Below are 57,671 nucleotides of genomic sequence, written 5' to 3' on the forward strand. Positions count from 1 at the left end.
GGCTACGACGATTGATAGGCGTAGCCGCTCAGATCGTAGTTTCTTGATTTAGTTCCATCGAATTACGCAACAAAGCCTAAGAGAAAAAGAGGTCATCCTGAGGAACATAACCAGTAATATCGACATCAAACTCCCCTACATTCCTATCAGCCAAAGACACTTCTTTAATATTTAAACCCTGCTTTTTAAGATATTGAATAAGAGCAATTCTTTTTACTTCTTTTTCTTTTGGTGAGACAAACCGAACAGAGCGCTGTGGTAGCTTACATTCTACAGGTGGAAGATTGAAAACTTTATCTTGATGATAACTAGTTACAGAGTTGGCCACGGGAAAAAGATCTGAAGCAGTTTGTTCGCAAAATACCCTCACATTCTGCATAATCCACGCCCGCTCTTCCAAAGTTAATCCATTTTCAAAACAGTTGAACTCTAATGACTCGCAGCCACTATTTAGAGGGAAAACAACTCCTTTATCGATATCTTTGTTAAACGTACCGTTATGTACGATAAATTTATCTTCAGGTACTTTATGGGCATCTATGCTCCAAAACTCTGCTCGGCTGATAATCGGCCTTTCAGAAAAATAATGTGTATTGCTTGCTAGTGTCCAGTTTGTCGAGCTAAAACTCTCTAACTTGAATGGACCAGTTCCATACGGAGGGGAACTATCATCTCTTCTTTCCAAATAAATAGATGAACTAAGTTCGGCCAAAAGGTGCAGTATTGTTGGGTCTAAATGAGACATATGTAAGATCACCCAATTACTATTCGACGTTACATCTTTAATATGGCGGTATAGCAAGCTTAAGATGTCGTTCGCTTCAATCCTGTTTTTGATGCAAACCTCTATGTGCGTGGGTGTAAGTCGCTCACCATTATGAAAATAGATGTCAGGTCTAATACGCAGCCATAACTCGTTATCACTATATTCGTAATGGTGTGCTAAATGAGGACGAATTTGCCCTGAAGACTGATCATACTTCAATAGCGTATCGAACATAGATTCTATGTACAGCTTTGACCTCGCATACTGTACCTTTAGAGGGTGCAACTCGGGCAAAGTGTATGGAACAAGTGAAAGCAAAGTGTTCTTAGAGCTTTCACTATTATCAATAAGATAATGAGCTAAATTTCCATAGAAAGTATCAAGGTAGTCAAACCTACTGGCTAGATCTGCAGCATCAGATAGCCGACCTTTAGTGCAGAGATGCTTTAAGGTTTCATCTAGTGCCCCCTCAAAACCCGTTAGAATTTTTAGTACAGACTTGTTTCCTCTTCCTTTGCCCGAGACCCAGTGCAACCATCCTTTTTCGGACATTTTTTTCATTATTTTTGGAACATTTCTAATCGAACACTCTAACTGAACAGATAAACTAGAAGTGTCGACTTTATGTTCATAGCAGATCGTGTATATCGAACATAATTTCTCAAATGTTTTCAAGCTAACCGTTGACACAAAAGGTGAACTTTTTTCTTTTTTCATGACAGTTTTTTTTCCCAGAAAACAGAGGATAATGAATATTAAAAATAGTAATAGAGGTTATAACATGTGTCCATTAAGCTATACATATCACACACTAAATGCAAAGGATTTAATAAAAGACAACAACTTATCTCAATCTCCACATCCTACAGTGAAGAATAATAAAAAAGCAAATCGATGGATTGTATTTTTTATTACGTCTATTATTTTAATAATATTATCATGAGCAAATTACTTGTAGTTTTACTTGTCTTGTTCCTAACTTCACAATTCAATTTAAATCAAGAAAGAAAACATATAATATCATATAAATCCGAAGTGAATAAAAGGATAATTTTAACAAAAAAGTAATAGACCTAATACTATGATAAGATTATATTTTGAACTTAGAGTTTCCTTTGCTGTCTTACACTCACTTTAAAGAAAATTAAAGCCGTTTTATGATTAAAAAAAGCCTATTCTTGTACCTAGTAATCATACCATTCTCTTCGTTCTGTTTGGCTTCTCCATCCAAGAGTTTTGAAGGAGTTGTTTTAAATAACAAGGCCACTCAATTAAAAGATGTTTGGATTAGAATAAATAACAATAAAGTAAATGGTTATCTTGGTTGTAACTATCTAAAAGGTGAGGTTTCATTCACTGACGATAAAGTCTACTTAAAATGGTTTGTAAAAAGTAATGTTTTATGTCCAGTTACTATTCGGTATAAAGAGCAAAATATCATAAAATCAATGAAAATAATGAACCTTAAAGATGAGGATGGAAAAAGCTCTATTAAAGGAAGTTATGGAAACTATGTAATTCTATTCAATTAACCTTTAACTTTGGAATGTAACATGTACAAAATAAGAAGTTCAAACATTTTTATAATAACTTCATTCTCCCTAATGTCTGGATGTGCAGGTCTTGCCTGCGAATTACGTAGTGATTCCTCACTAACAGGAGAAAACAGCCATGAAAACTGTGTAAATAGAGTATCGAAACATATTCAAGAAAACGAAAAAGAAAAAGAGAGGAAAGAAAGAAACTTATTAGACAAGCAGTTATCTGAATCTCTTAAAAAATACAATGTAAGATGACGAACCTTAGATAACATACGTCACTCTTTTCATTAGCATTCATTCTAACCTTATCGGTGGTTGCTATTAACCACCGATAAGGTTGTCTAGCGCTATTATGTTAGATCTTCGATTGGAGCATTAGGCGCGTTGGTTTTTACCGACTCAATGCCTTTATCTCTAGATGCAGAGCTTTCATAAGATTGGCTTGTCCCTATCACTTGGTGATTCATTGCCTTTAGGTTAAACATGTATTTACCAGCAGAGGTCTCTTTCCTTTCATATTGAGAGTCGTAAGGAGAGTTGGTTTTTACTGAATCAATCCCGTTTTCACAGTTTGCTTTTGCTGTATAACCTTCACTAGCCAAAATGTTCTGTCCATTAGCTGCTTTTAAACGAAAACGAAACTCACCCGCGCTATCTTTATAAATTTCAAATTTTCCTGACATAGAACCCTCACAAACTATTGATAGAATTACGATTAAAAAATTAATACTCATATACAGTCATATAAAATGTAATCCCTTTTTCAAACTTTTCAATTAAGTTTGTCAATAAGCAGGCATCTGTCTCATTCATCCTTTATTTGGCTCACTTAACACAGAACTAACTAGCTCTCATCAATAGAGTTATAAACAAACAAAGGTAATTTTGAGAGGTAATTTAAATATCGGTAAATTCGCATTGATGCATAATTTAGTTGTGCATATGGTAAGCGCACTATCGTAAATGGAGATTATGTTGTGCAACCTAGAGGCAAACCACTTTCTGTACCACTACGTCCCAAAAATCCGACGGCACTTGAACTAGCTGTACACCGATATGAGGTTTCAGCTATTAAACTTTATAATCAAAGTTTGGATGAGAGCGACCCTAAATCTTTAAAAGCATCTCAAGAAGATTTGAAACACCTCAAAACTTTGAGACGTAGCTTAAGCGCACAGGTATCATTACAAAAACAACTTACAGAATATCAAGAGCGAAGCGCAGCTACTTCGCCAGACGATTTAATGGATGAACCTCACCACCCAACCCGTGTTTTGGCTAGAAACCTAACCAGTATCGGTGAAATCAAGCCAACCAAACGACATGATCCTCATCATATTATTATGGGGGCTGGGCAGTTTAGAAAAATGGAAATGATGCTGGCAAGACTCAACCTTCATACGTTTGGTCTTGGAATCAACGACCCATCCAATGGTGTTTGGTTGCCTCGAAATGTAAAAGACAAAGGACATTGGAGCTCTCCAGATGCTGAAGCACATAAGAAAATTCATCGTTATAACTATGAGACATGGATAGTGACACATTTGAGTAATGACTCTCTTAAAAAAGATGTATTCCTTAATCGTCTTCGTAATATCAAAATTAAATTGAAAACTTCTACTTACCCCGAAGGTATGATTTCTAACAAAAACCCGAATTGGAATGGTGAATAATGAACGTCTACCAATTGAAAGAGATGCCGCATGATTACAAGGCTTTGCAATTAGGCCCAACGGAACTCTTCGGAGCCATAGGTAAACAACATCTAATGACGATACACCGTCAACGCTCCCAAAACACGTCATTGGTAGATATCTGGAAAAATGTATCCGCTTCATTCGATGACGTTTTAGGAACTAACACTGACATCCCTGATGTGTCGTTATGGTCAATGACTTACCTTGTACTATCCCACCATTCTTACGAAATATTAAAGCCAAGCTTGGAAAATGAAGGTGAGTTTCTATTGGTAACTGTCGGTGAAGAACAAGTTTATATCTTTAACTGCCTCTCTTTTGGCCAAGAAGACGAATCTGTTTGCGTGAAGAAGTATCTTGATGGAATCGAAGATGGTTACGAAACACTTTATTTTGAAGAATCTGACATCGAGACGCGATACCTGTTTAAATCACGACTTGAAGGTTGCCAAAGACTGTATGCTACTGAATCTTTTAAACGCTTATGTGACCATCACGAGTTGCGTGGACTTCGATTTGAAGAAGAACTGCTGAGCGTGTTTTAGATGTAGAACTATCGTTCGTTTTGGAACACAATGGTTCTTCTCCGTTCAACTGTAGTTTTTGTAGCACTTTTATGTCGTGGCTTGCTTCATCAGTTTTAGCGCATAAGGCTAAGCCAGATAGAACGCTAGAGCATGAAAGTGCTATATTGAACACATCACGTCTTCAAGCCTCCCAAAAAAAAGGAATAATACTATGCCGACCTATCAGATCACTTACTTCAATGAAAAATGCGGCGTAATAGATAGTGAGGCTATCTTCATGAAAAGTCTAACGAATGCCAAGCGTTCTGCTGAGCATCATGCGCCAAAAGACATCAAGCAAATTGAAATCAAAGATTTAATGGGCAAAGTGCTGAGTCGATTAACGCTTGATGAGGGCTGGATTGATAACAACGAAGAGTGATATTACTTAGCAATCATGGTTCGTTTGGAGTGTCATCAATAAATACACAGGCTTGATTAGTTTTTCGTATTAACCTTTGACACAGTTTAATTTGTTTGTCTGTCAAAGCCTGTTCACGGTTGAGTTGATCGAGTAAACCTGCAAGCATGTCTCTGTCCAAGTTACTCAGTTTTTCAGAATGTATGAGGAGTGTCGTATTGATAAGTTCAGAGAGGTTTCTTGAGCTCACAATCCCCATTCCTTATCCCACTTCTTTTGTTCCTCAATCTCTTCTATTCGTTTGCGGACATCCTTTCTCTTTAACTCTTCTGGTATCCGCTTAATCCCTTTTCCTTTCGGATTAAGATCAAGTTGTTTCTGCTTTTGTGTCGGTTTAAGTAACTTGCTCACATATAATCCTATTTTTTAATGGTCAACTTAATTTCACACCACATCCATGTTGGCTATGAAATAGACAATGATACTACACAAGTCAGCACAAAATGGACACAAGCGTGTTATACGTTTATCTAAATTAGCTAAACTTAAAATTAATTAAGATAAGATTACCTCAATTAATTGTGGAATTTCACTTTTCATAAAAGTCTGAAAACATCAAACTTTGCTATTTATAAGAAAGCCATGCATACCAAAGTTAGAGTACATCATGTCTTCACTATGTTGACTTAGATACCAATGTTGTAACGTGCCATGTGCCAGTTTTCCTGTGGCAAACTTGGGCTTAACACATAGAGCCCAAAACCGTTAACAGTAGGTACCAAATCATCAAATTCTCAATTATTTTTAAGCAAAGTTGAATATAATTTTTCTTTGCTTAGAGTCGATTTCTTTAACGGTAATGTTTACTTGAGTGCCAAGTGTAAAAGTTGTCGTTTGGCTTGAGATTTTTTGTTTGATCGCATCGAATTCAAAATCGCCATTTTGAAAACTGGATAAAGGTATGAGACCTTCGATTCTGTTTTCCTCCAGCTCTACAAAAACACCAAAGTGCGTAACTCCAGAAACACTTCCCATGAAGTTTCGTCCAATAAATGGTTTCATGTAGTGACATTTCAGTGCTGATTCAACCTCACGACTAACTTCATCAGCTTGGCGAGATTGATGCGAACAGTGCACACTGAGTTGCTCAATCTCTTTTGTATCGTAAGGGTAACTATTCGAAACCCCTGCTAGCTGGCGTATCGGCTTGAGCTTCATTAACAGGCTACGTAATTTACCAGTAGTTTTCTCTCGAAGCTTGGCACGGATGGCACGATGAATGAGTAAATCAGGGTAACGACGAATTGGAGATGTAAAGTGCGCGTAAGCATCGTATGCTAAGCCAAAGTGGCCCAAGTTTTTAGGCGAATATTCAGCTTGGCTTTGAGAGCGCAGCAGCAAGGTACGTATTATGTCATACTCATCCAAATCTCGAACTTGATCTAAAAGTGCGTTGTAGTCGTGAGACGTTGGCTTGTCATCCCCCGCCAATGTTAGTCCTTTTTCCGCAAGTAACATTCTCAGTGAGGTTAGCTTTTTCATCTGAGGGCCAGAGTGGACACGATATAGGCTCGGTATTTTATTTAGCTCTAGAAATTGCGCAGTAGCAACGTTAGCGCACAGCATAAACTCTTCGATCATTCGGTGAGCGTCATTTCGAACAACAGGGACGATAGAGGCAATCTTCTTTTTGTTGTTTAGCTTAAAAGCGAGTTCTTGTGTATCAAAATCAATCGCTCCACGAACTTTGCGTTGGCCAGATAAATTCAAATATAAACGATGAAGATTCACCAAATACTGCGCAATATTATTTTTAGTGTTGTTGCTTTGGTATGTTGTTTTAGCCGAAGATTGCATGATAATGCGGTTAGCGTCGTCGTACGTTAATCTGGCATGAGAGTGAATGATGCCTTCAGAAAACTCTGAATCTAGCATGTTACCCTCATCATCAAAGGTCATCTCGCATACCATTACTAATCTGTCTTCATTGGGGTTTAGTGAACACAAACCATTAGATAGAGACTCTGGTAGCATTGGCACAACGCATCCAGGGAAATAAACGGATGTAGCACGACTCTGCGCTTCAAGATCTAAATGGTCATTTGGTTTAACGTAGTGAGATACGTCAGCAATTGCGACGAAGAGCTTCCACTGACCGTTGTCCATTTGATACCCATAAACAGCATCATCAAAGTCTTTTGCGTCATCACCATCAATAGTGACAAAAGGTAAATCTCGATAGTCTACTCGTGATGTCTTGTCCTTTTCTTCTACCTGAGAGCCGAAGGCAGATGCAGCATCAAGTACGTCTTTATCCCATTTGTCATTGATTCCATGACGACGCAAAGATAATTTCACTTCTATACTAGCTTCTCCCGGACGCCCTAAGACTTCACCCACCTCAACGGTAGTTGGTTGTCTATAGTCTGGGTAAGTATTGATTTTACAGTGGACAAGTTTGCCGACATTTTTAGCAACCAGTTCATTTGGAGTGACGTAAATGGTTTGAGTTAACTTCGAGTTTTCTGGCAATAAGTAGAGTTTAGAGCCTTTTCTTTTTAACAAACCCACTATGTGAGTTGTTTTTCGCTCCACTATCTTGATAAACCGATGGTTTGAACGACCTTGATGCTGCGTATGCCCTTTCAACACCAGTATAATATCACCATCAAACACATGACTAAGTTGATGCTTTGGTAAGAATAGGTCTTTCTCATTAGCGTCGTAGGTGAGAAAACCAAAACCGTCTGCATGGATGCTTATCTTGCCAGTCACTAACGATGATAGGTCAACTCTCTTGTAGCCTTTTCTTTTCGTAAAAATAAGCTGACCATCACGCTCCATAGCTCTTAAGCGTTTTTTTAAAGCATCTTTCTCTGGCTCGTCATTCAGGCCAGATGAATGAGAAATCTGTTCATAGCTTAAGTAGCTTTTTACTTTATCGAATAGGCCTAGAATAGCATCTCGGCTAGGAATAACATTGTCATATTTAGTGTAGTTTAGTGATTGAGCGGATATATTTAATTTCATTTAATTCTCTTTTTATTCACCAATCGCTTTTAATATAAACCTATTTATACGAGAAAAGCACTAGGCGAACTGATTCATTCTTGAATCAAGTTATTTATTATGTAGGTATTTATTGGCATTTTGCCAAAGATATATACTGAAATGACTTATTAGACGAGTCTATTTTCGTAGCAAAGTGAGGTAAATATTAACGTTTAAACTCAAGTGACTTGGGTATATAAATTTGAATGAAAGTTTGTGATGATAAAAAGAAGAGATAATGGGCACCAACGAATGTTGATGCCATAGAGTCTGTTACATTACAGTAACTTCGCCTGCTTGCAGACCTTTTTTACCTTGCTCAACAACGTAAGATACTTTTTGGCCTTCAGAAAGTGTTTTGAAGCCAGTTGAGACAATTGATTGGAAATGGACAAACAAGTCTTCACCACCACTCTCTGGAGAAATAAAGCCGAAACCTTTAGTTTCGTTGAACCATTTTACTGAACCAGTTGATTTATTAGACATAGATACCTCTATATAAGATAATTTTAATATTAAATTCTTAGCTAATAAGCGCTATTATATGATTTAGAGATATATATTTTGTCGCAGGAACGTAAACGAGGGAATCGATAAAGAACTGAGAGAAATTTGATCTTAAAATAATTAAATAGCTCTTTTCTTAAGAGCTGATGTGCAGTATACCGATAAAATTACTAAAGGCTAGCTTTTTATTTTTATTTTCACCTTAAACTTTAACAGTAGCTCTCTCCCATCGAACGTGTTATGCAAAAGAAAACTCTAACTAGGCATTACTTTCTGGTACTAGTTACTAAAGAGCTATCACACGTTGTAATCTACAAAACCACAACAAAAATCAAAGGCAACCAGCTGATTAAGTTGAATTTATATTTCTCATCGAGTTTTATAAAGGCAAGCATTTATAAAAATGTTGCATCTACTCAAATGAGGAAAAAACGGGGAAATACCTATCTATTTACTTCAATGAGTGTATAGTGAAGTTAGCTCCAAAACGTGAGCTATTGATGAAACATACAGTTCAAGTATCTTCTTAGTTTTCTTTCGAGTCATATCGTTATACAACTCCCTTAGCAGCTTATTCTTTATCTTCCATTAAATAGCCCCAGTTTGGTTTTTAACTATAAAAATAGCTTCATAGATTGCAGCCCTATTTAACAAGGTCCAACTTAGAATTTTGAACTAAACATGAAGTAAAAGTCCTTTTAGTTGTGATTTCTGACCATTTAGATACGTTATCCTTTGGAGCTATTCTTTATCATTGTTAATGAGCAATTATAGTCGTATGTTGAAACAGGCTTACTTCAGCCACTTTAGGCTATCTTTCATGTAAAAAATATAGCCTGTATATTCAATGTACTTTTGATGAATATGTTCAAACAGGAACAAGAATGAGAAAAAAACGAGATAAATCTCCAAGAAAATACAAAAAAAGCGGCTACGAGGTTAAGTTTGAGCAGATGGTTAAAGAATACCATGATGCCAAAGAGACGCTAGAATCAATGAAACAAGGTTCTGAGGAGTATAATAAGCAGAAAAATCTCTGCGAATCTCTATTTGCTAGTGCTGAACGCTTCTTTAAAAAAAATCAGTGATACTATAAAGAATTAGGCCTAATTCCTTAGTGATAGTGGTGTGCAGTGTCAACCGCTTCGCATCGCTATCATTCTCCCCATAGGTTCGTTTCGTTTTCCGGTACCTTGCAGTTGTCAAAAATTTAATGCTACCTTCATCCAGAAATAGCTTGGGTATTGATTAGTAAAATTAAGCCCCTCAAACTGAGAGGCACTCTACTTGACAAGAATACAGCAACGCTATTTATCACACTCTAGCCTAAATCCCATTTGTTCACGCTGAATCAGCATTCCACAAATCATTGATTCCATTAAAAGTAACAGTGAGCGAACCTTGCCTTCCGTGCATTGTTTTTTGTCTTCTCTTGTTGCCCTTCTCGCAATCTCACTTTTGTTAAGTCCATAGACATAGTGAAGAACAAAAAATGTCATTGGCCTTGGGTTTTCCTTATCCATCATACAAGCAACCAACTTATCAATGACTATAGCATCATCATCACATAGCTTATATCTTAAGTCTGGAGCCACAGGCAGGACATTCGATAACCCACACATCTGTGTATACCAATGACAACCAGTATTATTGTGTGACCAGTTTCCCCACCCTCTTAACAGTACTCGTGTACGTTCTAAATCTTGATCTTTCATATTGATACCATTACTTCAATTGCATGTTGGTGTGAACTAAGCTGACTCGTAGAAATACTCAAAGTTAGTACTCATCACGTCAGCTTTGGCCTTGTAGACTTTCTCAATGTCGTATAAGTCATACACTGTCCAGTTCTGCGGAGAGTGATAACTTTCTAACGTTTCTAAGCGAGATAGTCCGATACGTTCGATAAGTCCCCGTCGGTACTCTTTCACATTCCCCGATTTGTTCCCGTTGCATTCGTAGCACTGGCCATGGGCATTGTCTTCATTGAATCTAAGTTCAGGGGCTGCGCCTACAGAACGAAAGTGGCCGCAACACAGAGGCAAGTAGCGTCCACAGCTAGCACACGGTTTGCCGCTATCTCGTAACACGATAAAACGGTTAAATTGTTCTTGAGCTTTTTGAACTCGATACCCGTATTTCTTAATTTTCATTTGTCAGCCACAGCCCCATAAATCCAGTAAAAAGAGCCGTTAGGTAGATGAGAAACAAACTATCGAAATGGAAGCCACGCCCAGAGAAGAGAAAGCAGAATTGCAAGAATGCTGACGATACCACTGCTATCGCACTAACCACCGTAAATAAGGCAAATAACAGACGTATCATGCAAACTCCATAAAGCGATATACGGCGTTTTGCATCTCTTGCTCGTCGTTAAATACTTGAAAAAGTGATTGGTTCCATATGACGTTAAAACAACCTTTGTAAATTTTTTCGAATTGTTCTTGGTCTGCGTTCTCAAAAGCGATAGACCAAGGCCGCTTTACTGTTCCTCCATTGGGGAGCATTTCTAAATCAAAATAACCAGCTTCGATCATCACTTGGTATCGGTAGTTCTCAATACACTTGTAAGCCTCTGGGTCGCAGTGACTTTCTCGCTGTTTTTTTATTTTCGATAAGACGATGTTGGCAATCTCAATACCATGTGTTTCATACATGTCTTCTCGTCCAGCCAGCTGACAGAATTGCTTCGCAGTTTCATGTGCTATGTAATACTCTGGTTCGCTGATTAGGCTTACGTCGGGAGACCAATACTCGAATCCTAGGTGTATCAACGCAAAAAATTTACGATGGTGATCCAAAACACGGGCTTTCGCTTTAGACTTAGGCTTAATAGCCACAACGCGTCCACGCATCGTAGCAGCCTTTTCGCGCATTTCAGGTGTTGCGTACTGAATATAACCACCAGTACCAATTGCACCGATGATCTCTGTCGTTTCTTTTTTCGCCTTCACAGTTGAACAACTACGCACGTTTCAACTCCTTAAAGTGAATTCTTGGTTTCGCCAACTTTTGAGCCTTTTTGGCTTTCTCTATCATCAAGTCGACACGAAATTGAGTGTTCTCAGAGTCATCATCGTTAGCCGCGATCATCTGCTCATAATCTTTGAGAGTAATGCCATAATCATTCGCTATGTCGTTTAACATCTGATTCGCTAACTCACGCGCTTTGCGCCACTCTCCACAATTGTGAAAGTGCTTGTAGATATCCTCATATTGTTCACTAGCAACTTTTTGATTTGCCATATTCAGGCGTAGCAACTTACCCTCGATAAACGGCAGATCAGATGGAATGCCCCACTTTTTAGAACCGGCATACCAAAACTTCGGTAGGTAGTAGATCATCTCTCCCCCTGCAATCGCTCTCGGATTTGTCGTTGTTGCTGGATGAATTTCTTTAACTTTTCAATATCCGCTTGGAAACTGACAATAGCTTTATCGCCACCAGGAATGTTCCATTGTTGATGCTGCATAATGTTCTGCTGCAAACCTGCTACTTTAGATTCAGCTAGACGTATCTCGTTCTCAATTTGGGCTGTACAGTCAAGCTGAACTGGTGACTCTAGGTTTTTATTGCATCGTCCCTTGTTCTGCTCTTTGGCTAACCAAGAATTGATAAATCTAGGGATTCCACTTTTGGTCTTGCGTCTGGTGGGATTAGATTTCAACCAACCAAGCATGTTTCGAAATTCCTGATAAACATCTACAGACGGATACAGCTTTCTGAACTCGAATATGTCCTCCATGTACACGGAATAAATCTCACCACGACGATTCGTTGGAAGTTCAAATTCAGATTCAGGTTTTCTGGTTTCAAGCAATTCATCATTGCTTGGAACAAGATCTTTTAAAGGATCAATGGTTGGTTCTATGACTGGTTCTGTTACCCAATTTTGGGTACCTTTCAAATCCGTTTTTGGGTACCTTTCAAGTCCAATTTTGGGTACCTTCGGAAGGTGTCCATTTTCGGGTACCTTCTCTTCAGGGCTCGTGGTTCTTGATGATTTTGGGACTTGATGCTTCACATCGTCTTCTATGCCTAACAATTCCCATACAACAACCTGTTTCGTTGACCCCTTTCTTTTCCCAGAATCTCGAATGATCCCAAGCTCTTGCATTACCTTTAGGTTCGAACGAATTGTTTTGATGTTTAAGCGAGTATCGAGCTCTATACGCTCCGCACTCGGATATGCTCTATGATACTCATCAGCTCGATCGGCAAGAGATAGAAGGATTAACTTCATCGTGGCCTTGATATCTTGTCGCCACGCCCAATCTGTAGCTCGTCTACTCATATTCTTGACTTCCAGCGCTACGCTGCGCTTTTCTTATACGCCTAGAGGTAAAACCAACAACCCTCTCACCAATCGTTAAGCGTTTGACTTTTATGGCGGTCAAACTCGCGTTGCTTTTCCAGCAATATATTCGTAAGCCCCTGATAACAATCAACGGTCTTTCCCGCCACGACTAACTCTTTAACCGTAAACTCTCCATCTCTGATGACGACTTGAACTGGAGCAGTGATTGTTACGATTTCAGAAACGGGAATTAATGATTTATCAATTACGCCTTTTTTCATTTGTCTATCCCATAAACTCGAATCGCAGCTAACTTGCTCGCGACAACTCGTGCAGCTGCTTCAATAGCAGCTGACTTAATAGCTTTCGCTTCTTTGTTGTCGATCATTTGGTCATTTGCGAGTGCTCGGCAAATCTCGACATTCGCTTCACCAAGTGCTGCCATCTCTTTGTTCTGGATTTCGCTAAGCTCTTCCGCGTCAAGTTCGAATTCCGCCATAGGAACAAACAAACCACCGCGTTGGCCTGCGCGATATTGAGCCAGACAGTAGGTGTCGGCGTGGATTTCCATTGCTTCTAGATCTTCATCATCGAAAAAACGACAACCGTTTCGCTCATAGAGCTTGTTGTTGAAGGTGGTTTCAGACATACCAATTGCGCCAGCTAAAGCACCTCGACCTCCCTTGGTCTTCTTGATGATTTCTTTGATCACTTCTTTTTTCGAGTCAAATTTCACTAACATAATTAGATTTTCCTTGTAGTTATGCAGTTTTCTTTGGTGCTGTATTATCTGGAAATACATCTTGGAACTTGCACTTAGCCCCCAAAGAGCAGAGAGCATTAATTATCTGCCAGCATGTTTTTAGATTCGGGCTACGCCCTTTTTCATATCGATTAACTGTTGCTTGATAAACACCTAGCTCATCAGCAAGTTGCTGCTGAGTTATTCCTAAATTGGTACGGTAATCTTTAATTCGGTTCATATGTCCTCCGTCACATGAGAACACTTATACCAATTTGGAATTCCACATGCAATCAATATATTCCATAACGGTTGTTTTTAAAAAATACCGCAGTGGCATAATTAGCGAATGAAAACAAATTGGAATGAACTGGTTAAATCCAGGATGAAGACCTCAGGCATAACCCAATCAGATCTTGCTGAATTAATGGGAGTGGCTCAGGGAACTATTGCTCGCTACTTAAACGAGAAGCGAGAACCAAGCCTTGATACGATTGCCGAAATGATGAAGCACGTCGGACTTAGTCAAATGACTTTGCTTTCTGACGGCTCCGTTACACCTGATGGTTTTGCTAATGTAAAATCAATAGATGACCAACCTGAAACCAAAGGGCTATTCCCTTTAATCAGTTCAGTGCAAGCGGGACAATGGAGAGAAGCTTGCGAACCGTATAACGTTAAAGACGTACAAATGCTGGCAACAACTGAGAAAGCGAGTTCAAGTTCATTTTGGCTAACAGTTGAAGGCGATTCGATGACAGCACCACCCGGTTCGCCACTTAGTTTCCCTACTGGTGTTCGCGTTCTAGTCGATCCTGAGGTTGAAGCGGTTAATAAGTCACTGGTTGTTGCTAAGCTTGATGATGTTAACGAAGCCACATTCAAACAACTCATCATTGACGCGGGACAGAAGTTTCTCAGTCCGTTAAACCCATCATTCCCTAAACTGCCAATTAATGGTAACTGTAAGATTGTAGGTGTAGTGGTTGATGCTAAGATTAACGTCAAACTTACCTGAGCATAGAATCTACACAGAGTAATTCCCCCACCAATTTGATGATAACCGCCCTAGTGGCGGTTTTTTATTGTCTAAAATCTGTCCCCCATATTTCAGAATTCATCCTATCATCAAAAATAATTCCATTTTGACATTTACATTTAAATTCCATTATGGAATATTAATTATACCAAGGCGATGCCTTGAGGCTCTTTAAAACTGTTGGAAACCCAAAATAAACTGATACGCCCCGCTTTCGATGGCGTGAAACACTTAAACGGATGAGCGAGACCACTAGGTGGTACAAAACGTTTGAGAGCACCTATCAGCAAAGGGCTGATAGATGAGTAACGAAAGTAAATCTACGGTCACCCGACATAGTGAAGTGACTAGACCTGTCCCAGAGGTGCTCTAGTAGTAACGGGCTTTGGCTTTCTTATGAGAGCCATTTTGAAATGCTCTTAACGGTCGGTCGATTTTGATAGTGACAACCGACTGAGCCTTGATAAATCGCGTTAGGGGCATTTCAAAATTGCGGTATCGGACCGGTCTTTAAGATCTGTGTATTAATTTTTATCCGGTACCGCAATTTACCCTAGTACACACACGTCCCAACAAGCATAAGACTTTCTTTAGAGGTATTAAAGAGCGTACCCATTGCAACCTCTCTCCCACCTAGCCAGCTCTGGCTTATGCGTGCTCTGTTTAATGTCTCTACTGAGGAATTGACTGTGGACAGACCTTCCCAAGAATCCGTTGAGCAGTTCTGGCTCTCGGTAAAAAAACTACCGCACGATCGAAAAATTATGACCGATTACTGCCGGAAGCATGGTTTCCGTAGTCCTGACTCGGTTGAAGAAAATTTTGAAACTGCATCTTCCCTCAAAATTCAAGGCAGCTTAGCTGTATAAGGACACCTTAAAATGGCTGATAAGTATTTCAAATTAACCTGTAACAAAAAGGTATCGCACAAAGCGGTAAAAGAATCTGGCGATTTAGAACCTGTAATTCACTACATTAAAGCCGCAACCCAAGAACTAGCCAAATCGGAAGCTGTTTGCAAGGTTGAAGCAACTCACCCACTATGCACCGAAAATGAAAATTCCGAATACAGTGATTTCTTCAAAGGCGTTAAGGCCGAAAAAATATCAGAAGAAGATTACCACTCAGCAATTATAGAATTAGAAGCCAAGGGGTTTGACGAAGACGAGTTCATTCACTCAGATGAACAACAAATAAATGTTCCGGATACTCCGTACCCTACCCTAGGCCAAGATGGATACTACGACACAAAAGATCCTCAAGTTGAAGATTCCTCTTTCATTTACAGTAGCGAAACCGACAGTATGAAAGCTGCTAAGGTCTTCATTCTGAGAGTTGGCCATAGCCAATATGCTTACGGATTCCGATTTAAGTTTGGTGACTTCGATAAGCACGAAAAAATGAACTTAGACCGAACCGAAGAAAAACGTGACGACGCGATTGATAAAGCGGTGGAACGCCTTGAAAAATTCCTAGATTACCAAGATGAGTTTGGCCCAGAAGACCAAAAAACCTTTGTCTCCGCAACGATGAAACATGATTTTTATCATGCATTTCAAGAACCCAGTGAACTGTTTATAACAGCACTATCACAGCACCCAGACGCAAAGAACGCATTAGAAGCCCACAGCGATTATTTAGAAGTTGTTGAAGGTCATTTTGCGGATATCTGGCCTTTAGATAAATCCCCAAATCAAGCAATTGAGCATGTGGACTCAATGGTAACGATTGGTGTTCTATACGATTTAGAAGCTTTCACCGAGAGCTTGAAACCTTACCTTCCTGCCGTACTAACCGAGAAAACGAAAGAGTCGATGAAACATATTGAAGATGTTATCGACAAGCCAGCAGCCAATGAATCCATCATTGAACCTAAATGCTGGAAAGCCGCTCTCCCTGTAACCGATGAATTACACGTCGTTATTGCAATCCGAGATTGTGGTGACGAGGGGTGGCAATATGCTGTCGAAGGCAATCAGAAAGCAGAACGCGCATTCGGTGACGCTAACGACTTTGGCTGCGAGTTTGCTACCACCCGAAAAGAAGCGATCAAGATGGCTGGTCAGGCAATTATTGACGCTCTGTACAAGTACGATAGCTCATTAAGTCTAGCTAAGATTTTTATGAAATCTCCATACATTCAGGAGTTCGAAGAAAATTGCATTGAGGTGATGGATGGCGAAGACTTACCGCCTAACGAATGTTCACCAATAGAAAATGCAGTACGTGGACGCCTAGCTCTTCGCCCTACAGCAAGAATGACAGAGGGCGAAGTAAAACTCGCTATGGATGCACTACAACCTCACATCACAGCTCAAACCGACATCGAAAAACTAGTGGAGACAATTAACGGATTGGAAAGATGTGGGGTTTTATTTAATGAAAGTGAGGCTGAGTATCTAGTGGCCAGATGTACGGTTACTAAAAATAACATTCAACACAAACCAACACATAATTTAGAAAATGAGTATGAATGCTTTATTGCTGAAATATTTTCTCGCATTAGTGATGGTAGTCCATATCTAACAACAGAGCAGTATGAAGAGGCAGGAGAGAAGCTTGCTACTGTAGTAGATGAACTCATTAATTGGCACAACGGAGAACGGGAACATAACGGAAAATACTTAACGTTCGTTAAAGACAAAACACTAGAAAACATACGCAACATTGATTTTGATGATGCAAACGAGGTATCAAAATCATTTCTAAACATCCGAACTCTTCGCGCTGTCTTTCGAGAAAATATCGAACTTATTGAAAGTATGGAGCCAGCATCCAACACTCTGATATCAGAAGTAGAGTATCCATCTCTCTTGCTCGCCATAGCTGAACGCTTGGCACATGAAAGTCACGCAGTAACACCTGAACGTGCCTATACCCACTTATTAAAAATCATTACCAAAGACACCGACATTAACGCTTTAGCTGATTACATCAAACAGCTTAAAAATCCAGTGATCATTTGGCATTCAACTGAGTCGGTTAACCTAGTAATGAAGTTTAATAGCCAACCCAAAGCCGTTGGTAATAATGAACAAAAAGAAGCCCAAAAGTTACTAGAACAAGGCAAAAAAGAACCAACCGATGGTAATGGAAAGCCTAAGGTTACCAAAAACGCACCTTTACCCGAATCTGCTAATGATGAGCATCTTGCCGATTCTGATAGCAACATTAGTGGCACTGACGTTCCTCAAAATATTGTAGAGCAAGAGCCAGCTAACGATCCTGAAATTCCAGATGTCGATTTAGACGAAAGTAATTCAAATATGGGTATTTGGAATCAATCATTTAAAACCGATTTGAATTTCACCAAGCAAGACCCATCGACAGGTCGATTATCCATCAATGCTCAATACCGCCAAATGAAAGCAACCGAAATATTTGGTCCTCGTGGTAAAGGCTGGGGTGTCGATGTTAAGCGGGAGTGGACTGAGGACGGTTTGCCAATTTTCGCTAACGGTACGTATACCGGAGTGAATGAGTCTGTCCACAACATGGAAGTCGAGCTTTGGTACATCCACCCCAACAGTGGCGATCGATGCACATTAACAGCTTTTGGTGAGACTGAGCGTTTCTATTGGTCACACAATTACAGTCGCATGATCAAAAACGGAGAGTGCCGTAAAAAATCACTTACCGACGCGACAGGTAAAGCGCTTTCAATGTTAGGCATTTGTGGTGACGTATACATGGGTGAATACGACGATGAAAACATCATCAACCGTTCGCAAATGACGAAGACAACCGACAATGCGCTTAAACAGCTTGAGTTTGATGCGAAAGCAACACAACAGGCGCTAGATAAGGCTAAGTCATACACTGACAAGTTCTCTACTGCTCCTTCTCTGGCAGAAATCAAGCGACTTCAAAAGCTAGCTGAAACAGCTCTGGATGCAATCCCTACCCACGACAAGGCAAGCAAAGCCAAGAAAGACAAAGCGCTATCTCGAATCGCGGAGCAAGCAGAATCGGCAATAAAAGACTTCAACGCTGACATTAAAGATAAGGATCAGGCAAATGGCTGATAAGACAGAAAGCATGAACAATATTAACCAGCAGATCTTTGACCTGTTGGAGCTGGCCAAACAAGAAGAATGGGACGAGCAGACCATTGCGGATAACTTGGCAGGTATCGAGTGTTCTATTGATGACAAGCTCATGGCCTACCGCCGATACATGGATAAGTTAGAAACAGCAGCGAAGCTGGCAGATGCGGAGAAAAAAGTATATGCCGAGCAAGCAAAACCATACGGTGACCGCGCCAAGTCTTTAAAAGACGAACGCAGTCGAATGACCTACCCGCTTCTGAATTTATTCCAAATGTTAAATATCGAAAAAATGAAAGGTGCATACGGTACTTTTTACATCAAAAACAATCCAGCCAAACTTCGATATGAGGAAGCCCACCTTCCTGAGAAATATCTAATACGCGAAGTTCGTTTTGTCCCTGATGAGGACGCAATAAGAAAAGCGCTAGATGATGGTGAAGAGCTAGATTTTGCTTGGTATGAATCTCAGCCTCAGCAAGTCGTACTGAGAAAGTAAAAATGAGCATATTCACCCTACAAATTGAGCCTCACTTAGCTGAGGCATTTTTTCACTACTTAAAACAACGGGGCTATTCAATCTACCCACCAGTGAGCCCTTCTTCACCACAAGTAGCGAGGCGTGGTTCGAGCCGACACACGATATCTACTAAGCCTACGGGTACACTCGTTGTCTCTATAGGGCTGCATCTTGAAGCAATGAAATTTCTCACTACTATAAAATAAGAAACCTATTGCATTGCATTGCATGAGCTAAATATAAACAACCAGTCTCATCGAGACGCTATTACCGTCGCTCGTCAATCTGCAAAAAACAGAGGTAATGCTATGAGTAACTCATACAAAGAAGAACTACATGTACGTTTGATAAATGTCGTGAACACTAAATGCAACATTTTAGGGTGTGATAACTGTGACCTAAAATGGGATGGTGGTTGTAGCGCTACAGACTTGGAAGCAAAAATCATCGAAATTGAAATCAAAGAAATGAACTCTGACACAAGTTCAAATGATTAGGTAATCGGAGACTTCTAAAATGCGTGAAATGACCATTCCCCAATACAAACGCAATTATTATCCTGCTCTTTGCAGCCAAACTATTCGAAATTGGATCAGACAAGGAATCCTTCAGGCTCGTAAAACACCTACCGGCCGCTGGCTCATTTGCATACCTGACGCAGCGAATGACTCAGAGTTAACTACTACCCCCAAAGCAGCACAGCTTCTAAAGTTGATGAACGGAGGCAGTTAACCTATGAATGCTCGCAAGCGAACGACTGGTCGTGAGCGCCTTCCAAAACACTTGTATGTAGAAAAACGAAAAGGCCAAACAAGGTATCGCTTTACTCTTATCGATGGTACCAAAATGCTAATGCCGGCTGAGTTTTCTTTAGATGATATTATTGCAGCAGCTAACGCATACAATGACGAGCATAGACCAGCACAACACTTCCAAATTTCTCCTAGATCTAGAAAAGACAAATTCAACCGCCCGATGAATGAGTGGCTTGAGCATGTAATGGTTAGAATTAAAAACGAAGAAGAACTGTCAGCAGAAATCCTTAGACAAGTATCGAGTGATATAGCTCGACTTAATGAGTTTTTAGGAGACAAGTTTTCCAAGTCAATTAACTTAGAAACCATGAACGACTTTCTAAATACATACTATGGTGATAAATCCAAAGAGGTTTATAACAAGAAACTTTCTCGATTAAAGAAGATCTTTAGCTATCTAGCAGATGAATCCGCAATTGGTGAAAACTTCATGTTGAACAAAAAACCGAAACGGCTAAATGGTTCGGATAATAAGAAAGAACGCTTGGATTTAGATATAGAGGCATTCAAAGCAATTGAAAAAGAGGCCCCTCTATTTTTAAAAGTAGCGATGGGGTTATCGATTCAATCGACTCACGCAGTAGCTGAACTACATAGAATAAAATACCGTATACCAAAGCCAAAACCGGATACATGTGGAATTGTCTGGTTTGATACTCCAAAACCAGAGAACGGAGAAATTGTATTTGGTACCTTGTACATACATCGAGCAAAGGTTAAGAATGCTAAAACGTCTTATGTTGCTATTCCGGTGACAAGCGCTATCAAAGAAGTTGTAGAGCTATCTAAAACAGATAAGCTACATTGCCCTTACGTAGTGCATCGTAGACCTGCAAGAAACAATAATATCGCTAAGCAGTGTGACCACCGTTACCAAGTGACCAGTCGCATGATCAGCGAAACATTTTCCAAAGTACGCGACGAACTCGGTTTGTACTCTAACGTAGAAAAAGCTAAGCGCCCTACTTTCCATGAAATCCGAAGGCTATCGGCAAAACTCATCGATGAAATGGGTGTAAACCCTCGCCAACGCATGGCACATGCCAGTGATAGAACCACTCAGATTTACACTGATAGTCACGACGTAGAATGGCATGAAGTACCAGCCATAAGCGTCGCAATATAGCCCATTTCAAGCGCTGTACAAACTACTGTATTTTACCACCTTTTTACCACCCTTTTACCACCCCCTCGAACTTTACTCAGTACTAACGCAGAGTAATAACAAGGGGACAAAAAAGGAAAAAAGAAGGAATTCCACTTGAATATCAATAAGTTATAGACACAAAAAAAGCCCACCAAAAGGTGGGCTTTTTCTAAAATTTGGTGGGTCCGGGCGAACTCGAATCGCCGACCCCTACCATGTCAAGGTAGTACTCTAACCAACTGAGCTACGGACCCAAATTTTTATGTTCCTAACCATTCAATTCAGAATGGTGCGTCCGAGTGGACTCGAACCACCGACCCCCGCCATGTCAAGGCGATACTCTAACCAGCTGAGCTACGGACGCATTTCTCTGGAACGACGAGGATATTAGCTATAAGCGAACGACGGTGCAAGCACAAATTTACCAACTTTGAACCGTTTGGCGAAAATGTAAACTCAACACGCGTTTTCAGATGATTTTATCGACAAGGACTGAGCCTGCAGGGTTTAAAAGTGTGATCTATATAACTTTTATTATCTCACTTAATTGTCGTAAGGCACTTCACTGAGCATCCAAATCTGTAAGGTTTGCGATACCTTAGGGCAAGTACCGAACAAAATCTGATATTTAGGTTTAAATGGTTCGCCGATATAGGTTGTACGGATCAACTCTCCTGTTTTGACGTCTACTTGAGTGCTCACCCTGCCTTTGAAGTTTTGAAATATGACAAACTGCTCACTGTGGTAAACCATTTGCTCTCGGTAAAACAAGAAATGATCTTGGGGTGTCTCTGTCAATTCACACTCCAGTGGTTTCAAATTAGGTATCGCACTAGCATTCGATGCGATGAACAACGCCGATAAAATCCATCCGTATCGCATATGGCTGCCCTATTCTGCCCTCTTTTTCAAAGTATAGGCCCTGCCTTGATGAATGATACAAAAAAGGCTTTGATCATCTCTAATCAAAGCCCCTTGTTTCTGCTGGTTAATTGTCGTGTTTAGTCGTCCGCCTCAAACACAACGTTATAATTTTCGGTGTATGTACAATTCGGCTGACGGCTACAAGTAAAGAAACGTCTCCCTTTGAACTCACCTTGGCTTGCGGTTTTAATGATCATCGGACTGCCGCATTTTTTACAAAAACGCACTTCTTTATCGGGCTCAATCAAATCAATGTGTGCCGCAAGCAAACGACGTAATCGCCCAACTTGATAACTGTGCTTTATCGAAGCGCCGATTAAAGGCAGGTTGGCCGTCTTACAAACATGAATCAATAACTTTTGTCTTTCTATCTTACCCTTGTTTAGCTCCTGCCCATTATCCAATTCAACGATAACGCGCGGCTCTAGTGTCCTTGGGTCACAAATAACGTAATCAAAATAGCTTCGAGATATACGATTGTTCGCGACAAAAAACTGCTTCTTATTTTTGATTTCTTTTGGCGTAACCAAACTGGACATGTTTACTTTCGCGAATACTACGGCATGCTCCCCTACCGCCGCTCTTAACGCATTATAGAACGCACCCTCTTGACCTCTGAGCAGAGGGCCTTTCGAGCGATAAGGATAATCACGCGTGTCATCGTGCTTAATCACGTACTTTTGAATAACAAAGAAGAATAAAACCAGAAGAACAACAATGATAAAAATGTTGGTCATAAATAAAGTGCATCCAAAACAACTCGTTGCTCAAAGCGTAAATGGAAATGTTATGCAGAGCAACAAAACCTCGCAATTTTGAGGCGCCACGACGATAGCGAGAAACAGAAAATTTTGCTCACCAATAAAAACGAGCCAATCACACACTTGGATTGGCTCGTTTAAATTTTGTTAATACATTATGTATGCTAAGAATCAACTATTAGCGTCTGGCTGATTCTCTGGCATCGCATCAATAAAAGCTGGCAGTTGATTGCATGACTGCACAACAGCGTTAATGGTTGGATAAAGAGAAGTATCTACACCAAAGCGTTGTGCGTTATAAAATTGTGGTACCAGACAAATATCGACAATAGATGGCGAGCTTGTCAGGCTAAACTTGCAATCACCATTTAGTTTACGATGCTTCTGAAGTTTCTCTTCTAATGCTGTAAAACCTTTGTGGATCCAGTGATGAATCCAAGCGACTTTGCGCTCTGGTTCGCAAGCTAACTCCCCCTCTAAATACTGTAGAACTCTTAAGTTATTCAGGGGATGAATCTCCATTGCAATATCCTGAGCCAAAGCTAGCGCTTGGTATCGAAGCGGCGTTTGCTCGGGGATCACAGTGAAATCCGGGTAGTGTTCTTCTAAGTATTGAATGATCGCCAGTGACTGGGTTAACTGAACCTCCCCATCCACCAGCAAAGGAACCAGTTCAGAAGCGTTTAACTCATGGTACTCGTCACTGTGTTGTTCGCCACCATTGCGCACCAAGTGTACCGATTTTGAATCATACGATAACTCTTTAAGATTCAAGCAAATACGCACACGATACGCCGCCGATGATCGCCAGTATCCGTATAAAATCATGCTATCGCTCATATCGTCTCCCAACCAGCATTGTTAGTGCTTGAGATATTGGCTAACTTGTTGGTCAATCGAGCCGAATATGTTGTTGCCATCCGCATCGAACATTTCCAATCTGATTGAATCTCCAAACGACATGAAGTTAGTCGACGGCTTGCCATCACGAATGGTTTCAATCATGCGAACTTCCGCGATACATGAATAGCCAACGCCACCCTCCTCAATCGAAGTGCCATGTTCGGTGCCTTGCTTATTAGATACCGTGCCAGAACCTATAATTGCCCCAGCAGATAGCGGGCGCGTTTTAGTCGCGTGAACAATTAAGTCTGCGAAATCAAACGTCATATCGATACCTGCATTCGGGCGACCAAACGGCTTGTGGTTGTAGGTCGAGACCAATGGTAAATGCACTTTGTTTTCGTACCACGCATCGCCTAGTTCGTCTGGTGTTACTGCCACAGGAGAAAACGCAGAAGAAGGTTTAGATTGGAAAAAACCAAACCCTTTAGCTAACTCTGCCGGAATTAGCCCACGCAGTGAGACATCATTCACCAGCATGATCAAACGAATCGACTCCTGAGCCTCTGCAACACTCGCGCCCATTGGTACGTCACCAGTTACCACAGCCACTTCACCTTCGAAATCAATACCCCATTCATCACTCGCAAACTCGATGTTGTCACAAGGACCAATAAAGGCATCAGAGCCTCCTTGGTACATCAACGGATCCGTCCAAAAACTCTCTGGCATTTCAGCGCCGCGAGCTTTTCGAACCAACTCAACGTGGTTTACGTAAGCACTGCCATCAGCCCACTGATAAGCGCGAGGAAGCGGCGACTCGCAGTAGTGCGCTTCAAACTCTTCATACCCTGCAACCGTGCCATTGTTCAGTGCAACGTATAGCTCTTCCAGTTGCGGTGCTAGCGTATCCCAGTTATCAAGTGCCACCTGCATCGTCGGTGCTAAGTTCATGGGGTGGAAAATTTCTGTCGCTGGTACGCAGCGCGTTAAGTCTTTGCTCACGACCATCAACAAACCGTCACGAGTGCCATTTTTCTTGGTTGCTAATTTCATCCTTGCCTCTTACTTCTCTTGCCAGCTATAGACGTATTCTTTGTTTTCTACTTTTTCCAGCTCATCCGCAAACTGAAGTGCGTGACGCGTATCGATCATGACCGCAACTTCGTCGGTAAAAGTCTTCTTGTGCTCTCGCCCTGCTTTGAATGCTTTCGGGTGAGGACCATGCGTAAATCCTGCTGGATGGAATGTCACCATGCCTGCTTCAATGTTGTCACGGCTGAAGAAATCACCTGCATGGTAGAACAAGACTTCGTCATAATCGTCATTGTTGTGGTAGAACGGTACTTTGAGCGCTCCAGGATCACTTTCAATTGGACGAGGAACGAAGGTACACACCACAAATCCTGCTCCTACAAATGTAGTATGTGCAGAAGGCGGTAAATGGTAACGATGTGACATAAGTGGACGAATATCACGCCAGTTCACTTTTACTACCGCCAAATCACCATGCCAGCCAATCGCATCCAGCGGGTTGAATGGGTAAGTGATAACACTGACTTTATCGTGGCGTTTCACCTGAACCTGTGTTTGATTCTCAGAATATTGAGCACGGAACTGATCGTTGATCGACGGCGTTTCTAAAACCGCCGGATCAAACACCGCGTGGTTTCCAACCATGCCTTTTTCGGGCAATGTATAAGCCGCATCGGTGTTTTCAATCATCAGAATGAACATCGGCTCGCTTGGTTCTAAACGCCAGCTCGTTGAGCGCGGGATCATGACATAATCCCCTTCGCTCACTTTCAAATGACCATAATCACAGTAGAGATCTGCCGTACCTTGGTGGATGAATAGCAGTTCGTCGCCATCTGCATTTCTCACCAAGAAGTCCATTTTTTCATCCATACGCCAAACACGAACTTTACAATTCGCGTTGTGTAATAGATGCGGGACTGCCCAAGGGGTAATATGGCTGGCTTTTTCGACTAGATTAAAATCAAACGCTCGTGGACGTAGCTCGCCCTCCCACTCAGACCACCCCGTTGGGGCATGTTGATGATGAAAATGTGTTGCGGGGCCGAAGAAGCCACTTCGACCTGCCTCACGTTCATAAATTGCCTCTTCCGGGAAGTCAGCATGTGCTTGTTTAGAGCACACTCCCTCCCGATGAGGGAATGTGATCCATTTATGCATCGCTCAATACTCCTCGGCGAATTTGGTCTTCTTCTATCGATTCAAACAACGCTTTGAAGTTACCCTCGCCAAAGCCTTCATTGCCTTTACGTTGGATGATTTCGAAGAACACAGGGCCGATAACGGTTTGAGTAAAGATTTGTAGCAAGATGCCATCTTTCGTTGGCGCACCATCAATAAGAATCTGCAAATCACGAAGCTTGCTTACATCTTCGCCGTGGCCTTCAACACGCTGATCGACTTTCTCGTAATAAGTATCTGGCGTTGGCATAAAGTCCATGCCTCGCTCACGCAAGGTTTTGACCGTTTCGTAGATGTCGTCAGTGGTCAATGCGATGTGTTGAATACCTTCGCCATTGTATTCACGGATAAACTCTTCAATCTGTGATTTATCATCTGACGACTCATTGATAGGAATTCGGATTTTGCCGCAAGGTGCGGTCATCGCACGGCTGACAAGACCAGTCAGCTTACCTTCGATATCGAAATAACGAATTTCGCGGAAGTTACCAATGCGCTCATAGAAACCTGACCAGACATCCATGTTGCCTTGCTTAACGTTGTGCGTTAAGTGGTCGATTTCGTAAAGACCAACATTCGCTTTTGATAAACGCTCATCAGCATCATCATAAAAACGAAAATCGACATCATAAATGCTCTGCTTTCCATAACGATCGACAAAATAAAGCAAGCTTTCACCGATGCCATAAATAGCAGGAATGCTAAGCTCCATCGGCCCAATTTCCGTTTTATATTCTTTACCGCCATTCTCTAACGCATGCGCCAGAGCAACGGTGGCGTCTTTCACACGAAATGCCATGCCACAAACCGACGGACCGTGAACTTTGGCGAATCCCTCAGCTTGGCTATGCGGCTGCGCATTCACAATAAAGCTAATGTCACCTTGTCGATATAACCACGCTTCTTTTGAGCGATGCTTTGCAATCTCCGCAAAACCTAACGATATAAACAGATCTTTAAGCTGTTGAATGCCTTTGTTGTCAGCAGCGGTATATTCAACAAACTCAAATCCGTCTGTTCCTAGTGGGTTATATGCATCAACCATGACTTTCTCCTTGTCTCAGTAGCTTTTGTTTGGACTTATTTTTCTAACTTGGCGCAGGTCTTGAGAAATTGGAATACGTGGGGAGAAATCTTTATCTTGGCGATTTTTACGCATAATTGTAAAACATATGTTACACATAGCGAGCACATCGAACCCACTTTCGTAAACATCAAACAAACTGCTTATTTTCAATATATTAGATTGATGTTTTCGGCTTTACGCCACCACATAAAATGTAAACAAGTTGTTACTTTGGCATTTTATCTTGGCAACGTAGCTCAAAAAGCAAAAGGGGATGGAAAGTCTATTGCACCCTATCTCTATCCGATTTATTCATTTGATCCTGCAAAACATCAAAAGTAATGTTTCGTGACGCTTCATACAGTTCGAAAGGCTCATCGGTCAGAATCGTGTCATGGATACCCCTTTATTGATTCACCTCAGTTTTATTCAAAAGTAACTGTGCCATAAGTGGTGCTCTGTTCCCTATCGAGCCGAGCCACAAGGCTTCACGCTCGATCAGAAAAAGAGACATCTAATGACACACATCAATCAAGAACGCTTAGTTGAACACTTTTGCCAACTAGTACGTATCGACAGCGAATCAAAAAACGAAAAACAAATTGCAGAAACACTGGCAGAACAGCTAGGCAAGCTAGGCTTTACCGTACGCAAACTTCCAGTACCTGAGCACATTTCTAACGGTTTTAACGTGTACGCCCGTTTAGACGGCAAAAAAGACGGCTCTATTCTAATGAGCTGTCATATGGATACGGTCACTCCAGGTATTGGCATTGAGCCACTCATCGAAGACGGCGTTATCCGTTCAAAAGGCAATACGATTCTTGGTGGCGATGATAAATCTGGTATTGCTGCCATCATGGAAGCCGTTCGTTGTATTCAAGCGGAAAACCGTGAGCACAAAACGTTAGAAGTTGCTTTCACCGTGTATGAAGAAGGCGGTTTATTCGGTTCACAATACTTCGATATATCACACGTCACTTCAACGGAAGCAATCGTGTTAGATACGGGTGGCCCTATTGGCACCATTGTGACCGCAGCCCCAGGCCAGCAAAAGATCATGGCAAAAATCAAAGGTCGACCAGCACACGCAGGGCTTGCGCCAGAAGAAGGCATTAGTGCGATCATGGTGGCGGCAGATGCCATCAACCAAATGAAGCTGCTTCGCATCGACGAAGAAACGACAGCCAACATCGGTATAGTGAATGGCGGTCAGGCCACAAACATTGTTATGCCTGAATTAAAAATCGTGGCAGAAGCACGCTCCCTGAATGGCGATAAACTAGATGCTCAGGTCAATCATATGATCTCAACATTAGAGTCTGTCTGTGAAAAACACGGTGCAGAAGTCGACATTGAATCTAGCCGAGCCTACGACGCTTTTGTTATTGAAGAAAACCACCCACACGTAAACGCTATAAAAGCAGCGTTTTCAGAGTTGGGAATTGACGCCTTCACAAAAGGCACTGGCGGCGGTAGCGATGCCAACAACTTTAACAAGAAAGGTCTCACAACGGTCAATCTTTCAACTGGCATGGCAAAAGTACACACGACAGAAGAGTTTATCGCGGTAAGTGATATGGTCAAAATCACTGAATTCGTGAAACATTTCCTAGTCAGTTAACGTCATGCCTTTTGAAGAGCAGACTGACTATCTTCCCCTTCTAGCCTGTGCTTGAAGGGGATTTTAATTTGTATCGAAGCAAAATTACTTCCCGTCATGCCAACTTGATATCAGATCTTCAAAGAAATTCCCCTAGCTCACTTTTTGAGACCAGACAGCTCAACACCTGACACCCTGTTACAGTAATGTTAAAACTCGATTGTGTAGACAATTTATACAATATACATTTTTGACATCTTTCAGGATGAAAAGAGTGAGACAAGGATGAAATTACCTAAGTTGCTTTTATTAGCGTCGATGATGAGTCCAATACTGGCAACATCAAGCTATGCCGCACCGTATCCCGCAGGTGTGACCCTCGATGAGATACAAGAAATTACGCTAAACAATGGAGCTGAAGTTACTTCTATTGACCCAGTCAAGCAAGCCGCAGAGCCCGCTTTTAATCTCGGTCGAGACCTGTTTGAAGGTCTGGTCATTCAAGATAAGCAAGGTAAAACCATTCCTGGTGTTGCTGAGTCTTGGTCAGTCAATGACAACAATACGGTTTATACCTTCCACTTACGTGATGCAAAATGGTCAAATGGCGAAACGGTCACTGCACAAGATTTTGTCTACAGCTGGCAACGCTTACTGAATCCAAGCACTGCTTCACCCTACGCTTGGTTTGCGGCCATTCCAAATATCGAAAACTCGCAAGCGATTATGAAGGGCGAAGCCGAACCCGAGTCCTTGGGCGTGAAGGCGCTGGATGAAAAAACATTCCAGGTAACACTCGAAGAGCCTATTCCCTTCTTTACGAAACTATTAAGTCATCCAGTGCTTGCCCCCGTTCACAAAGCGACCGTTGAAAAACATGGCAACCGTTGGACCCAGCCTGAGCATATCGTTACAAATGGTGCGTTTACTGTCTCTGAATGGAAAGTTAACGAAAAACTGGTGATGGTTAAAAACCCACATTACTGGGACGCAAGCAATGTAGTGCTGGAAAAAGTCACCTGGCTACCAATTGGTGATGCAAACGTAGTGCTAAACCGCTACCTAGCCGGTGAGATAGACCAAGCGGTTTCCATTCCTGCCGCTCAGAAGAAAAAGTTAATTCAACAACGCCCACAAGAAGTGGCAAGCACCAGTGCGTCTCTTGGCTCCACATTCTATTACCTCAACACTCAACAAGGACCAACAAAAGACGTGCGGGTCCGTAAAGCCCTCTCATATGCCATTGACCGTCAACTGTTAACGAGTGCTATCTTGAGAAACGGTGGGGTTCCAATGTATACCCTTGTGCCACCTCAAACAGATGGTTTTAAATCTCACACTCCTGAGTTCGCAACTTGGAACCGTCATAAACGTATCGAAAAAGCGCAGCAATTACTGTCAGAAGCTGGATACGATAAAAGCAATCCGCTTAAGTTGACGTTTACCGTACCAACTTTCTCGATGGACGTAAAAATGGCAACCACCATGGCAGGCATGTGGAAAAGCCGATTGGGTGCGCAAGTCACGATAAAACAGCTAGAACCGAAAGTGTTCTACGCACTTAAAGAGCCGACCGACATTACTCGCGGCGGCTGGACGGCTGACTACAATGAAGCCTCTACATGGTTGGATATCTTCGTTTCTAGTGGCGAGTACAACGATTCTCGTTATAACAACCCGCAATACGACGAGTTAATGGCTCGCTCAAAGACCATGAGCAACCCATCAGAACTGTATCTACAAGCAGAAAGCATGCTGATTGAAGACATGGCCATTATTCCTATTTATCGTCCGGGTAACGATCAATACCTCATCAAGCCTTACGTGGGCGGCTACGAACTGACAAACCCTGAGTCGTCGTACTACCGCAAGAATGTCTATGTAAAAGCCCACTAAAAGCATGTTTTCGGTCTGAGTCGGCAAGTTCAATGTTTACTTGCCGTTCCTCATATCTCTCGGTGGAGAAGGCAACCTGAGCTCAGACCATTTTTTATTCATAACCGTTCGAAGTGATTTCGGATGACCAAAGGATGATGGATCATGATTTGGTACATTGTTAAGCGATTAGCTATCGCTATCCCCACGCTTCTATTCATCGCACTCGTATCATTTTGGCTGATGCACATTGCACCAGGGGGGCCATTTGATATGGAACGGCCTATGCCAGAGGTGGTACGTGCGAATATCGAAGCAAAATTCCATTTGGACCAGCCCTTCCTTACTCAGTTTTGGATTTACATTGGTAATTTCATACAAGGAGATCTCGGTCCGAGCTTCGTTTATCAAGACTTCAGTGTTACACAGCTCGTCGCACAATCATGGCCAGTTTCAGCAGTATTAGGCGTACTCTCCTTTTGTATTTCCGTTCCACTTGGCATGTTGCTTGGCACCATTGCGGCATTGAACCGAAATAGCCGCCTAGATTACGGCCTGATGACACTTTCGATGACTGGAGTTGTGGTGCCGGCCTTCGTTCTTGCTCCAGTTTTAGTCATGATCTTCGCTATTCAGCTCGGCTGGTTCCCTGCTGGTGGTTGGGAAGGAGGAAAGCTGGCTTTTCTTGTTCTTCCCGTGCTCAGCCTGGCGATTGGCTCCATTGCGAGTATTGCACGCGTCATGCGTGGCGCAATGATTGAAACACTCAACCAACCATACATTCGAACGGCAAAGGCCAAAGGTTTGTCCACAACCTACATTTTATTCCATCATGCTTTGCGACCATCCCTTATTCCCGTCGTTGCGATGCTCGGCCCTGCGTTTGTGTCTGTTGTGACAGGCTCGGTGATTATCGACATTTTCTTTGGTACAGGTGGCATGGGACAACACTTTGTGTCTGGTGCTCTCAACCGCGACTACGGCCTAGTAATGGGCATTACTCTGATTGTCGCTTCACTCACTATCTTCTTTAACCTTGTGGTCGACTTGCTATATACGATTATCGACCCTCGTATACGCGTTTAGGAGTACGGCATGTTAACGATCAAAAAACTGGATACACAAGCTCTTCAAGATCAAGTCGTCGACAATATTGAAGCCGTCGAAGGTCGCAGTCTTTGGCAGGATGCATGGACTCGATTTCGTAAAAACAGAGCCGCGATGACATCAGTGTATGTTTTGGCGTTCATTACCTTATGCATCACCTTCGGCCCCTCTCTTGCCGCTTTTGGCCATGATGAAATTGACTGGGAAGTGCTCATCGATCCATACGAGCTAGGAAAACCTTCACTGAGCAGTGGTCATTACTTTGGTACCGATGATCTCGGGCAAGATGTTTTCGCTCGCACGATGCAAGGTGGCAGGCTCTCTATTTTGGTAGGTTTTGTTGGCGCCTTAGTCGCCGTTGTTATTGGTACGATTTGGGGAAGTATTTCCGGCTATCTTGGCGGCGTTGTCGATAGCGTAATGATGCGCATTATTGAGGTGCTCGATTCGGTGCCATTTATGTTTATGGTTATCCTGTTTGTTACCCTTTTTGGCAACAACATCTACCTGATTTTTATCGTGATCGGAATGGTATCTTGGCTGGGCATTGCCCGTGTTGTACGTGGCGTCACCTTCGGTCTAAAAAAGCGAGAGTTCATCGAAGCCGCACACTCTATTGGGGTTTCTAAATTGACAATTGTCCGACGCCATGTTCTGCCTAATGTTCTTGGGATCGTGATGGTTTATTCCTCCTTAATGGTACCAGGATTCATTATGTTCGAATCGTTTTTGAGCTTCTTAGGGCTTGGTGTTCAACCACCAGACACGAGCTGGGGAATCCTAATTTCCGAAGGCGCAAAAACGATTGACGTTGCATTGTGGATGCTGCTTTTTCCCTCTCTGTTTTTAGTTGCCACCCTCTTTTGTTTTAACTTCATCGGCGATGGCTTGCGTGATGCTCTTGACCCGAAAGACCGATAAGGACAAACCCATGCTATCTATTGAAAACATGAACGTGCGCTTCGATACGCCAGATGGGCAAGTGCAAGCGGTCAGTAATCTCTCCTACTCGATTAAAGCGGGCGAAACTCTTGGGATTGTTGGGGAATCAGGTTCGGGAAAAAGCCAGTCTGTTTTCGCATTAATGGGGTTAACCGCGGATAACGGCGCCGTGTCTGGAAGCGCAATGTTCCACGGTGATGATTTACTCGCGATGTCTAAAAAGCAGCTCAACCGCATCCGTGCAGAGAAAATCGGAATGATCTTTCAAGATCCGATGACGTCACTCAACCCATTTATGAAAATTGGCAAACAGCTTTGTGAAGTTCTCATGATTCATAAAGGAATGACCCGAAAACAAGCAAAAATTGAATCGATTCACATGTTGGATGCGGTGCGTATTCCCTCTCCCGAAACTAGGATGAATCAATACCCTCACGAATTATCTGGCGGAATGCGTCAGCGAATCATGATAGCGATGGCCTTGTTGTGTAAGCCCGAGTTGTTAATTGCAGACGAACCAACCACCGCGTTAGATGTAACCGTTCAAGCTCAAATTTTGACGCTATTACGAGACTTACAACAAGAGTTCAATACGGCTATTTTACTGATCACTCACGATATGGGCGTCGTCGCCGAGATGTGTGATCGCGTATTGGTCATGTATGGTGGTCAAAAAATGGAGCAATCAGATACCGAGACATTGTTCGCTCAACCTGCGCACCCCTACACTCAAGGCCTGCTAAAGGCGATTCCTTCCATCACTGAAGATATGCCGCGTTTACCAACCATCCCAGGTAACCCACCAAGTGCGTTGATTAACCATCAAGGGTGTCCGTTTAAAGAGCGGTGCGAGCATCGAGAGACGCGTTGCCAATACGAAACCCCACGGTTTTCTCCATTAAACACGAGCCAGTCCATTGCCTGTCACGTTAAAGCACCCAGTGTTATCACTCCCATTCAAATAAAAGCTTAAGGAGGCGTTATGAATAAAAAAGAAGTCCTCATGTCTGCTCGTGATTTAAACGTCCACTTTCCTGTTTCACGTCATCTTATTCCAAGTCGACGTAAAATCGTGAAAGCGGTCAATGGTATCGACTTAGATGTTTACCGAGGTGAGACACTTGGCATTGTGGGGGAATCAGGCTGCGGAAAATCAACACTTGCTCGCGCCTTACTTCGCTTAATTGAACCTACACATGGCGAGTTGACTTGGAAAGGTCAAGACATGCTCGGGTTTAGTAAAAAAGAGCTTTCCTCTCGACGCAGAGAATTTCAGATGGTGTTTCAAGACCCATCCGCTTGTTTGAATCCGAGGTTAACCATCTCAGAATGCATCGCCGAACCACTGCTCACCCACGAGCCAAAGCTTAAACGGGCAGAGGTAGAAAAGCGTGTCATCGCTATGATGGATAAAGTGGGTCTCTTGGCGAGCCAGCGAAACCGCTATCCACATGAATTTTCCGGAGGTCAATGCCAGCGTGTGGGCATTGCCAGAGCATTAATTCTCAATCCAGATTTGGTCGTGTGTGATGAACCCGTTAGTGCACTAGATGTCTCCATACAAGCTCAGGTCATCAATCTTCTAGATGATCTTAAACAAGAAATGGGGTTAACACTGGTGATGATTGCGCATGACTTAAGCGTGGTGCGCCATATCAGCGACCGCGTTATGGTGATGTATCTTGGTAAACCTATGGAAGTAGGACGTTACGATCAAGTATTTGATGATGCTCAACACCCCTACACCAAAGCACTGTTATCTGCTGTCCCGATAGCTAATCCGCAATTAGCACGTGACCGTGAAATACAACTATTGCCCGGCGATCTTCCTTCTCCACTTAACCCACCGAGCGGTTGCGTTTTTCGTACTCGATGCCCAGAAGCAACAGAAGTATGCGGGCAACAGAACCCAATAAAAACAGGCTCGGAGCAGCATCATATCTATTGCTCAAATATGACTTTAGGAACCATTTAATGAACAATACTAACTCAGTAAACCAACGCCTTACGTTATTGCGTGAGGCAATGTCCTTTCACAACGTGTCTGCATATATCGTGACCAACAATGACCCACATAACAGTGAATACTCAGCGGATCATTGGTTAGCGCGAAGCTGGATTTCAGGTTTTACCGGCTCAGCAGGCGATGTCGTCATTACCCAACAAGGTGGTGGCCTGTGGACTGATGGTCGTTACTATATTCAAGCTGAAGAACAGTTACACGGCACAGGACTTGAACTGTTTAAAGCCAAACAACCAGAAACGCCGACAGTTGCCAAATGGCTGGCTACCACGCTACCAGAAAACAGTATTATCGCGGTTGACGGGCGCGCCATCAGTTACGCTTTTTATCAAGGCCTCAAACAAACCTTTGAAGCGAAAAACATTAAGATCATTCTCGACCTGGATTTACTCACACCGATTTGGCTTGAAAGACCACCTCGCCCAAGTGCACCCGTATTCGAGCACCCCACCGCTTTTGCTGGCGTTGACACTGAAAATAAGTTAGCGAGAATCCGTTCTTGGTTAACCGAGAACCAAGTAGATAGCTTATTAGTGTCAACGCTAGATGATGTCATGTGGACAATGAATATTCGAGGTGGTGATACGAATTACTGCCCAGTTTCTGAAGCCTATCTAGTCGTAGAGCAATCACTTGCGACACTGTTTATTGATAAAGCCAAACTGCCTCAAGACGTTGAAAGAGCGCTGACCGATCAGAGTGTACACATTCGCCATTACAACTACGTAAGTCAGTATTTGAATCAGCAATGTGAGGGATTATCGCTCGCTTTTAACCCGACCCACACAGACAGCTTATTGGTGAGTTCGATTGAAGGGAATGTGAATCTAAAGCCAATGGCTTGCCCTGTAACGGCAATGAAGGCCATAAAAAATGCGACCGAGCTAACTAGCCTAGAACAGGCATTAACAGATGATGGTGTGGCAATCGTAAGGTTTATGAACTGGCTCGAAGAGCAAGTTCCAAGCGGACTCGTTACAGAATTGTCTGCTGAGGCACAACTGAATCACTATCGCCGTCAAACCCGACATTATGTGAGTGACAGTTTCCGCACTATCGCAGGCTTCGCAGCTCACGGGGCAAAAATGCATTATGCCGCCGATGAAGAAAGCAATGCGGCAGTCAATGAAAGCAACTTCTTTCTCGTCGATTCTGGTGGCCAATACCTTGGCGGGACAACAGACATCACCCGTACTTTCCACTTCGGGTCACCGACCATTAAGCAGCGCAAAGATTATACCTTGGTGCTCAAAGCGGTCATCCGACTGACTCAGACTCGATTCATGAAAGGCTCTACGGGTGCCAATCTTGATATCATGGCGCGTGGCGTCTTATGGCAACATGGTATTGATTACAAGTGCGGCACTGGACACGGCGTGGGCATTTGCTTGAATGTTCACGAAGGCCCACAAAATTTCTCGCAAAGCCACCACGAGGTTGAACTAAAACCGGGTATGGTCATTACTAATGAGCCAGGCGTTTATCGCGAAGGTGAGTACGGGGTAAGAATAGAGAACATTCTTAAAGTTGTAGAAGTAGAACAAAATGAGTTCGGCACGTTTTACGGTTTTGAGACCATCACTCTTGCTCCAATTGCGACCAACGCCCTTGATTTATCAATGCTAGATCAAGCAGAGCTAGACTGGCTCAATCATTACCATTCACGAGTCTATCAAGCACTTAGCCCTTTTCTTGATACGCAAGATAAAAACTGGCTTCAACGCACAACCCAACTTATTGAGAAATAGGATATCAGCAAGCTTTATAACGTTTTCATTTTCATCTCAAACTCCTTGTTTGCCAGCCTTCGGGCTGGTTTTTTTATAGAGATAACGGCGTGAAAAACAAAAACGCCCCGCAATGTTAGCGAGGCGATCAATTAAATTAAAATGATGCAGTTAAAATGCCCTACTGACGACACTTCTGAGCATCAAAATCAACGACGATGGCGGCATTCTCAAAGTCACCAGAGACTTTAACGTAGCCCCAGTAGTTACTCTGATTTGACAACGTAATACACTCTCCATTACCAATATTATCTGACCACCCGTGAAGATTAGCACCATCCGGCCAACCAGAGTTACTGTATTCAAGCTTTAGGTTGCCCATACCGTTCCCCGTCGTTATCGCCAGATTTGAGCTCTCATTCACCGCTGGCACGCTCAGCCAAATGGTTTGTTGATTTGCCAAGCAAACAGGCTCTCCTGCTGTTAGGCGCCCACCGCTTACTTTACTTTGCACCGCGCAGTCTTGTGGCAATGTGTCATTACCGCCCAACGTTGAGATAACAACACTATGAGTGGCGGTTGCCGTCAAGCCTTCACTGTCTGTCACACTTAGACTGACCGAATACTCCCCTTCACTCCCATATTGGTGCGTCGGCTTGGTTTGTGTACTTGTCGAGCCATCACCGAAGTCCCATAAGACGCTGACGATCTTCCCGTTTGGGTCTGTACTGTTTTCACTGCTAAATGTAATGCTTTCACCGACTTTCCCCTTGTTGTTTGCGGTTATGACTGCATTAGGTGCACCATTTGAGACAAGGGCTTGCTGCCACTGCTCAAACTCACTTTGATATAAATTCGCCCATTGGGTGATCGTTGCTTTGTAATTGCTCCAATTCCCTTGGCGTGTTTCCACCAGCATTTGGTTTACGTCATCTTTATGATTTTCAAACATAAAACGTACAGCTAAGTACCCCCAACGATAAATTCGATCGACATCAAACCCATCATAAGTAGTCTCGAAAATCTCACTTAAGGTATATGTCGAGCCGTCTAAAATCGTCTCAAGTGCTGCTTGGTTGTCATTTTCTTGAGCGACATACTCTGCAATGCCTTCACTCCACCACACTATTTTTTCAGTTGGATGACTAAACCCTCCATAGAGATCAAATCGACCATCTAAGTAATGCACGTATTCGTGCTCTAAGTTCCAGACAAAGTGATCCGCGTTCGCATAAGAGGCTTCATAAGCAATAAAGTTGGGAATATTCCCCGGCTGGGAAGGATCGCCTTCCAAGTACATACCGCCATTGTCAGTACTAATATCGAAAATTGGCCCTGCGTACTTACCATAATCGGTGCTTGAATCGAAGATATTGACTTGGAGCTGAGTATTGTGGTCATCTTTTACTGGCTGTTCACCAGTTTCTAATGACTGATGAAAGTAACCCTCTTCGTAACCCATTTTAGAACATGCGGCCGCGTGTTGCTCTTGCGTCATATTCTGGGACAATATTCGAATTGTTGGACTACAAGTATAAGTTTGCGATAGCACTAAGCCTTTTAGCTCAGTTTCGAAATTACAAATTCCGAACTCACTACAATCTGCGTAATATGAGGCAGTGTCCGCCGCCGCAAGCCAAACCGCGTCACCCCGACCATACATTTCATACTGTTCAAAGATTCGACTCAGCTGACTCTTCACAACAGAACTCGCGTTACCCGTATACTTGGTTAAACGCCCGAGCTCTCGCCCCGCATTCGCGGCCATGAACTCATCTTCAGCACCGATTGATGATGCCCTCAGAGCAAAATCGCCTAAAGCTTTGGCAAGGTCCGTTTGGTTGCCAATTATTTGCACAAATTGCTCGTTCCACTGCCCACCAAACAAAATAGTGAAAACACCGTTAACTGCATTGCGCATATACCAGTGCTGGGCGTATTGATCATTCCAACGTGTAAGCCACTGGGTCACTTGCGGTAAGTACGCGTGCTGCAAGCCCGCACTATCCATAGTGATGATGACTTCACTAAGCACTTTGCCGTGACGGTCGCTGTTCTCATAGAAGTTTGCGTTATTAACAAACGCATCCACGGATTCTTTCACCGCTAGGGTAACCCATTCAATAAATGAGATGTTGTCATTGTAAAACTCGGCGTAATAACCCGCGCGCAAGTATAAGAAAAACGTTTCGAGTTCATCGCTCCCGCCACCTGTATACCCCTTCGCCAATGTCGTAGTGCGCTTCGCAATGTTGTACATATGATCGGAGCTAAATACCGACTCCTGAATCCGACTTTCAGCAGAGAATAACTGGTTCACGCACGTCGCGCCCTGACTTAAAATTTCGCTGATCAATTGGTTACTGCTTTCGGTAACCAATGCTTCCAAATCACAAGCAGTGCTCGACTCATCAAGGCTTTCAAGTGACTGTACTCGAGTTGCCTTGGAGGGCTGAATAGGGAGAGTTGCGGTTGGTTGGTATTCAACTCGATTGGATTCAACACCGTGTGTATGAGCCGAATGTGCATGTTGCTCTGTAACTTGAGAAACTGGCTCGCTTAACGCAAATACGCCAGTGCTGGTTAATGTTGTCGCAATCGCGACACTCAAAGTCTTCAGTTCCATCTAATTTCTTCTATATTGAGTTTTCCTTAAATGCATTACGTCTTTTGCATCGCCACTGCCCTTATTACTGCAAGAGCATCTCCATATAATCTACTCGCAAGACAAGATGAAACATTTTGTTAACAACTGAACGTGACGGTGTCAGTTTTTGGTACTCGAGTTGCCGTTGCACGAGCTTGCCAGAAATCGATTTGCTTTAGTAATATTGATCAACTAGTTGTTTATCTTTCCATTCAAATATCTTTTATTGCTCCTCACAAAAGCGATAAAATGGTTTCTTTTCTTTTTGCTAAACAACTCCTATGACCGACGCTGATATTGAGCTACAACATCTTTGGTTAGAAGTCCAAGCCGAACGCTGGCAAAACCTGCCACGCTTTTTATTCAGTTACTACTGCTACAAGCACAACCTTGTCAGTAAAACCAACAAAGTTTGTTGGGAGACGGCACGTGCAAGACTGCCCGCTTCAACATCAATAAAAGAGCGAAAAAAGGCGGTGGTTGAACCGTTAGTCTCTGAGGAAACCGTCGTTGGGTTATTGAAATCCATCAGCAAAGATGGGGAAATGACGTTTAACGTGATGGTAACCACACTTAATGCGTTTTTGCACTATGTTGTGATTAGCAAGGAAGAGAAAGCCCGACTTAAACCAAACATGCCAGCTAGTTGGTATCAGCGATCAAATAAGTCGCCTTTGGCACGTTTCGAGCAGGCTGGCATTAATCTACAGGAGTGACATGTCAGTCATCGCTGATGATAAACACAAAAGACAAGCGCCTACAATGAGGCGCATTTGGTCAAAAATTGAGGAGCACCTAAACAAAAGTGCGTAGCGAGCAACAAAGAAAAAGTTTGGTTATTCTTGAATGCCTCGAATGCGTACATTACGCCTACGTAGAACTTCTAAAGTCACGAGCAAACACACCGACATAAAAATCAGCAACGTAGCGACCGCCAATATAGTCGGACTGATTTGCTCTCGAATTCCTGACCACATCTGCCTAGGAACGGTTTTTTGTTCTGCCCCAGTCAGGAATAACGCCACCACAACCTCGTCGAACGAAGTGCCAAAAGCAAACAAGCCGCCAGAAATCATCCCCGGACGAATCAGAGGAAAGGTAATGTGTCTGAAAGTATAAACAGGGTTTGCTCCTAAGCTAGCCGCCGCTTTTACCAAGCTATGGTCAAAGCCGCTTAACGTCGCAGTAACGGTAATGACGACAAAAGGCGTACCTAACGCAGCGTGTGCCAAAATGACGCCTAAATAAGTTTGTGATAAGCCAAGGCGTGTGTAGAAAAAGTACATCGCAGCAGCAGAGATAATGACTGGTACGATCATGGGCGAGATCAACAGCGCCATAATCGTATTGCGAAAAGGCAAGTTACTACTTGCTAAACCCAACGCCGCCAGAGTTCCCAGCCCTGTTGCAACGAGTGTCGCCATAAAAGCAATGAACGTGCTATTTTTCAGCGCCAACAGCCACTGATCACTAGTAAACATTTCTTGATACCAGCGAGTAGAATACGCTGCAGAGTCAAGGTTTAACATCCCCTCGGTAAAAGTAAAGTAAGGCGTTGCATTAAACGATAACGGGATGATGGTCAGAATTGGAGCGATTAAAAAGAACAGCACCACCCCACAAAAAGCTAAGTAACCTGCGTAAGCAACTCGCTCTACTTTTGATGCATAGTTTGGTAATGCCATGGTTATCCCCCTACCTTAAGGTTGTTAATGCCAACCACACGGTTGAACATATAAAACAGAACCAGTACAACGAACAAAAGCAGTCCACCCAATGCGCCAGCCATCCCCCAGTTCAGTGATGTCTGCATATGATAGGCAATCATATTGGAGATCATCTGTCCGCTTCTTCCACCAACCAAAGCGGGCGTAATGTAGAAACCAATAGAAAGAATGAAAGTGAGCAAGGCCCCCGCACCTATCCCAGGTAACGTAAGCGGCATATAAATTTTCATGAACGCAATGAAAGGCGTCGCGCCTAGAGAACGAGCGGCACGGAAATAAGTTGGGCTAATTCCTTTCATTACACTATACAGAGGCAGGATCATAAACGGCAACAGAATGTGAACCATAGACACCACCGTTCCGAAGGTATTGTGAATCATCTGAATTCGCTCAGAAGTAAAACCCGACCAAATAAGGAGATCATTAATGACCCCTTGGTTTTGCAGCAGAACAATCCAAGACGTGGTTCTGACTAATAATGATGTCCAAAATGGCAGCAGCACAATAATTAAAAGTAAGTTCGCGCGCTTATCAGGTAAATTGGCAAGCAGGTAAGCAACGGGGTACGCCATCACCAAACAAATTAAGGTGATTGAGATAGACATCCAAAAAGTTTTAAAGAAAAGGTCGACGTATATTTGGCGTTTTTCTGGTTGGGGCTCAATGTCTCCAAACTCATTCACTTGCAAGTCTAGCGCTGCAAGATAATGACTGAATGTTAATGCGCCACTAAGATTCTTAAACGCCGCCCAATATTTAGGATTAGCCCAACGCTTATCCAGCTTAGCTAGCTGTGTCACCGAGATCGGCAGCGACGTCAACCGAGACAACTTTCTGCCGGTTTTCATGAGTAAACTGCGCATACCAGACTCTTCAATATTCATCCGGTTGGCTATTTTCGGTAGCTCTTTGCTTTGATAAAGCGCAAGTACCTCAACAGAGAATGCCTCAATGACTTCTTGATGAGGCTGACCTTGATAATCCCAACTTTCTAAAGCTTGAATAGTTTGTGGGAGTGACTGGGATATTTCTCGGTTATCCACGCTTCGAAAAAGCATGTCGAGGATAGGAAAAGCAAACGTAAGCAGAATAAAACACACCAATGGCGTTGTGAGCATAATGGAGCGAAGCTTTTTTCGGCGCTCTGCCTTTTGCAGCTGCGCTTTCAGATTGGTTTCTTGCTCATGAACTTGGCGTTCGATTTCCAATACAGAATCTAATGCGGTTAGCTCTCGACTCATGCTGCTACCTCGCTACTTTGAGTTTGTGTCCCATCAAGAGCATGGCAATCGTCACTTTGCCAACCAATACGACAAATTGAGCCAGGCGTTAACTGCAAGTGTTTACGATTATCGTTAGGTACTTTAACGATGAAGTGACCAACGCTCTCTACTTCGACGACCAGACGATAATGATCACCGTGATAAATCAATTCTCGTAGGACGCCCGAGACTTGGTTCTCACAAGACGCTTTCTCTGGTTGAATAACAATCTTTTCTGGTCGAATGGAAAGTGTTGTTCTCTGCCCTTGCTCAGAGACTCTGACAGGTTTCGCAGTAAATAACTCTTTCCCAACGAGCACTTGGCAATACTTTCCGTCCCACTCTTTGACTAAACCTGAGAGTTGGTTGTTTTCTCCGATAAACTGCGCAACAAACGTATTACTCGGAGATTCATAAAGCTCGGTTGGTGTCGCGAGTTGTTGCACTTCGCCGTGATTAAAAACCGCAATACGGTCGGACATAGTGAGAGCTTCGTCTTGATCGTGCGTCACATACAAAATGGTAATGCCAAGCTTTTCATGCAAATGTTTAATTTCCATCTGCATTTGCTCACGCAGCTGCTTATCTAACGCGCCTAGTGGTTCATCCATCAACACGAGTTTAGGCTCAAACACTAATGCTCGCGCTAACGCAACACGCTGTTGTTGACCACCTGATAACTGCTTCGGGTATCGAGTCGCAACATGCTCAAGCTCGACCATTTCTAATACACTCTGAACTTTGCTTTGAATCGTGTCACTGTCGAGTTTTCGCACCTTTAAAGGAAACGCAAGATTCTCAGCAATGGTCATATGTGGAAACAACGCATAGTTTTGAAACACCATACCAATATCGCGCTTGTGCGGCGTGAGATGATTAACAGGAACGCCATCAATATAAATGTCTCCACCGGTCGCAGTTTCAAAGCCTGCTAGCATCATCAAGCAAGTGGTCTTGCCCGATCCTGACGGCCCCAACATAGTAACAAACTCTCCAGGAGCAATATCTAAGTTGAAGTCTTTCACCACCAAATTCGTGCCATCGTAGGTTTTCTTAACGTGTTGAAAGCTGACATAGTCCTTGTTTTCCGTGCTCATGACTTCCCTCTTCTCATTTTTTGAATATTACGAATAAGTAGAGCGTCAGTTAACGCTCTACTAAACAGCACAATTACAGATTGTATTTGGATAGGTCTAAGCGGGTTTCTAACGCATGTTCAACCATTTGAATGACTTGTTGACGCTCTTCACCTTGTAAGAGTTGGCGTGGCGCACGAACCTGTTCAGAGCCACGTCCGCAGACTTGCTCGGCCAATTTTATGCACTGAACCAGCGTAGGAATGGTGTCTAAACGCAGTAGCGGTAAGAACCAACGGTAGATTTCTAACGCTTCAGCATAACGACCTTGGCTTGCCAGTTTATAAATCGCGACGGATTCTTCTGGGAATGCGTTGGTTAAACCAGAAATCCAGCCGGTCGCACCTAGCATCAATGATTCAAGAGCGATGTCATCAACACCACTGAACACGGTAAAGCGGTCATCAAATTTATTGTAAAGCTCAGTGATACGACGAGTATCAGTGGTCGACTCTTTGATAGCTACAATACTTTCAAACTCAGCCAGTTTCGCCATAATATCGAGGTTTACATCGACACCATAAGCAACCGGGTTGTTGTAAATCATGATTGGCATTTCTGGCGTTGCTTCTGCTAGCGTGCGGTAATATTCGAACGTTTCGCTCTCAGACGTGCGGTAAACCATGGCAGGCATCACCATACAACCATCGATACCAATTTTGTGCGCATCCTGCATGTAATCAACAGCTGCTGTGGTAATAGACTCTGCTGTACCAGCAATCAAAGGCACACGGCCATTTACGACTTCTTTTGCCGCTTGCAAGACCTGGCGTTTCTCCTCCGGGTACAACGCACAGTTCTCACCGACAGTACCCAAGCAGATAATGCCATTCACACCATCTTTAATCTGGTTGTCTATAACGGTTTGCGTTGCGTCTAAGTCAATTGACTGATCTTGACGAAATTGCGTACTGACCGCCGGATAAACACCTTTCCAATCAATTTTCATGAACTACTTTCCTTATATGTATATTGTATGCAATTTAAATGAACGAGCGAAAATGCTCAGACATGGCTATCTATGCCATTTTCTAACAACACCGCCTTTACAGCGGCCAAATCAGCCAAAGCACTGCCAACTGATTTGTATAAAGTAATGACCTCATCGTTTTGACGTCCTGAGATTTGTTGGGCGCAAAGCTGCGGTAATTCCCCTTTAATATCGTCTGACGTGAACACGCCCTCTTGAATTGGAATGAGAAGATCGCCCGCTTCGGCTAATACATTAATACGGCTATCAACATACACCTGTGCTCGTTGCACTGCTTCGGAGTCGCATTCACGCTTATCCAAGTCATGATTACCGACCAAATCAATATGGGTGCCCGGCTGCACGTCTGCGCCATTAAACAAAGGCTCTGCTGATGCGGTAATACAGCTGATGATGTCAACGTGTTTGATAACGTGGTCCACATTTTCTACGACTGAAACACGGAACCGACGCTCATCAGGAAGCGACTGATACTCTGAAGATGACACAATGGCATCTACCGTCGCCTCGGCTTTGTCTGAGTTACGCCCCCAAATATAAACCTGCTTAAGTGGGCGAACCGCAGCGTATGCCCACGCAAAATAAGGCGCAAGATTGCCCGTTCCGAAGATCAACAGACGATCAGCATCGGGACGCGCCAAATAGTCCGCTGCCAACGCAGAAGCTGCGGCGGTGCGCCAAAACGTTAAAACTTTACCGTCTACGAGTGCGAGCGGCTCACCATCGTTTCGTCTAAAAACAAGCAGCTTAGATGCAAGCGTATCTTTGCCTTGCTCAGGGTTATGCGGGAAATACGTAAAGGCTTTCACCGCAATTAACTCCTGGTTCCAAGCAGGAAGTAGCGCAAACGCCTCGTATTCTCCCTCTTCTAAGGGCATGACTCGGCGTTGAGGTATTGTTGCTGGCCGCGAGTACATTTCACGCATCGTTTCAATAAGAGACTTCATTGTTAAACATTGCGCGACTTGCTGTGCTTCGATGACTTTCATCATTTCTCCGAAAACATAAATACAGTTGAGGAAAAGTACGGAACCTCGCTTATGGATGAAAACTCGACCCCATACACAAATTAACGCCTAGTTAAGCAGCCAGGTATTGAACTCTTCATTTAGTTCATCCGCGTAGTCTGACCACCATTCATCGTTAATCAGGAAGGCGGTTTGGAAGTTTTGAGGTGCGGTAGGAAGGTTCGCTAAAATGTCTGGGTTCACCTCCGCCGAAGACGACTTACGCGTAGGCCCATAGGCAACGTACTTAGCTTGATCAGCTAATGGTTTTGTTCCTGAAGAAAAAGCAATGAAGTCCAATGCAAGCTTTGTGTTCTCACTCCCTTTAGGTATCGCCCATCCATTCATGTAACCCATTTGACGGTCCCATATAATCCGAAATGGTTGACCTTCATCTTTACGGGCATTGTGAATTCGGCCGTTAAACGCCGAGGCGATCACCACTTCTTTGTCTGCAAGCATTTGAGGTGGCTGGGCTCCTGTTGTCCACCACAGCACTTCTGATTTGATCGTATCCAACTTAGCAAACGCACGCTCACGCCCGGCTTCGGTTTCGAGCAGGCTGTAGACCTCTTCTGGTTTTACACCATCAGCCAATAGTGCCCACTCAAGATTACCCTGAGGTTGTTTTTGCAATGCACGTCGACCTGGAAAAGTTTTTAGGTCAAAGAGATCGGTCAACTTGCTAGGCAAAGCCTTACCTTTAAATGCGTCTTCGTTCACCGCTAATACTGTGGACACAACGATGGTATTGATTGCGCATTCGTGAATCGCACCATCAATGAAATCCTCTTGTGCTGGTGTTCCATCTGCGCCCGGAGGCAAAATACTTGGGCTCACTGGTTCTAGTAACCCTTCGGCGCAACCACGAACAATGTCTGGCTTGTCGAGAGAAACCAAATCCCAGCGCACGTTGTTCGCTTCCACCTGCGCTTTAATTTCGGCTAATCCGCCGCTGAAATCCTCGGATACGATCTCGACACCTGTTTTTTTAATGAAAGGCTTGTGATATGCCTCCACTTGGCTCTTGGTGAATGCACCACCCCAAGATACGACCGTCAATTTGTCTTCAGCATAAGCAGAGGTCCCCAACAGCATTCCTGAAATCAACAGCGCCAATGGTGCTTTGGTCATTCGTGACATGTTTTACTCCTTTTGGTTGTTTTCTGGAGGCATCCGAATACGGCTGTTGGACACCATCTTTGTTAAAATTAAGTTAACATTAGCATTTAATATATTTTATACAATATTTAATATTAAATTTTTCAGGCGAATCGTTGTAGTGAAAAAGGTGAAAGATCAATCGATGTCGGCTTTCCTTCGATAAGCTCTAAAAGGAGATCTGCCGTAATCGCCGCTTGAGTTAATCCAAGGTGTTGGTGGCCAAATGCCAGTAATACATTTCCATCCCAAATGCTATCAATAACCGGTAACGAGTCGACTGTTGAAGGCCGATTACCCATCCACTTTTCTCCTTGCTTGAGTGGATGTAACCCCGATTCAAACATCTCATCACCTAACTTAAAAAGCATTTCTGAACGTTTCATATTGGGTGGTGACTCTACATCGGCATACTCAACAGTGCCTGCCAAGCGTAGCCCACCAGACATCGGAGTCATGATGAATTTTCTATCGGCAGAGCTAATAGGAAATGGCAGTACATCATGCTTGTCGTCCACCATTAGGTGATAACCTCGCTCGGCTTGAATAGGCACTTTGACTCCGGTTAGCTGCCGTATCAAAGGCTTAGAATGTACACCAGCGGCAACAATGATTCGGTCAAATGAATACGTTTGAGACTCAACCAGCACCTCGCCATTTTTCGCCAACGCAGATACACCGTTTTGTAAAACCTTACCGCCAAGAACTTCAAAAGCTTCACTTAGCTCAACACAGAGCTGATAAGGGTCTAGCGTATGACCTGTATCGGGAAAAAAGACGCCGACACGAACCTTATGGCTGAGATCAGGTATCCGCTCTCGAATCGCCTCTTGTGTCCAAACTTGATACGCCACACCGTTTTTAGCCAGTGAGTTAAGCGTGCTTTGATAATTCTGAAACAGTTTCTCGTTTTCAAAAGTGAGCAATGAACCATTCATTTTTATTAGATGTGCTTTTCCGATTGAATCAAGCACGCCACGCCAACTTGCCACTGACCGCTCGTTAAGACTCTTAATCGCGTTTTTTGCCCGCTCCGCGGCTGATGGCTTTGTTTGTAATAGAAAACGAATCATCCACCCGATTGTATTTGGAATATCTTGCCAACGGATCGAAACCGGACTTTTGGAATCTAGCAGCATTTTAGGTAATTGTGGAAGCAGCGCTGGCGTTGCAAGAGGGAAGATTTGCTCAGTGGCGATATGACCTGCATTTCCCTTAGAGCATCCATTCCCCACGCCATTGGGATCAAAAATCGTGACTTGATAACCTTGCTGCTGCAACTTCAATCCAATTGATAAGCCAATAATCCCCGCACCTATCACGGCGATCCTTTCCTTTTTGGTTTCATCCTTGACCAACATAAATATGCTCCGAGTCACACTTGAAAACGTAGATTGTATACAATATATTTTACATTACGTTAACATCACTATTGTTTAATTCAACCATTTTTTCAGCAAGGAGCGAAAAATGAGACAAGGAACTTTTTTCTGTATTGATGCCCACACCTGCGGCAACCCAGTTAGGCTGGTCGCAGGCGGTGTGCCTCCACTCGAAGGCAATACCATGAGCGAAAAGCGCCAATACTTTCTTGAGCATTATGATTGGATTCGTCAGGCACTCATGTTTGAGCCTCGCGGACACTCAATGATGTCGGGGTCAGTTGTCTTGCCTCCTTGCAGCGATAACGCAGACGCTTCAATTCTGTTTATTGAAACCAGTGGCTGCTTACCAATGTGTGGCCACGGCACCATTGGAACCGTCACTACCGCTATCGAGAACCGCCTTATCACTCCCAAAAAAGAAGGACGTTTGATACTTGATGTCCCAGCAGGACAAATCGAAGTGCACTACCAAATAAAAGGTGACAAGGTAACGTCGGTGATGATATTTAACGTACCAGCTTACCTTGCCCACCAAGACGTAACCGTGGACATAGAGGGCTTAGGTGAGCTCACTGTCGATGTTGCTTATGGCGGAAACTATTACGTAATCGTCGATCCTCAAGAAAACTACGCCGGACTTGAACACTACTCTCCAGATGAAATATTGATGCTTTCACCAAAAGTTCGCGAAGCGGTATCTCGAGCGGTTGAATGCGTACATCCAGAAGATCCAACAGTATGCGGTGTTTCTCATGTGCTATGGACCGGTGAGCCCACTCAAGAAAACGCCACCGCCCGAAATGCTGTGTTTTACGGCGACAAAGCGTTGGATCGTTCGCCATGTGGTACGGGAACAAGTGCACGTATGGCGCAATGGCATGCAAGAGGCAAACTCAATCAAGGGGAAGACTTTGTTCACGAAAGTATCATCGGCAGCCTATTTCAAGGACGTATAGAAGGCATTACCGAAGTGAATGGCAAAGCGGCTATTTTGCCAAGCATTGAAGGATGGGCACAAGTATACGGTCACAACACGATATGGGTAGACGATGAAGACCCATATGCGTACGGATTTGAAGTGAAGTAATAAGGATAGTAAGGAAGAATGATGAACCCACAAGAACCAACCACTTTTTACGCAGTCAACGCCTTTACTGGTGAGCCTCTACCCACAGCGTTTCCGGTACATGGAGAGCAAGAAGTTAATCAAGCCGCCTCAGCCGCCCAAAGCGTTGCGCGTGAGTTTCGCCAACTAAGTAATGCAAAGCGAGCGAGCTTACTTTGCTCTATCGCCTCTGAATTGGAAGTGAAGAGTGAAGAAATCGTTGCTCGTGCTCATTTAGAAACTGCCCTTCCCGAAGCACGTTTAAGCGGTGAAATAGGACGTACCGCGAGCCAATTAAGACTATTTGCCGAGGTTGTGAGATCGGGTAATCACCATCAAGCAATTTTCGATACGCCAAACCCAAACCGTCAACCACTGCCAAAACCAGATATTCGCCGTCAACAAATCGCAATTGGCCCTGTCGCCGTGTTTGGTGCGTCTAATTTTCCGCTCGCATTTTCTACGGCAGGTGGTGATACGGCTTCGGCACTGGCAGCTGGCTGTCCTGTGATTGTAAAAGGCCATACCGCCCACCCTGGCACCAGTCAACTTGTTGCAGAGTGTATTGAGGCTGCACTGGAGAAGGAGTGCTTACCGCAAGCCATCTTCACGCTATTGCAAGGCAACAAACGCGCACTTGGCCAAGCACTCGTTACCCATCCAAAAATTAAAGGGGTTGGGTTTACAGGCTCCGTCGGTGGTGGCCGTGCGCTGTTCAATCTAGCTCAGCAAAGACCAGAGCCAATCCCCTTCTATGGTGAACTAGGGGCGATTAACCCAACATTTATTCTCCCTTCAGCCATACGAGCAAACGCCTCATTGGCTGAAGAGTTTGTGGCTTCTATGACTTTGGGCTGTGGACAATTTTGTACAAAACCAGGCGTTGTATTTGTCTTGAATAGCCCAGAAACGCAAGCCTTTATCGAAACCGCTCAAGGGTTAATTCGACAACAATCAACGGCCACTTTGCTAACGCAAGGAATCCGAGAAACATATGAATCCGAAGTGGATAAGCGAGCTTCCGAAACAGGTATTAACGTCACTCGTTCTGAACAAGCAGAAACGACCAATGTCTCACCAGCACTGTTCGTGACGGACAGTAAAAACTGGCGTGAAAACCCGCAATGGGAGGAAGAAATATTTGGTCCTCAATCGTTAATCGTAATCTGTGAAGATTTCGATGACATGTTGAAACTGAGTGATTCACTGACTGGATCGCTCACCGTAACCCTTCACGCTACCGCTGAAGACGAAGAACAAGCCAAGCAACTGCTTCCAAGTTTGGAAGAAATCGCCGGACGAATTGTATTCAACGGTTGGCCAACTGGCGTCGAGGTTGGTTACGCTATGGTTCATGGTGGACCATATCCGGCTTCAACCAATTCTGCCTCAACATCTGTCGGTGCGGAGGCTATTCATCGTTGGTTGCGTCCGGTCGCTTATCAAGCTTTGCCAGAATCTTTATTGCCGGATTCATTAAAAGCGTCGAACCCACTGGGTATTCAACGCGCCATAGATGGCAGTGTGTCCCAATAAGCCCACCAAATGGCTCAAAAAGGCATCAACTGATGCCTTTTATTTCACTCTACTTCTCAAAACCTTCTTTCCTAGTTGGTTTGTGCCAGAAAAACAATAAACTACTAAAGTAAAATGGATTGGATACAATATTAATTTCACGGGAGACTTCAATGTCACAGAAACCTGTTTTTAAAACGCGCACTCAGCTCGTTGAGGAAGCAATTCGAACTCAGATCTTGAAGGGCGAGTTAAAAACTGGTCAACCTTTACGTCAAGATGCGTTAGCAAAAGAGTTTAATGTTAGCCGAATTCCTGTACGTGAAGCGTTAGTTCAATTGGAAGCACAAGGACTCGTTAGCTTTGAACCTCACAAAGGTGCGACGGTCACTGAGCTATCTCCAGAGAAAATCAATGAGCTATTTGAACTGCGCGCTGTCGTGGAATGCCACATTTTAGAGCGCGCGATTCAAAATATGACAGACGCTGACCTTGAACGCGCGCGCGAAGTTCGCGAACGTTTCGAGTCAGTAGTGAACAGTGGCGACGAAGTAGAAGAATGGAGCAACTACAACTACGAGTTCCACAAAGCCCTATATGCGCCAGCCAACATGCCTGAAACTATGGACGTCATTTACAACCTGAACACAAAGTGTGACCGATACATACGCATGCAGCTATTGTTTACTACAGGCATTAAAAAGGCAGAAGAAGAGCACTTAAGCTTGTTTGAAATGTGCCAAAATCGCGATATCGAAGGCGCCAAGTACCTACTGAAAAAGCACATTCTAGAAGCAGGCACAGCGATTCGAAACCTGCTGCTTGAAAGGCAAAATATCAGCCAGTAAACGGAATAACGAATAAGGTGATATTCAAGGATGAATGTTGGACCAAAGTTTTTACTTGCAGCGCTACGACAAAAGATTAAAGAAGAAGGGCTTTGCTACAATTCCTTGTCAGAGAAAAGTGGCATCCCTTTATCTAGTATTAAACGCCACCTACATAATCCAGCTTTAGGTTTGGATAAAGTACTTATTTATCTGAACTACCTGAATACCGATCTCATCGAACTCGCAACCTTAGCCAACGAGCTTCAGCACCAAAACGAGCAAATGCTAACAGATGAAGAGAGCGCCCTTTTCGTTGAGCATCCTTATTTACTTGATTTTATTTATATGCTGACTTCTCGTGATATTAAACCGCAAGAGATAGCCCAAACTTACGGACTTTCTGATACAAGCTTACGATTCTATTTGCGTATCGCGGAAATTCTAGGATATGTCGAAAACTTCGGAGACGGCTTGTTTTACCGTTCTGGTCGTCGATTTATTATGGAAGAAGGTACGGCATTAGACACCTTATTCAAAGAGCGATTTCAACAAGATTCGCTTTCTCATGATATCAACCCAGGCGTATGTATAGGTCGCATTAGGCTCACCGAAGAGCAGAAAGTGCAAATAGAGGACGAGCTTTGTAATAAATTAGCGAAACTTAACGCAGTTAACACTTCCAACAATGAAGGTGAACTAACAAATATATTAATGCGCTGCACTCCCGGTGCTCAGATATTTTTCGCTGATGATTTACCTAACATTGACGGAAGCTTATTAAAGCACGTCGCTCAACTCACTAAATTAAGTTAAAGCATCAGATAAATAAATCAAACACCCCCGAGATAACATCATATATCCCTACCAAACTATTGATTCAAAGCGTTTCCTGAATCTAATTCTGATTTTTTATTTAGCAAGCGTCGCTTAGTCAACTAAGAACTTGTCTTAATTTCACACTTATTAATTGTCTTGTTAGCTCTTTTGAAATAGACAGAAAACTTAAGTAATGACTAATTTAGCTTAAGTATAAAAGACAACTTTTTTACGTTATTTACCTCACACTATTTAACTATAAATTTGCAGACGAACAAATTAAATTAATACATTCACCTAGCTAATAAAAACAAAAGCAAAACACATAATTATAATTCTATTATTTATAAGGACATAGAAAAGTGAAATTTAAGTATTCTTTAGCAACGGCAGTCACTCTCGCATTATTACAAGGCTGTGGCGGTGGTGGCGGTGATAGCTCATCACCTACTCCGTCCACTAGCAGTGCAAACGGTCCAACGTGGAAAGTTCATGATTTTAGCCAACCGTCGAAAACGTTTATCAACCAATGTGAAACGCCCCGCGTCGGACTGGACCCATATGACAACTATGCCGCCTATCCAGATAAATTGGGCTCTGCATTACACGAAAAACTCTTTTTAAGAGCTTTTACTAACGAAACGTATCTATGGTATGACGAGGTTCCTGATAATAATCCAGCAAACTACAAAACTGTTACTGATTACTTCAATACGCTGGTCACCTCTGCTACTACCGCGACGGGTAAACCAAAAGATCGCTTCCATTTTACCGTCCCTTATGAGGATGATATGAAATCATCGCAATCCGGTTTAGTTGCTGGATTTGGTTTTAACTGGGCATTCCTACGTGGCGTACAACCTCGAGACGTTCGTATTTCCTACACTGAAGAAGCCTCGCCAGCTGATAGAAGCGGCATTGCTCGTGGTGATAAGCTTCTGAAAATCAATAATATTGATGTGGTTAACACCGGTAGTCAGTCCGACATTGATTTTATTAATAAAACGCTCTTTAACCCTGACATCAATCAAGATTACACCTTCACATTTGAGAGTGTTGGCGGTCTAGAGAAAACCGTGACGCTTACCGCCTCTGATGTCATGACCTCTCCAGTTAAAAATGCCAAAGTGATTACACAAAATGGTATGCGGATCGGCTATCTGCAATACAACTCCTTTGAACCAAGCGCTCAAGCCCCGCTTATTGAGGCGTTCAGTACGCTCTCAGCAGAGAATGTTGACGAGATCGTCGTTGATTTACGTTACAACGGCGGTGGCTTAGTCCTTCAGTCCTCGCAAGTAGGCTACATGCTAAGCGGTGCTGGTCAGAACCGAGTCTTCAGTGAGTTGATTCATAATGACAAAGTGATGCGTACCATTAAAGATGGGGATAACATCTATCGCTTTACGAATCTAGCAATAGACTGGGCAGCACAGAAATATTCGGATCAAGTGCTTCCGACACTGAACAAAAAGCGCGTATATGTGCTGACTTCAGGAGGCACGGCTTCCTCAAGTGAACTGCTAATCAACGCTTTGCGCGGCATTGATGTGGAGGTTATCCAAATAGGTTCAACAACCACAGGTAAACCGTACGGGTTCTCACCAGAACAAAACTGCGGCACTATGTACTACACTATTCAGTTCAAGTCGGCGAACGAGAAAAAATTTGGCGACTTCGCTGATGGTTTTATTCCTACTCCAAAGAGCCAAATCAATACCGAGCTAGGCTTAGACAATAGAGTGGAAGGTTGCTGGGTCAATGACGACCTAACAAAACCATTAGGCGATCCATCTGAAGGTATGCTTTCTGCGGCGCTAAACTACATGGAAACAGGAACCTGTCCGCCAGTATCCCCTTCAAGTTTCAACGCCATGCCGCGTAACATTTCATCTCCGGAGTTAAGCGATCTTCGCTCTCCGCTACGAACAGAGGCAATTCATGTTGAGATCAACTAACTTTTTACGAATGCTGATTCGGGTTGCGCTTTTCTTAGGCACTTCGATTTCTTTGATTGGATGCCAAGCTATGTCACAAGAACCCGTTGAAGCATTGAGTAAAAAGAACTCTCCGGAAACAGTCATAGAGATTCAAAACGCGATCGCAGAAATCCAAGGGACACCAGCACCTAGAATCGCAAATAACGTATTTGAATCCTCACCGCATTTGTTGATTGAAAAAGGACGAGTAAAAGGTAACAACAATCAACTGCTGGATGGCAGCTATACGGATCTTCCAGACCAATATACGTTGCAGATAAGAGGTGAAACCTGTGGCTTGTACTATGCCAAAACAGATACTTTTGTCTCTCTCAGTTCACTAGATTGTGAGCCCATCATTAAGTTTTAGATCTCCCAAAATAGAAGCCCGCTGATATCAGCGGGCTTTCTACTTTATTGTTCAGTGTGAAACGGTCAACGTTACTTTAGTTCAATCCATGCTTTGCGCTGTTGCTTATCCATGTATGACCAAGCTACAAAGCGGCTCACTTTCTGCCCTTGACTCATTTCAACCACACGAATGGCCTTCACACCCAATTTTTCAAGCTGCTTGCGCATCGGGCGAACGTTGTCTTTTTTGGATATAAGTGTCGTAAACCACAAGACCTGTGCGGCAAAAGCTTGGCTTTCATTCGCCATTTTTCGGATAAACGCCGCTTCTCCGCCTTCACACCACAATTCAGCGTTTTGACCGCCAAAATTCAACGCAGGCTTACTTGTCTTTACTTGTGCGGTTTGAGGTTTTAGCCCTTTCTTACGCTGGTTTGCTTTTAGATTATCGATTTTACGCTGGCTGCCCATAGCGGCATCTTCCGCCGAACGGTGGAATGGCGGATTACATGTCGTCACATCATAACGATCATTCGGTTGAATGATACCTCGATAAATATTGGCATCATTGTGTTGCTGTATTAGTGCAATTTTTCCCGTCAAAACACGATTGTGCTCTACGATCGTTTGAGCCGATTGGATGGATTTTGGATCGACATCGCTGCCCGTATAGTGCCAACCGTATTTTGTTACACCAACAATCGGATAAATACAGTTTGCTCCCACGCCAATGTCCAACGCTTTCACTTTTTGGTGCGTGTACTGACCTTTTACTTCACCATCAAGTAGCTCTGCCACTCGGTGAATGTAATCAGCGCGGCCCGGAATCGGTGGGCAAAGGTAGGTGTCGGGAATGTCCCAGAACTTGATACCATAATACGCAGCAAGCAATGCTTTATTGAGCATTTTAACAGCGTTAGGATCAGAGAAGTTTATGGAGTCTTCCCCTTTCGGATTTTTGATAACGAATGGCTTTAACTGTGGTTCACTTTCCACGAGTTTTTTAAAATCGTAACGACCTCGATGAACATTACGCTCATGCAAACCATTCTTCGCTATTTTTATGAACTCGACTTCGCTCTTTCCTGCAGGCTGCGGAGATTTGCGCGCAACTTTGTCTTTAACACGCTTCGGCTTGGCTTTATTCGCGTCTGTATTCTGAGCCGCCTTTGAAGCCTTTGGCTTTGCTTGCTTCGCGTTGTGATTATTGTTCTTCATTCAAATTCGCTTTTAAATCGAGGTAAATCATAAACAAACGAGCATCAAATTCGAGTTGGTGATACTCAGGCTCCATGTAGCAACATAGCTGATAGAACGCCTTGTCGTGGTTTTTCTCACGAGTATGCGCCAACTCATGTACCACCAGCATTCTTAATAGTGGCTCGGGCGCATCCTTAAATACATTGGCAATGCGAATCTCGTTTTTCGACTTCAGCTTACCGCCATGGTTTCTACTGATAACACTGTGCAAACCAAGCGCATTGTTTACCGCATGAATTTTCTTATCGTAGACAACTTTACTGATTGGCGCGGCTTTCTTCATGTAGCAGTTTTTGATTGCCATGGCGTACTCATAGAGCGCCCTTTCGCTTTTGATTTGGTGCCTATCGGGATAACGCTTTTCGAACCAAGGAACAAACTTGCCACTCGTTATCAATGAGCTCACCTGCTCTACGATGTTTTGTGGGTAGCCTTGAATGTATCGAAGTGACGGATGCATAGAGTTAACGTCTGTTATGACAAAATAAAGGCGCTCAATATACCTGAGATAAAGGACAGTTTCACCTTAGCTTTCGCCTTTCATTTATGGTGAAAGGCCGTTAAACTTCGCCTCCCAATGATAATGGAGAGAAACTCAATGAAACGTGTCGTCCTTTACGTCAAAGACAAATGCCCTCACTGCAAAGATGCTCAACGTTATCTGGATTCGAAAAATATTAACTATCGTTTGTGCAATGCTAAGATGCAACGCGGTCGCAAAGAACTTGATGCGCTTGGTGCTCGTTCAGTGCCAGTTTTAAAAATTGGTGATCGGGTAATGATTGGCTGGAACCCAAAGAACTTCGAGAAGATGTACAAAGGCGACTAGTGCTCGGACGATGAATCTGCGCTGCGTTTAAACGTAGCGCTTGATAAAGTCGATAAACGTTCGATCTGCTATTGATAAATACCCCTGCTTGCGCCAAGCAAGTGCCAGATCCAGCGTAACTGGTGGTTCAAACGGTAAGCCAACAACGCCCGACTCATGTTGAGTCACCAATTCCAGTAACGCGGTAATCGCAAACTCTTGTTTTACAATACTCAAAATCAAAGGCAGTAAGTTGGTCTCGAATGATGACTTCATGGTAAACCCATGCTCCTCACTCACCTGATCCAAAAATTCGCGGTGAAAATAGCCATGCTGAAACATAACCAAATCGTGTTCAAAGAACTCATCAAAAGTAAGAGCGTGTCGCTGGGCTAACTCATGCTCAGGTGAAACAACTGCGACCATTTGGCTAGTAAACAAATGGTCAGTTTCTAGATCATCAGGCACATTATCACAACTGATCACACCAATATCGAGTTGACCATTGAGCAGCATACGACGAATCGATTGAGTTCCAGCTTCGACCAAGGTCAATTTTAACTCAGGGAATTGGCTTTTAAACGCCATCACAATTCGTGGAAAGAAATAACTGCCCATCATTGATGGCGTTCCGAGCCTTACTTCGCCTTTCGCTAAACCTTTCAACTCATCAATCGCGAGCTGCGCGTCGTGCAACTGTTGAATCACCCGCTTAGCATGTACAAATAACGTTTCGCCCTCTTTCGTTAAGCTGATTTTTTTATCATCACGGCGAAATAGGGTAACGCCCAAAGACTGCTCAAACTTTTTGATAGAAATGCTTAATGCGGGCTGGGCAATATGCAGGGCTTTCGCCGCATGGGTAATGTTTCCGTGTTCAGCGACCGCCAGAAAATGTTTAAGTTGTTTCGATTCCATTAGATCAAAAATATATGGTGTCCATATTTTTAATATATTTTTTTAATTTATAACGAACTGATAGATTGATCACAGTCTCTCCATTTGCTCACATTAGGCAGGATTCATGGTCAGTTTTGGCACACCGGAATACAAACGCATTACGCTCTCGCTAGCGCTTGGTTCCTTCTTGGTTTTTTCAAATTTATACCTACTACAGCCAATGCTGCCCACTTTTGCCCAAATTTTTACGATCTCAGAAACGCAAGTGAACTGGTTATTTGCGGCCTCAACACTCGCTCTCTCTTTTAGCCTCGTTCCAATGGCTGTGTTATCAGAATCAGTGGGACGAAAACCAGTCATGATGGCTGGTCTGTTTTCGATTCCTACCCTTTCCGCTTTGATGCTATTTGGTGACTCATTTCTGTTTTTGGTGGTATGTCGAGCACTGATCGGTGTCGCGCTCGCAGCTTTTGCTGCAGTCGCCGTGGCTTACATGGCAGAAGAGCTCGACAAGCACGCTTTCTCGATGGCAATTGGAACGTACATTGCGGCTAACTCATTAGGCGGTATTGCAGGGCGTATTAGCGGCGGCTTATTGGCGGACAAT

General features: G+C 43.2%; 59 protein-coding genes and 2 tRNA genes (1 of these 61 running past the window's edge). 28 read left to right on the top strand and 33 right to left on the bottom strand.

Features of this window, described 5'->3' with window-relative positions:
- Positions 1-76: 76 nt before the first annotated feature.
- Positions 77-1,483: an SgrR family transcriptional regulator gene (locus R7Z41_RS00005; protein ID WP_318136290.1), complete on the bottom strand. Its 1,407-nt coding sequence runs from the start codon at positions 1,481-1,483 to the stop codon at positions 77-79.
- Positions 1,484-1,923: 440 nt separating this feature from the next.
- On the opposite strand from R7Z41_RS00005, the gene R7Z41_RS00010 reads away from it, so the two are divergent.
- Entirely contained in the window at positions 1,924-2,298 is a 375-nt protein-coding gene (locus R7Z41_RS00010; RefSeq protein WP_054866079.1) for a hypothetical protein, read from the top strand.
- Positions 2,299-2,319: 21 nt separating this feature from the next.
- Positions 2,320-2,562, top strand: coding sequence for a hypothetical protein (locus R7Z41_RS00015; RefSeq protein ID WP_139832016.1), 243 nt, complete (start codon positions 2,320-2,322; stop codon positions 2,560-2,562).
- Between the two features lie 95 nt (positions 2,563-2,657).
- On the opposite strand, the gene R7Z41_RS00020 is transcribed toward R7Z41_RS00015, so the two are convergent.
- Entirely contained in the window at positions 2,658-2,990 is a 333-nt protein-coding gene (locus R7Z41_RS00020; protein ID WP_054702441.1) for a YegP family protein, read from the bottom strand.
- 294 nt (positions 2,991-3,284) lie between these two features.
- On the opposite strand from R7Z41_RS00020, the gene R7Z41_RS00025 reads away from it, so the two are divergent.
- From R7Z41_RS00025 to R7Z41_RS00035, 3 genes are all read left to right on the top strand, one after another.
- On the top strand, positions 3,285-3,980 hold the full coding sequence (locus R7Z41_RS00025) for an AHH domain-containing protein (RefSeq protein ID WP_054729459.1): 696 nt from the start codon (positions 3,285-3,287) through the stop codon (positions 3,978-3,980).
- Positions 3,980-4,549 (top strand): hypothetical protein, encoded by a 570-nt coding sequence (locus tag R7Z41_RS00030; RefSeq protein ID WP_054702449.1) that lies wholly within the window; start codon positions 3,980-3,982, stop codon positions 4,547-4,549. Before R7Z41_RS00025 ends, R7Z41_RS00030 begins: the two co-directional genes overlap by 1 nt.
- Positions 4,550-4,742: 193 nt before the next feature.
- The gene (locus R7Z41_RS00035) at positions 4,743-4,952 is read left to right on the top strand and encodes a hypothetical protein (RefSeq protein ID WP_054702452.1); all 210 of its coding nucleotides are present in this window, start codon (positions 4,743-4,745) and stop codon (positions 4,950-4,952) included.
- 225 nt (positions 4,953-5,177) lie between these two features.
- Here R7Z41_RS00035 and R7Z41_RS00040 read toward each other — a convergent pair whose 3' ends face one another.
- From R7Z41_RS00040 to R7Z41_RS00050, 3 genes are all read right to left on the bottom strand, one after another.
- Positions 5,178-5,342: a hypothetical protein gene (locus tag R7Z41_RS00040; protein ID WP_165439064.1), complete on the bottom strand. Its 165-nt coding sequence runs from the start codon at positions 5,340-5,342 to the stop codon at positions 5,178-5,180.
- Between the two features lie 393 nt (positions 5,343-5,735).
- Positions 5,736-7,961 carry a ribonuclease R gene (gene rnr / locus R7Z41_RS00045; protein WP_262678680.1) on the bottom strand — a complete coding sequence of 742 codons (2,226 nt, stop codon included), beginning with the start codon at positions 7,959-7,961 and terminating at the stop codon, positions 5,736-5,738.
- Positions 7,962-8,255: 294 nt separating this feature from the next.
- A complete protein-coding gene (locus tag R7Z41_RS00050) occupies positions 8,256-8,468 on the bottom strand; it encodes a cold-shock protein (RefSeq protein ID WP_054866077.1) in 213 nt (70 codons plus the stop codon).
- Positions 8,469-9,373: 905 nt separating this feature from the next.
- Between R7Z41_RS00050 and R7Z41_RS00055 the strand changes: the two genes are divergently transcribed.
- Positions 9,374-9,577, top strand: a complete 204-nt coding sequence (locus R7Z41_RS00055; protein ID WP_054729450.1) for a hypothetical protein — start codon at positions 9,374-9,376, stop codon at positions 9,575-9,577.
- 219 nt (positions 9,578-9,796) lie between these two features.
- On the opposite strand, the gene R7Z41_RS00060 is transcribed toward R7Z41_RS00055, so the two are convergent.
- The 9 genes from R7Z41_RS00060 to R7Z41_RS00100 all read right to left on the bottom strand — a co-directional run bounded on the left by R7Z41_RS00060 (position 9,797) and on the right by R7Z41_RS00100 (position 13,770).
- The gene (locus R7Z41_RS00060; protein WP_054729448.1) at positions 9,797-10,204 is read right to left on the bottom strand and encodes an antiterminator Q family protein; all 408 of its coding nucleotides are present in this window, start codon (positions 10,202-10,204) and stop codon (positions 9,797-9,799) included.
- A gap of 36 nt (positions 10,205-10,240) precedes the next feature.
- Positions 10,241-10,642 carry a recombination protein NinG gene (locus tag R7Z41_RS00065; protein WP_052499855.1) on the bottom strand — a complete coding sequence of 134 codons (402 nt, stop codon included), beginning with the start codon at positions 10,640-10,642 and terminating at the stop codon, positions 10,241-10,243.
- Positions 10,632-10,814 carry a hypothetical protein gene (locus R7Z41_RS00070; RefSeq protein WP_054729445.1) on the bottom strand — a complete coding sequence of 61 codons (183 nt, stop codon included), beginning with the start codon at positions 10,812-10,814 and terminating at the stop codon, positions 10,632-10,634. Before R7Z41_RS00070 ends, R7Z41_RS00065 begins: the two co-directional genes overlap by 11 nt.
- On the bottom strand, positions 10,811-11,461 hold the full coding sequence (locus tag R7Z41_RS00075) for a DUF1367 family protein (protein WP_005495408.1): 651 nt from the start codon (positions 11,459-11,461) through the stop codon (positions 10,811-10,813). The genes R7Z41_RS00070 and R7Z41_RS00075 overlap by 4 nt, the downstream gene beginning before the upstream one ends.
- A complete protein-coding gene (locus R7Z41_RS00080; RefSeq protein WP_149191849.1) occupies positions 11,454-11,834 on the bottom strand; it encodes a hypothetical protein in 381 nt (126 codons plus the stop codon). Before R7Z41_RS00080 ends, R7Z41_RS00075 begins: the two co-directional genes overlap by 8 nt.
- Entirely contained in the window at positions 11,831-12,784 is a 954-nt protein-coding gene (locus tag R7Z41_RS00085; RefSeq protein ID WP_085569541.1) for a helix-turn-helix domain-containing protein, read from the bottom strand. The genes R7Z41_RS00080 and R7Z41_RS00085 overlap by 4 nt, the downstream gene beginning before the upstream one ends.
- 65 nt (positions 12,785-12,849) lie before the next feature.
- Positions 12,850-13,068 (bottom strand): hypothetical protein, encoded by a 219-nt coding sequence (locus R7Z41_RS00090; protein WP_005495414.1) that lies wholly within the window; start codon positions 13,066-13,068, stop codon positions 12,850-12,852.
- The gene (locus R7Z41_RS00095) at positions 13,065-13,529 is read right to left on the bottom strand and encodes a YmfL family putative regulatory protein (protein ID WP_318136291.1); all 465 of its coding nucleotides are present in this window, start codon (positions 13,527-13,529) and stop codon (positions 13,065-13,067) included. The genes R7Z41_RS00090 and R7Z41_RS00095 overlap by 4 nt, the downstream gene beginning before the upstream one ends.
- 19 nt (positions 13,530-13,548) lie before the next feature.
- Entirely contained in the window at positions 13,549-13,770 is a 222-nt protein-coding gene (locus R7Z41_RS00100; RefSeq protein ID WP_021486590.1) for a helix-turn-helix transcriptional regulator, read from the bottom strand.
- A gap of 144 nt (positions 13,771-13,914) precedes the next feature.
- On the opposite strand from R7Z41_RS00100, the gene R7Z41_RS00105 reads away from it, so the two are divergent.
- From R7Z41_RS00105 to R7Z41_RS00130, 6 genes are all read left to right on the top strand, one after another.
- Positions 13,915-14,547: a LexA family protein gene (locus R7Z41_RS00105; RefSeq protein ID WP_236147218.1), complete on the top strand. Its 633-nt coding sequence runs from the start codon at positions 13,915-13,917 to the stop codon at positions 14,545-14,547.
- A gap of 710 nt (positions 14,548-15,257) precedes the next feature.
- On the top strand, positions 15,258-15,437 hold the full coding sequence (locus tag R7Z41_RS00110) for a hypothetical protein (protein ID WP_127463331.1): 180 nt from the start codon (positions 15,258-15,260) through the stop codon (positions 15,435-15,437).
- A 12-nt stretch (positions 15,438-15,449) separates the two neighbouring features.
- Positions 15,450-18,593 (top strand): hypothetical protein, encoded by a 3,144-nt coding sequence (locus R7Z41_RS00115; protein WP_262678683.1) that lies wholly within the window; start codon positions 15,450-15,452, stop codon positions 18,591-18,593.
- Positions 18,586-19,113, top strand: coding sequence for a siphovirus Gp157 family protein (locus tag R7Z41_RS00120; RefSeq protein ID WP_054866068.1), 528 nt, complete (start codon positions 18,586-18,588; stop codon positions 19,111-19,113). The genes R7Z41_RS00115 and R7Z41_RS00120 overlap by 8 nt, the downstream gene beginning before the upstream one ends.
- A gap of 329 nt (positions 19,114-19,442) precedes the next feature.
- The gene (locus tag R7Z41_RS00125; protein ID WP_054729558.1) at positions 19,443-19,631 is read left to right on the top strand and encodes a hypothetical protein; all 189 of its coding nucleotides are present in this window, start codon (positions 19,443-19,445) and stop codon (positions 19,629-19,631) included.
- Between the two features lie 238 nt (positions 19,632-19,869).
- A complete protein-coding gene (locus R7Z41_RS00130; RefSeq protein WP_170893843.1) occupies positions 19,870-21,075 on the top strand; it encodes a tyrosine-type recombinase/integrase in 1,206 nt (401 codons plus the stop codon).
- 198 nt (positions 21,076-21,273) lie between these two features.
- On the opposite strand, the gene R7Z41_RS00135 is transcribed toward R7Z41_RS00130, so the two are convergent.
- The 8 genes from R7Z41_RS00135 to hppD form a co-directional block, all read right to left on the bottom strand.
- Positions 21,274-21,350 (bottom strand) — tRNA-Val (locus tag R7Z41_RS00135).
- Between the two features lie 33 nt (positions 21,351-21,383).
- Positions 21,384-21,460, bottom strand: a tRNA-Val gene (locus tag R7Z41_RS00140).
- A gap of 179 nt (positions 21,461-21,639) precedes the next feature.
- Entirely contained in the window at positions 21,640-21,978 is a 339-nt protein-coding gene (locus tag R7Z41_RS00145; RefSeq protein ID WP_053303140.1) for a hypothetical protein, read from the bottom strand.
- A gap of 119 nt (positions 21,979-22,097) precedes the next feature.
- Positions 22,098-22,757 (bottom strand): DUF2726 domain-containing protein, encoded by a 660-nt coding sequence (locus R7Z41_RS00150; protein ID WP_005377831.1) that lies wholly within the window; start codon positions 22,755-22,757, stop codon positions 22,098-22,100.
- A gap of 195 nt (positions 22,758-22,952) precedes the next feature.
- Positions 22,953-23,621, bottom strand: coding sequence for a maleylacetoacetate isomerase (maiA, locus tag R7Z41_RS00155; RefSeq protein ID WP_182039000.1), 669 nt, complete (start codon positions 23,619-23,621; stop codon positions 22,953-22,955).
- Positions 23,622-23,642: 21 nt separating this feature from the next.
- Positions 23,643-24,680 carry a fumarylacetoacetate hydrolase family protein gene (locus R7Z41_RS00160; protein WP_025766743.1) on the bottom strand — a complete coding sequence of 346 codons (1,038 nt, stop codon included), beginning with the start codon at positions 24,678-24,680 and terminating at the stop codon, positions 23,643-23,645.
- A gap of 9 nt (positions 24,681-24,689) precedes the next feature.
- The gene (locus R7Z41_RS00165) at positions 24,690-25,820 is read right to left on the bottom strand and encodes a homogentisate 1,2-dioxygenase (RefSeq protein ID WP_054574088.1); all 1,131 of its coding nucleotides are present in this window, start codon (positions 25,818-25,820) and stop codon (positions 24,690-24,692) included.
- The gene (gene hppD, locus R7Z41_RS00170) at positions 25,813-26,886 is read right to left on the bottom strand and encodes a 4-hydroxyphenylpyruvate dioxygenase (protein ID WP_005377835.1); all 1,074 of its coding nucleotides are present in this window, start codon (positions 26,884-26,886) and stop codon (positions 25,813-25,815) included. The genes R7Z41_RS00165 and hppD overlap by 8 nt, the downstream gene beginning before the upstream one ends.
- 538 nt (positions 26,887-27,424) lie before the next feature.
- Between hppD and R7Z41_RS00175 the strand changes: the two genes are divergently transcribed.
- The 7 genes from R7Z41_RS00175 to R7Z41_RS00205 all read left to right on the top strand — a co-directional run bounded on the left by R7Z41_RS00175 (position 27,425) and on the right by R7Z41_RS00205 (position 36,205).
- A complete protein-coding gene (locus R7Z41_RS00175; protein WP_206970013.1) occupies positions 27,425-28,531 on the top strand; it encodes a M20/M25/M40 family metallo-hydrolase in 1,107 nt (368 codons plus the stop codon).
- A gap of 264 nt (positions 28,532-28,795) precedes the next feature.
- Complete coding sequence (locus R7Z41_RS00180) at positions 28,796-30,406, top strand: peptide ABC transporter substrate-binding protein (RefSeq protein WP_206970010.1); 1,611 nt, start codon at positions 28,796-28,798, stop codon at positions 30,404-30,406.
- Between the two features lie 144 nt (positions 30,407-30,550).
- Positions 30,551-31,471 carry an oligopeptide ABC transporter permease OppB gene (gene oppB, locus R7Z41_RS00185; RefSeq protein ID WP_005377838.1) on the top strand — a complete coding sequence of 307 codons (921 nt, stop codon included), beginning with the start codon at positions 30,551-30,553 and terminating at the stop codon, positions 31,469-31,471.
- Positions 31,472-31,480: 9 nt separating this feature from the next.
- Positions 31,481-32,413, top strand: a complete 933-nt coding sequence (locus R7Z41_RS00190) for an ABC transporter permease subunit (RefSeq protein WP_005377839.1) — start codon at positions 31,481-31,483, stop codon at positions 32,411-32,413.
- Between the two features lie 10 nt (positions 32,414-32,423).
- Complete coding sequence (locus R7Z41_RS00195; RefSeq protein WP_017820901.1) at positions 32,424-33,407, top strand: ABC transporter ATP-binding protein; 984 nt, start codon at positions 32,424-32,426, stop codon at positions 33,405-33,407.
- 9 nt (positions 33,408-33,416) lie between these two features.
- The gene (locus tag R7Z41_RS00200; protein WP_017633963.1) at positions 33,417-34,409 is read left to right on the top strand and encodes an ABC transporter ATP-binding protein; all 993 of its coding nucleotides are present in this window, start codon (positions 33,417-33,419) and stop codon (positions 34,407-34,409) included.
- Entirely contained in the window at positions 34,409-36,205 is a 1,797-nt protein-coding gene (locus tag R7Z41_RS00205) for an aminopeptidase P family protein (RefSeq protein ID WP_017633962.1), read from the top strand. The genes R7Z41_RS00200 and R7Z41_RS00205 overlap by 1 nt, the downstream gene beginning before the upstream one ends.
- A gap of 160 nt (positions 36,206-36,365) precedes the next feature.
- Here the strand turns inward: R7Z41_RS00205 and R7Z41_RS00210 are convergent, their stop codons facing one another.
- Positions 36,366-38,810 carry a collagenase gene (locus R7Z41_RS00210; RefSeq protein ID WP_206970008.1) on the bottom strand — a complete coding sequence of 815 codons (2,445 nt, stop codon included), beginning with the start codon at positions 38,808-38,810 and terminating at the stop codon, positions 36,366-36,368.
- A gap of 302 nt (positions 38,811-39,112) precedes the next feature.
- Between R7Z41_RS00210 and R7Z41_RS00215 the strand changes: the two genes are divergently transcribed.
- Complete coding sequence (locus tag R7Z41_RS00215; protein ID WP_042521922.1) at positions 39,113-39,547, top strand: hypothetical protein; 435 nt, start codon at positions 39,113-39,115, stop codon at positions 39,545-39,547.
- A gap of 120 nt (positions 39,548-39,667) precedes the next feature.
- Here the strand turns inward: R7Z41_RS00215 and R7Z41_RS00220 are convergent, their stop codons facing one another.
- The 7 genes from R7Z41_RS00220 to R7Z41_RS00250 form a co-directional block, all read right to left on the bottom strand.
- A complete protein-coding gene (locus R7Z41_RS00220; RefSeq protein ID WP_006741629.1) occupies positions 39,668-40,516 on the bottom strand; it encodes an ABC transporter permease in 849 nt (282 codons plus the stop codon).
- A 2-nt stretch (positions 40,517-40,518) separates the two neighbouring features.
- A complete protein-coding gene (locus tag R7Z41_RS00225; RefSeq protein ID WP_191116081.1) occupies positions 40,519-41,799 on the bottom strand; it encodes an ABC transporter permease in 1,281 nt (426 codons plus the stop codon).
- Positions 41,796-42,917 carry an ABC transporter ATP-binding protein gene (locus R7Z41_RS00230; RefSeq protein WP_225477410.1) on the bottom strand — a complete coding sequence of 374 codons (1,122 nt, stop codon included), beginning with the start codon at positions 42,915-42,917 and terminating at the stop codon, positions 41,796-41,798. Before R7Z41_RS00230 ends, R7Z41_RS00225 begins: the two co-directional genes overlap by 4 nt.
- Before the next feature lie 73 nt (positions 42,918-42,990).
- Positions 42,991-43,905, bottom strand: coding sequence for a dihydrodipicolinate synthase family protein (locus R7Z41_RS00235; protein WP_033905160.1), 915 nt, complete (start codon positions 43,903-43,905; stop codon positions 42,991-42,993).
- A 56-nt stretch (positions 43,906-43,961) separates the two neighbouring features.
- Complete coding sequence (locus R7Z41_RS00240; protein ID WP_205390831.1) at positions 43,962-44,936, bottom strand: ornithine cyclodeaminase family protein; 975 nt, start codon at positions 44,934-44,936, stop codon at positions 43,962-43,964.
- An 87-nt stretch (positions 44,937-45,023) separates the two neighbouring features.
- A complete protein-coding gene (locus R7Z41_RS00245) occupies positions 45,024-46,097 on the bottom strand; it encodes a polyamine ABC transporter substrate-binding protein (protein WP_017633955.1) in 1,074 nt (357 codons plus the stop codon).
- A gap of 122 nt (positions 46,098-46,219) precedes the next feature.
- Positions 46,220-47,476 carry an NAD(P)/FAD-dependent oxidoreductase gene (locus R7Z41_RS00250; protein ID WP_182016181.1) on the bottom strand — a complete coding sequence of 419 codons (1,257 nt, stop codon included), beginning with the start codon at positions 47,474-47,476 and terminating at the stop codon, positions 46,220-46,222.
- 109 nt (positions 47,477-47,585) lie between these two features.
- On the opposite strand from R7Z41_RS00250, the gene R7Z41_RS00255 reads away from it, so the two are divergent.
- From R7Z41_RS00255 to R7Z41_RS00280, 6 genes are all read left to right on the top strand, one after another.
- Entirely contained in the window at positions 47,586-48,587 is a 1,002-nt protein-coding gene (locus tag R7Z41_RS00255; protein ID WP_182016180.1) for a 4-hydroxyproline epimerase, read from the top strand.
- Between the two features lie 21 nt (positions 48,588-48,608).
- Positions 48,609-50,141, top strand: a complete 1,533-nt coding sequence (locus R7Z41_RS00260; protein ID WP_170890648.1) for an aldehyde dehydrogenase (NADP(+)) — start codon at positions 48,609-48,611, stop codon at positions 50,139-50,141.
- A gap of 152 nt (positions 50,142-50,293) precedes the next feature.
- On the top strand, positions 50,294-50,968 hold the full coding sequence (locus R7Z41_RS00265; RefSeq protein ID WP_005377862.1) for a GntR family transcriptional regulator: 675 nt from the start codon (positions 50,294-50,296) through the stop codon (positions 50,966-50,968).
- Between the two features lie 30 nt (positions 50,969-50,998).
- A complete protein-coding gene (locus R7Z41_RS00270; protein WP_005377865.1) occupies positions 50,999-51,763 on the top strand; it encodes a hypothetical protein in 765 nt (254 codons plus the stop codon).
- 365 nt (positions 51,764-52,128) lie between these two features.
- On the top strand, positions 52,129-53,724 hold the full coding sequence (locus tag R7Z41_RS00275; protein WP_042521927.1) for a S41 family peptidase: 1,596 nt from the start codon (positions 52,129-52,131) through the stop codon (positions 53,722-53,724).
- On the top strand, positions 53,708-54,115 hold the full coding sequence (locus tag R7Z41_RS00280; protein WP_242532841.1) for a hypothetical protein: 408 nt from the start codon (positions 53,708-53,710) through the stop codon (positions 54,113-54,115). The genes R7Z41_RS00275 and R7Z41_RS00280 overlap by 17 nt, the downstream gene beginning before the upstream one ends.
- 71 nt (positions 54,116-54,186) lie before the next feature.
- Here R7Z41_RS00280 and rlmF read toward each other — a convergent pair whose 3' ends face one another.
- The gene (gene rlmF / locus R7Z41_RS00285; protein ID WP_206969993.1) at positions 54,187-55,314 is read right to left on the bottom strand and encodes a 23S rRNA (adenine(1618)-N(6))-methyltransferase RlmF; all 1,128 of its coding nucleotides are present in this window, start codon (positions 55,312-55,314) and stop codon (positions 54,187-54,189) included.
- A complete protein-coding gene (locus tag R7Z41_RS00290) occupies positions 55,301-55,816 on the bottom strand; it encodes a M48 family metallopeptidase (protein WP_054574069.1) in 516 nt (171 codons plus the stop codon). The genes rlmF and R7Z41_RS00290 overlap by 14 nt, the downstream gene beginning before the upstream one ends.
- A 138-nt stretch (positions 55,817-55,954) precedes the next feature.
- Here R7Z41_RS00290 and R7Z41_RS00295 point away from each other — a divergent pair, with 138 nt between their 5' ends.
- Positions 55,955-56,185: a glutaredoxin family protein gene (locus R7Z41_RS00295; protein WP_005377871.1), complete on the top strand. Its 231-nt coding sequence runs from the start codon at positions 55,955-55,957 to the stop codon at positions 56,183-56,185.
- A 27-nt stretch (positions 56,186-56,212) separates the two neighbouring features.
- Here R7Z41_RS00295 and R7Z41_RS00300 read toward each other — a convergent pair whose 3' ends face one another.
- Positions 56,213-57,082: a LysR family transcriptional regulator gene (locus tag R7Z41_RS00300; RefSeq protein WP_005389786.1), complete on the bottom strand. Its 870-nt coding sequence runs from the start codon at positions 57,080-57,082 to the stop codon at positions 56,213-56,215.
- 106 nt (positions 57,083-57,188) lie between these two features.
- Between R7Z41_RS00300 and R7Z41_RS00305 the strand changes: the two genes are divergently transcribed.
- Positions 57,189-57,671: the 5' portion of an MFS transporter gene (locus R7Z41_RS00305; protein ID WP_047100700.1), read on the top strand. The gene runs 741 nt beyond the window's last position; the window shows 483 of its 1,224 coding nt (coding positions 1-483); its start codon is at positions 57,189-57,191; its stop codon lies off the right edge, out of view.

The sequence above is a fragment of the Vibrio sp. 1457 genome, assembly GCF_033340195.1.
GTDB classification, from domain to species: domain Bacteria; phylum Pseudomonadota; class Gammaproteobacteria; order Enterobacterales; family Vibrionaceae; genus Vibrio; species Vibrio alginolyticus.

Coding starts and splice junctions, on each gene's coding strand:
- R7Z41_RS00005 (WP_318136290.1), bottom strand. CDS start 1,483: ATGAAAAAAGAAAAAAGTTCACCTTTTGTGTCAACGGTTAGCTTGAAA.
- R7Z41_RS00010 (WP_054866079.1), top strand. CDS start 1,924: ATGATTAAAAAAAGCCTATTCTTGTACCTAGTAATCATACCATTCTCT.
- R7Z41_RS00015 (WP_139832016.1), top strand. CDS start 2,320: ATGTACAAAATAAGAAGTTCAAACATTTTTATAATAACTTCATTCTCC.
- R7Z41_RS00020 (WP_054702441.1), bottom strand. CDS start 2,990: ATGTCAGGAAAATTTGAAATTTATAAAGATAGCGCGGGTGAGTTTCGT.
- R7Z41_RS00030 (WP_054702449.1), top strand. CDS start 3,980: ATGAACGTCTACCAATTGAAAGAGATGCCGCATGATTACAAGGCTTTG.
- R7Z41_RS00035 (WP_054702452.1), top strand. CDS start 4,743: ATGCCGACCTATCAGATCACTTACTTCAATGAAAAATGCGGCGTAATA.
- rnr (WP_262678680.1), bottom strand. CDS start 7,961: ATGAAATTAAATATATCCGCTCAATCACTAAACTACACTAAATATGAC.
- R7Z41_RS00050 (WP_054866077.1), bottom strand. CDS start 8,468: ATGTCTAATAAATCAACTGGTTCAGTAAAATGGTTCAACGAAACTAAA.
- R7Z41_RS00055 (WP_054729450.1), top strand. CDS start 9,374: ATGAGAAAAAAACGAGATAAATCTCCAAGAAAATACAAAAAAAGCGGC.
- R7Z41_RS00060 (WP_054729448.1), bottom strand. CDS start 10,204: ATGAAAGATCAAGATTTAGAACGTACACGAGTACTGTTAAGAGGGTGG.
- R7Z41_RS00065 (WP_052499855.1), bottom strand. CDS start 10,642: ATGAAAATTAAGAAATACGGGTATCGAGTTCAAAAAGCTCAAGAACAA.
- R7Z41_RS00070 (WP_054729445.1), bottom strand. CDS start 10,814: ATGATACGTCTGTTATTTGCCTTATTTACGGTGGTTAGTGCGATAGCA.
- R7Z41_RS00080 (WP_149191849.1), bottom strand. CDS start 11,834: ATGATCTACTACCTACCGAAGTTTTGGTATGCCGGTTCTAAAAAGTGG.
- R7Z41_RS00085 (WP_085569541.1), bottom strand. CDS start 12,784: ATGAGTAGACGAGCTACAGATTGGGCGTGGCGACAAGATATCAAGGCC.
- R7Z41_RS00090 (WP_005495414.1), bottom strand. CDS start 13,068: ATGAAAAAAGGCGTAATTGATAAATCATTAATTCCCGTTTCTGAAATC.
- R7Z41_RS00095 (WP_318136291.1), bottom strand. CDS start 13,529: ATGTTAGTGAAATTTGACTCGAAAAAAGAAGTGATCAAAGAAATCATC.
- R7Z41_RS00100 (WP_021486590.1), bottom strand. CDS start 13,770: ATGAACCGAATTAAAGATTACCGTACCAATTTAGGAATAACTCAGCAG.
- R7Z41_RS00105 (WP_236147218.1), top strand. CDS start 13,915: ATGAAGACCTCAGGCATAACCCAATCAGATCTTGCTGAATTAATGGGA.
- R7Z41_RS00115 (WP_262678683.1), top strand. CDS start 15,450: ATGGCTGATAAGTATTTCAAATTAACCTGTAACAAAAAGGTATCGCAC.
- R7Z41_RS00120 (WP_054866068.1), top strand. CDS start 18,586: ATGGCTGATAAGACAGAAAGCATGAACAATATTAACCAGCAGATCTTT.
- R7Z41_RS00125 (WP_054729558.1), top strand. CDS start 19,443: ATGAGTAACTCATACAAAGAAGAACTACATGTACGTTTGATAAATGTC.
- R7Z41_RS00130 (WP_170893843.1), top strand. CDS start 19,870: ATGAATGCTCGCAAGCGAACGACTGGTCGTGAGCGCCTTCCAAAACAC.
- R7Z41_RS00145 (WP_053303140.1), bottom strand. CDS start 21,978: ATGCGATACGGATGGATTTTATCGGCGTTGTTCATCGCATCGAATGCT.
- R7Z41_RS00150 (WP_005377831.1), bottom strand. CDS start 22,757: ATGACCAACATTTTTATCATTGTTGTTCTTCTGGTTTTATTCTTCTTT.
- maiA (WP_182039000.1), bottom strand. CDS start 23,621: ATGAGCGATAGCATGATTTTATACGGATACTGGCGATCATCGGCGGCG.
- R7Z41_RS00160 (WP_025766743.1), bottom strand. CDS start 24,680: ATGAAATTAGCAACCAAGAAAAATGGCACTCGTGACGGTTTGTTGATG.
- R7Z41_RS00165 (WP_054574088.1), bottom strand. CDS start 25,820: ATGCATAAATGGATCACATTCCCTCATCGGGAGGGAGTGTGCTCTAAA.
- hppD (WP_005377835.1), bottom strand. CDS start 26,886: ATGGTTGATGCATATAACCCACTAGGAACAGACGGATTTGAGTTTGTT.
- R7Z41_RS00175 (WP_206970013.1), top strand. CDS start 27,425: ATGACACACATCAATCAAGAACGCTTAGTTGAACACTTTTGCCAACTA.
- R7Z41_RS00180 (WP_206970010.1), top strand. CDS start 28,796: ATGAAATTACCTAAGTTGCTTTTATTAGCGTCGATGATGAGTCCAATA.
- oppB (WP_005377838.1), top strand. CDS start 30,551: ATGATTTGGTACATTGTTAAGCGATTAGCTATCGCTATCCCCACGCTT.
- R7Z41_RS00190 (WP_005377839.1), top strand. CDS start 31,481: ATGTTAACGATCAAAAAACTGGATACACAAGCTCTTCAAGATCAAGTC.
- R7Z41_RS00195 (WP_017820901.1), top strand. CDS start 32,424: ATGCTATCTATTGAAAACATGAACGTGCGCTTCGATACGCCAGATGGG.
- R7Z41_RS00200 (WP_017633963.1), top strand. CDS start 33,417: ATGAATAAAAAAGAAGTCCTCATGTCTGCTCGTGATTTAAACGTCCAC.
- R7Z41_RS00205 (WP_017633962.1), top strand. CDS start 34,409: ATGAACAATACTAACTCAGTAAACCAACGCCTTACGTTATTGCGTGAG.
- R7Z41_RS00210 (WP_206970008.1), bottom strand. CDS start 38,810: ATGGAACTGAAGACTTTGAGTGTCGCGATTGCGACAACATTAACCAGC.
- R7Z41_RS00215 (WP_042521922.1), top strand. CDS start 39,113: ATGACCGACGCTGATATTGAGCTACAACATCTTTGGTTAGAAGTCCAA.
- R7Z41_RS00220 (WP_006741629.1), bottom strand. CDS start 40,516: ATGGCATTACCAAACTATGCATCAAAAGTAGAGCGAGTTGCTTACGCA.
- R7Z41_RS00225 (WP_191116081.1), bottom strand. CDS start 41,799: ATGAGTCGAGAGCTAACCGCATTAGATTCTGTATTGGAAATCGAACGC.
- R7Z41_RS00230 (WP_225477410.1), bottom strand. CDS start 42,917: ATGAGCACGGAAAACAAGGACTATGTCAGCTTTCAACACGTTAAGAAA.
- R7Z41_RS00235 (WP_033905160.1), bottom strand. CDS start 43,905: ATGAAAATTGATTGGAAAGGTGTTTATCCGGCGGTCAGTACGCAATTT.
- R7Z41_RS00240 (WP_205390831.1), bottom strand. CDS start 44,936: ATGAAAGTCATCGAAGCACAGCAAGTCGCGCAATGTTTAACAATGAAG.
- R7Z41_RS00245 (WP_017633955.1), bottom strand. CDS start 46,097: ATGTCACGAATGACCAAAGCACCATTGGCGCTGTTGATTTCAGGAATG.
- R7Z41_RS00250 (WP_182016181.1), bottom strand. CDS start 47,476: ATGTTGGTCAAGGATGAAACCAAAAAGGAAAGGATCGCCGTGATAGGT.
- R7Z41_RS00255 (WP_182016180.1), top strand. CDS start 47,586: ATGAGACAAGGAACTTTTTTCTGTATTGATGCCCACACCTGCGGCAAC.
- R7Z41_RS00260 (WP_170890648.1), top strand. CDS start 48,609: ATGAACCCACAAGAACCAACCACTTTTTACGCAGTCAACGCCTTTACT.
- R7Z41_RS00265 (WP_005377862.1), top strand. CDS start 50,294: ATGTCACAGAAACCTGTTTTTAAAACGCGCACTCAGCTCGTTGAGGAA.
- R7Z41_RS00270 (WP_005377865.1), top strand. CDS start 50,999: ATGAATGTTGGACCAAAGTTTTTACTTGCAGCGCTACGACAAAAGATT.
- R7Z41_RS00280 (WP_242532841.1), top strand. CDS start 53,708: ATGTTGAGATCAACTAACTTTTTACGAATGCTGATTCGGGTTGCGCTT.
- rlmF (WP_206969993.1), bottom strand. CDS start 55,314: ATGAAGAACAATAATCACAACGCGAAGCAAGCAAAGCCAAAGGCTTCA.
- R7Z41_RS00290 (WP_054574069.1), bottom strand. CDS start 55,816: ATGCATCCGTCACTTCGATACATTCAAGGCTACCCACAAAACATCGTA.
- R7Z41_RS00295 (WP_005377871.1), top strand. CDS start 55,955: ATGAAACGTGTCGTCCTTTACGTCAAAGACAAATGCCCTCACTGCAAA.
- R7Z41_RS00300 (WP_005389786.1), bottom strand. CDS start 57,082: ATGGAATCGAAACAACTTAAACATTTTCTGGCGGTCGCTGAACACGGA.